The organism is Brevundimonas sp. (assembly GCF_029946145.1).
In the GTDB taxonomy this organism is placed as follows: domain Bacteria; phylum Pseudomonadota; class Alphaproteobacteria; order Caulobacterales; family Caulobacteraceae; genus Brevundimonas.
On sequence record NZ_JAQSDY010000017.1, the window covers coordinates 54,582 to 110,414 of the forward strand.

At 67.9% G+C, this 55,833-nt stretch carries 54 protein-coding genes (2 of these 54 running past the window's edge); 29 read left to right on the forward strand and 25 right to left on the reverse strand.

Annotated features, from left to right (window positions below):
- Window positions 1-206, forward strand: partial view of a UDP-3-O-acyl-N-acetylglucosamine deacetylase gene (lpxC, locus tag PSV23_RS07415; protein ID WP_300467787.1) — the 3' end only. It extends 694 nt beyond the left edge of the window; 206 of the gene's 900 nt are visible here — the last part of the coding sequence; its start codon lies off the left edge, out of view; it ends in the stop codon at window positions 204-206.
- A gap of 262 nt (window positions 207-468) precedes the next feature.
- On the opposite strand, the gene pgeF is transcribed toward lpxC, so the two are convergent.
- The 3 genes from pgeF to lgt are packed head-to-tail and all read right to left on the reverse strand — an operon-like array spanning window position 469 to window position 3,215.
- Entirely contained in the window at window positions 469-1,239 is a 771-nt protein-coding gene (gene pgeF, locus PSV23_RS07420; protein ID WP_300467439.1) for a peptidoglycan editing factor PgeF, read from the reverse strand.
- 2 nt (window positions 1,240-1,241) lie between these two features.
- Window positions 1,242-2,327, reverse strand: a complete 1,086-nt coding sequence (locus tag PSV23_RS07425) for a class I SAM-dependent methyltransferase (protein ID WP_300467441.1) — start codon at window positions 2,325-2,327, stop codon at window positions 1,242-1,244.
- Window positions 2,328-2,345: 18 nt separating this feature from the next.
- A complete protein-coding gene (lgt, locus tag PSV23_RS07430) occupies window positions 2,346-3,215 on the reverse strand; it encodes a prolipoprotein diacylglyceryl transferase (protein ID WP_300467443.1) in 870 nt (289 codons plus the stop codon).
- 190 nt (window positions 3,216-3,405) lie between these two features.
- Between lgt and PSV23_RS07435 the strand changes: the two genes are divergently transcribed.
- The 3 genes from PSV23_RS07435 to proC all read left to right on the forward strand — a co-directional run bounded on the left by PSV23_RS07435 (window position 3,406) and on the right by proC (window position 5,067).
- Window positions 3,406-3,693, forward strand: a complete 288-nt coding sequence (locus PSV23_RS07435) for an accessory factor UbiK family protein (protein WP_300467445.1) — start codon at window positions 3,406-3,408, stop codon at window positions 3,691-3,693.
- Between the two features lie 64 nt (window positions 3,694-3,757).
- Entirely contained in the window at window positions 3,758-4,261 is a 504-nt protein-coding gene (locus tag PSV23_RS07440) for a YbjN domain-containing protein (protein ID WP_300467447.1), read from the forward strand.
- A 5-nt stretch (window positions 4,262-4,266) separates the two neighbouring features.
- The gene (gene proC, locus PSV23_RS07445) at window positions 4,267-5,067 is read left to right on the forward strand and encodes a pyrroline-5-carboxylate reductase (protein ID WP_300467449.1); all 801 of its coding nucleotides are present in this window, start codon (window positions 4,267-4,269) and stop codon (window positions 5,065-5,067) included.
- Here the strand turns inward: proC and PSV23_RS07450 are convergent.
- The 3 genes from PSV23_RS07450 to PSV23_RS07460 form a co-directional block, all read right to left on the reverse strand.
- Window positions 5,064-5,558, reverse strand: a complete 495-nt coding sequence (locus PSV23_RS07450; protein ID WP_300467451.1) for a hypothetical protein — start codon at window positions 5,556-5,558, stop codon at window positions 5,064-5,066. The two genes, proC and PSV23_RS07450, sit on opposite strands and share 4 nt — an antisense overlap.
- A 77-nt stretch (window positions 5,559-5,635) precedes the next feature.
- Window positions 5,636-6,979 carry an ATP-binding protein gene (locus tag PSV23_RS07455; RefSeq protein WP_300467453.1) on the reverse strand — a complete coding sequence of 448 codons (1,344 nt, stop codon included), beginning with the start codon at window positions 6,977-6,979 and terminating at the stop codon, window positions 5,636-5,638.
- 7 nt (window positions 6,980-6,986) lie between these two features.
- Window positions 6,987-7,718 (reverse strand): response regulator transcription factor, encoded by a 732-nt coding sequence (locus PSV23_RS07460; protein ID WP_300467454.1) that lies wholly within the window; start codon window positions 7,716-7,718, stop codon window positions 6,987-6,989.
- Window positions 7,719-7,806: 88 nt separating this feature from the next.
- Between PSV23_RS07460 and PSV23_RS07465 the strand changes: the two genes are divergently transcribed.
- From PSV23_RS07465 to PSV23_RS07475, 3 genes are all read left to right on the forward strand, one after another.
- Complete coding sequence (locus PSV23_RS07465) at window positions 7,807-8,682, forward strand: branched-chain amino acid aminotransferase (RefSeq protein ID WP_300467456.1); 876 nt, start codon at window positions 7,807-7,809, stop codon at window positions 8,680-8,682.
- Between the two features lie 80 nt (window positions 8,683-8,762).
- Complete coding sequence (locus tag PSV23_RS07470; RefSeq protein WP_300467458.1) at window positions 8,763-10,034, forward strand: NupC/NupG family nucleoside CNT transporter; 1,272 nt, start codon at window positions 8,763-8,765, stop codon at window positions 10,032-10,034.
- Window positions 10,035-10,050: 16 nt separating this feature from the next.
- On the forward strand, window positions 10,051-10,671 hold the full coding sequence (locus tag PSV23_RS07475) for a glutathione S-transferase (RefSeq protein WP_300467460.1): 621 nt from the start codon (window positions 10,051-10,053) through the stop codon (window positions 10,669-10,671).
- A 337-nt stretch (window positions 10,672-11,008) separates the two neighbouring features.
- Here PSV23_RS07475 and PSV23_RS07480 read toward each other — a convergent pair whose 3' ends face one another.
- The gene (locus PSV23_RS07480) at window positions 11,009-11,716 is read right to left on the reverse strand and encodes an NUDIX domain-containing protein (RefSeq protein WP_370461018.1); all 708 of its coding nucleotides are present in this window, start codon (window positions 11,714-11,716) and stop codon (window positions 11,009-11,011) included.
- Between the two features lie 157 nt (window positions 11,717-11,873).
- Complete coding sequence (gene rnr / locus PSV23_RS07485; protein WP_300467462.1) at window positions 11,874-14,201, reverse strand: ribonuclease R; 2,328 nt, start codon at window positions 14,199-14,201, stop codon at window positions 11,874-11,876.
- Window positions 14,202-14,312: 111 nt separating this feature from the next.
- Here rnr and PSV23_RS07490 point away from each other — a divergent pair, with 111 nt between their 5' ends.
- From PSV23_RS07490 to PSV23_RS07500, 3 genes are read left to right on the forward strand one after another with little or no spacing between them, the layout of a single operon-like run.
- Window positions 14,313-15,716 (forward strand): cystathionine beta-synthase, encoded by a 1,404-nt coding sequence (locus tag PSV23_RS07490; RefSeq protein WP_300467464.1) that lies wholly within the window; start codon window positions 14,313-14,315, stop codon window positions 15,714-15,716.
- 21 nt (window positions 15,717-15,737) lie between these two features.
- Window positions 15,738-16,487 (forward strand): S9 family peptidase, encoded by a 750-nt coding sequence (locus tag PSV23_RS07495; protein WP_300467466.1) that lies wholly within the window; start codon window positions 15,738-15,740, stop codon window positions 16,485-16,487.
- Window positions 16,487-17,650 (forward strand): cystathionine gamma-synthase, encoded by a 1,164-nt coding sequence (locus PSV23_RS07500; protein ID WP_300467468.1) that lies wholly within the window; start codon window positions 16,487-16,489, stop codon window positions 17,648-17,650. The genes PSV23_RS07495 and PSV23_RS07500 overlap by 1 nt, the downstream gene beginning before the upstream one ends.
- Window positions 17,651-17,855: 205 nt before the next feature.
- Here PSV23_RS07500 and PSV23_RS07505 read toward each other — a convergent pair whose 3' ends face one another.
- From PSV23_RS07505 to PSV23_RS07530, 6 genes are all read right to left on the reverse strand, one after another.
- Entirely contained in the window at window positions 17,856-18,128 is a 273-nt protein-coding gene (locus PSV23_RS07505) for a hypothetical protein (protein ID WP_300467470.1), read from the reverse strand.
- A 103-nt stretch (window positions 18,129-18,231) separates the two neighbouring features.
- Window positions 18,232-18,444 carry a cold-shock protein gene (locus PSV23_RS07510; protein ID WP_055828885.1) on the reverse strand — a complete coding sequence of 71 codons (213 nt, stop codon included), beginning with the start codon at window positions 18,442-18,444 and terminating at the stop codon, window positions 18,232-18,234.
- Window positions 18,445-18,695: 251 nt separating this feature from the next.
- Window positions 18,696-18,908 (reverse strand): cold-shock protein, encoded by a 213-nt coding sequence (locus PSV23_RS07515; protein ID WP_055828888.1) that lies wholly within the window; start codon window positions 18,906-18,908, stop codon window positions 18,696-18,698.
- A gap of 161 nt (window positions 18,909-19,069) precedes the next feature.
- On the reverse strand, window positions 19,070-19,282 hold the full coding sequence (locus tag PSV23_RS07520) for a hypothetical protein (RefSeq protein ID WP_300467473.1): 213 nt from the start codon (window positions 19,280-19,282) through the stop codon (window positions 19,070-19,072).
- 38 nt (window positions 19,283-19,320) lie between these two features.
- Window positions 19,321-20,034 (reverse strand): TorF family putative porin, encoded by a 714-nt coding sequence (locus tag PSV23_RS07525; protein WP_300467475.1) that lies wholly within the window; start codon window positions 20,032-20,034, stop codon window positions 19,321-19,323.
- Window positions 20,035-20,064: 30 nt separating this feature from the next.
- Window positions 20,065-20,991: a nitronate monooxygenase family protein gene (locus PSV23_RS07530; RefSeq protein ID WP_300467477.1), complete on the reverse strand. Its 927-nt coding sequence runs from the start codon at window positions 20,989-20,991 to the stop codon at window positions 20,065-20,067.
- A 154-nt stretch (window positions 20,992-21,145) separates the two neighbouring features.
- Here PSV23_RS07530 and PSV23_RS07535 point away from each other — a divergent pair, with 154 nt between their 5' ends.
- The 4 genes from PSV23_RS07535 (at window position 21,146) to PSV23_RS07550 (ending at window position 24,702) form a co-directional block, all read left to right on the forward strand.
- Window positions 21,146-21,481, forward strand: a complete 336-nt coding sequence (locus PSV23_RS07535) for a GIY-YIG nuclease family protein (protein ID WP_300467479.1) — start codon at window positions 21,146-21,148, stop codon at window positions 21,479-21,481.
- Window positions 21,482-21,630: 149 nt separating this feature from the next.
- On the forward strand, window positions 21,631-22,092 hold the full coding sequence (queF, locus tag PSV23_RS07540) for a preQ(1) synthase (protein ID WP_300467481.1): 462 nt from the start codon (window positions 21,631-21,633) through the stop codon (window positions 22,090-22,092).
- A gap of 64 nt (window positions 22,093-22,156) precedes the next feature.
- Window positions 22,157-23,014, forward strand: coding sequence for a DUF817 domain-containing protein (locus PSV23_RS07545; RefSeq protein WP_300467791.1), 858 nt, complete (start codon window positions 22,157-22,159; stop codon window positions 23,012-23,014).
- Window positions 23,015-23,118: 104 nt separating this feature from the next.
- Complete coding sequence (locus PSV23_RS07550) at window positions 23,119-24,702, forward strand: NAD(P)/FAD-dependent oxidoreductase (RefSeq protein WP_300467483.1); 1,584 nt, start codon at window positions 23,119-23,121, stop codon at window positions 24,700-24,702.
- A gap of 43 nt (window positions 24,703-24,745) precedes the next feature.
- Here the strand turns inward: PSV23_RS07550 and PSV23_RS07555 are convergent, their stop codons facing one another.
- Entirely contained in the window at window positions 24,746-25,120 is a 375-nt protein-coding gene (locus tag PSV23_RS07555) for a response regulator (protein ID WP_300467485.1), read from the reverse strand.
- Window positions 25,117-26,643 carry a PAS domain-containing protein gene (locus PSV23_RS07560; protein ID WP_300467487.1) on the reverse strand — a complete coding sequence of 509 codons (1,527 nt, stop codon included), beginning with the start codon at window positions 26,641-26,643 and terminating at the stop codon, window positions 25,117-25,119. Before PSV23_RS07560 ends, PSV23_RS07555 begins: the two co-directional genes overlap by 4 nt.
- A 112-nt stretch (window positions 26,644-26,755) precedes the next feature.
- On the opposite strand from PSV23_RS07560, the gene PSV23_RS07565 reads away from it, so the two are divergent.
- A complete protein-coding gene (locus PSV23_RS07565) occupies window positions 26,756-28,282 on the forward strand; it encodes a carboxylesterase/lipase family protein (protein ID WP_300467490.1) in 1,527 nt (508 codons plus the stop codon).
- A gap of 3 nt (window positions 28,283-28,285) precedes the next feature.
- Here PSV23_RS07565 and PSV23_RS07570 read toward each other — a convergent pair whose 3' ends face one another.
- Entirely contained in the window at window positions 28,286-29,656 is a 1,371-nt protein-coding gene (locus tag PSV23_RS07570; protein WP_300467492.1) for a GH1 family beta-glucosidase, read from the reverse strand.
- A 205-nt stretch (window positions 29,657-29,861) separates the two neighbouring features.
- Here PSV23_RS07570 and PSV23_RS07575 point away from each other — a divergent pair, with 205 nt between their 5' ends.
- The 7 genes from PSV23_RS07575 to PSV23_RS07605 all read left to right on the forward strand — a co-directional run bounded on the left by PSV23_RS07575 (window position 29,862) and on the right by PSV23_RS07605 (window position 42,154).
- Window positions 29,862-30,986: a LacI family DNA-binding transcriptional regulator gene (locus PSV23_RS07575; RefSeq protein WP_300467495.1), complete on the forward strand. Its 1,125-nt coding sequence runs from the start codon at window positions 29,862-29,864 to the stop codon at window positions 30,984-30,986.
- Entirely contained in the window at window positions 30,986-34,036 is a 3,051-nt protein-coding gene (locus PSV23_RS07580; RefSeq protein WP_300467497.1) for a carboxypeptidase regulatory-like domain-containing protein, read from the forward strand. Before PSV23_RS07575 ends, PSV23_RS07580 begins: the two co-directional genes overlap by 1 nt.
- 90 nt (window positions 34,037-34,126) lie before the next feature.
- Window positions 34,127-35,587, forward strand: coding sequence for a glucoamylase family protein (locus PSV23_RS07585; RefSeq protein WP_300467499.1), 1,461 nt, complete (start codon window positions 34,127-34,129; stop codon window positions 35,585-35,587).
- Window positions 35,584-36,861 (forward strand): extracellular solute-binding protein, encoded by a 1,278-nt coding sequence (locus PSV23_RS07590; RefSeq protein ID WP_300467501.1) that lies wholly within the window; start codon window positions 35,584-35,586, stop codon window positions 36,859-36,861. The genes PSV23_RS07585 and PSV23_RS07590 overlap by 4 nt, the downstream gene beginning before the upstream one ends.
- 166 nt (window positions 36,862-37,027) lie before the next feature.
- A complete protein-coding gene (locus tag PSV23_RS07595) occupies window positions 37,028-37,963 on the forward strand; it encodes a sugar ABC transporter permease (protein WP_300467503.1) in 936 nt (311 codons plus the stop codon).
- A complete protein-coding gene (locus tag PSV23_RS07600; RefSeq protein ID WP_300467506.1) occupies window positions 37,960-38,775 on the forward strand; it encodes a carbohydrate ABC transporter permease in 816 nt (271 codons plus the stop codon). The genes PSV23_RS07595 and PSV23_RS07600 overlap by 4 nt, the downstream gene beginning before the upstream one ends.
- 151 nt (window positions 38,776-38,926) lie before the next feature.
- On the forward strand, window positions 38,927-42,154 hold the full coding sequence (locus PSV23_RS07605) for a discoidin domain-containing protein (protein ID WP_300467508.1): 3,228 nt from the start codon (window positions 38,927-38,929) through the stop codon (window positions 42,152-42,154).
- Window positions 42,155-42,193: 39 nt separating this feature from the next.
- On the opposite strand, the gene PSV23_RS07610 is transcribed toward PSV23_RS07605, so the two are convergent.
- The 6 genes from PSV23_RS07610 to PSV23_RS07635 form a co-directional block, all read right to left on the reverse strand.
- Complete coding sequence (locus PSV23_RS07610; RefSeq protein ID WP_300467511.1) at window positions 42,194-43,681, reverse strand: replicative DNA helicase; 1,488 nt, start codon at window positions 43,679-43,681, stop codon at window positions 42,194-42,196.
- 118 nt (window positions 43,682-43,799) lie between these two features.
- Entirely contained in the window at window positions 43,800-44,177 is a 378-nt protein-coding gene (locus tag PSV23_RS07615; protein WP_300467513.1) for a hypothetical protein, read from the reverse strand.
- Between the two features lie 127 nt (window positions 44,178-44,304).
- A complete protein-coding gene (gene rplI / locus PSV23_RS07620; RefSeq protein WP_300467515.1) occupies window positions 44,305-44,889 on the reverse strand; it encodes a 50S ribosomal protein L9 in 585 nt (194 codons plus the stop codon).
- 1 nt (window position 44,890) lies between these two features.
- Window positions 44,891-45,166: a 30S ribosomal protein S18 gene (gene rpsR, locus PSV23_RS07625; protein ID WP_055828934.1), complete on the reverse strand. Its 276-nt coding sequence runs from the start codon at window positions 45,164-45,166 to the stop codon at window positions 44,891-44,893.
- Window positions 45,167-45,179: 13 nt separating this feature from the next.
- On the reverse strand, window positions 45,180-45,569 hold the full coding sequence (rpsF, locus tag PSV23_RS07630) for a 30S ribosomal protein S6 (RefSeq protein ID WP_056615127.1): 390 nt from the start codon (window positions 45,567-45,569) through the stop codon (window positions 45,180-45,182).
- Window positions 45,570-45,764: 195 nt separating this feature from the next.
- Entirely contained in the window at window positions 45,765-47,213 is a 1,449-nt protein-coding gene (locus PSV23_RS07635; RefSeq protein WP_300467518.1) for a D-alanyl-D-alanine carboxypeptidase, read from the reverse strand.
- A gap of 284 nt (window positions 47,214-47,497) precedes the next feature.
- On the opposite strand from PSV23_RS07635, the gene PSV23_RS07640 reads away from it, so the two are divergent.
- The 3 genes from PSV23_RS07640 to clpA all read left to right on the forward strand — a co-directional run bounded on the left by PSV23_RS07640 (window position 47,498) and on the right by clpA (window position 50,825).
- The gene (locus tag PSV23_RS07640; protein WP_300467520.1) at window positions 47,498-48,004 is read left to right on the forward strand and encodes a phasin family protein; all 507 of its coding nucleotides are present in this window, start codon (window positions 47,498-47,500) and stop codon (window positions 48,002-48,004) included.
- Window positions 48,005-48,164: 160 nt separating this feature from the next.
- Window positions 48,165-48,500, forward strand: coding sequence for an ATP-dependent Clp protease adapter ClpS (gene clpS, locus PSV23_RS07645; protein WP_300467522.1), 336 nt, complete (start codon window positions 48,165-48,167; stop codon window positions 48,498-48,500).
- A gap of 12 nt (window positions 48,501-48,512) precedes the next feature.
- Window positions 48,513-50,825 carry an ATP-dependent Clp protease ATP-binding subunit ClpA gene (gene clpA / locus PSV23_RS07650; protein WP_300467524.1) on the forward strand — a complete coding sequence of 771 codons (2,313 nt, stop codon included), beginning with the start codon at window positions 48,513-48,515 and terminating at the stop codon, window positions 50,823-50,825.
- Between the two features lie 74 nt (window positions 50,826-50,899).
- Here clpA and PSV23_RS07655 read toward each other — a convergent pair whose 3' ends face one another.
- Window positions 50,900-51,205, reverse strand: coding sequence for a CsbD family protein (locus PSV23_RS07655; protein ID WP_300467526.1), 306 nt, complete (start codon window positions 51,203-51,205; stop codon window positions 50,900-50,902).
- A 346-nt stretch (window positions 51,206-51,551) separates the two neighbouring features.
- Between PSV23_RS07655 and PSV23_RS07660 the strand changes: the two genes are divergently transcribed.
- On the forward strand, window positions 51,552-52,127 hold the full coding sequence (locus PSV23_RS07660) for a DUF2239 family protein (RefSeq protein WP_300467528.1): 576 nt from the start codon (window positions 51,552-51,554) through the stop codon (window positions 52,125-52,127).
- A gap of 107 nt (window positions 52,128-52,234) precedes the next feature.
- Window positions 52,235-52,642, forward strand: coding sequence for an endonuclease domain-containing protein (locus PSV23_RS07665; RefSeq protein ID WP_300467530.1), 408 nt, complete (start codon window positions 52,235-52,237; stop codon window positions 52,640-52,642).
- A gap of 530 nt (window positions 52,643-53,172) precedes the next feature.
- Here PSV23_RS07665 and cobS read toward each other — a convergent pair.
- Window positions 53,173-54,177 (reverse strand): cobaltochelatase subunit CobS, encoded by a 1,005-nt coding sequence (gene cobS / locus PSV23_RS07670; protein WP_300467532.1) that lies wholly within the window; start codon window positions 54,175-54,177, stop codon window positions 53,173-53,175.
- A gap of 125 nt (window positions 54,178-54,302) precedes the next feature.
- Here cobS and PSV23_RS07675 point away from each other — a divergent pair, with 125 nt between their 5' ends.
- Window positions 54,303-54,932 carry a TetR/AcrR family transcriptional regulator gene (locus PSV23_RS07675; RefSeq protein ID WP_300467534.1) on the forward strand — a complete coding sequence of 210 codons (630 nt, stop codon included), beginning with the start codon at window positions 54,303-54,305 and terminating at the stop codon, window positions 54,930-54,932.
- A protein-coding gene (locus PSV23_RS07680; RefSeq protein WP_300467536.1) for an HlyD family secretion protein crosses the window boundary here: on the forward strand, window positions 54,929-55,833 show its 5' portion. The gene runs 85 nt beyond the window's last position; the window shows 905 of its 990 coding nt (coding positions 1-905); it begins with the start codon at window positions 54,929-54,931; its stop codon lies beyond the right edge, outside the window. The genes PSV23_RS07675 and PSV23_RS07680 overlap by 4 nt, the downstream gene beginning before the upstream one ends.

The following is a 55,833-nucleotide window of genomic DNA, read 5'->3' on the forward strand; positions in this document are numbered from 1 at the left end:
GCTTGCGGATGGAACGCGAGTTCGTCAAGCACAAGGCGCTGGACGCCATCGGCGATCTGTACGTGCTGGGCGCGCCCCTGCTGGGCCGCTACGAGGGCGTCAAGGCGGGGCACGCCATCAACAACCTGCTGGTCCGCGAACTGCTGGCCAATCCCCAGGCGTGGCGCGAGGTGACCGGGGCTCCCGAGCTGGCGATGGCGGGCTGAAAACAGCCCGCTGGACGCCGGGGAATTCGGATACGGATTCCGTGGGATTTCGAATGCCGAATTCGGGAATTGAGCGACGACGGCTACGGCCGGCGTACCGACTCTTCCTTCTCCCGTTGGGAGAAGGTGGCGCGCAGCGCCGGATGAGGGTCGGTCGGGTGAAGCGGCGACGCCGCCCGCTGACAGACGACCCTCACCCTTTCGCGCAAGAACGACGGCTGGCGCCGTCGTGCGCTCAAGCCCTCTCCCAACGGGAGAGGGATCAGGGAAGGGTGATCGCGCTCATCAGCCGTCCGAAGTCGGGCTCTCGGTTGAGCCAGGCGCGGCGGTTCGAGAAGAACCGCGCCTCGTCGACGCGCGTGTCGTGACCGGTCCAGGCGGCGTCGCCGACGCCAGCCTGTTCCAGACGCCACAAGACGAAGCCGGGCAGGTCGAACAGCCGCTTGTCCGGCGTCGCGCCCGGCGCGAAGAAGCGGCCGCCGCCGGGATCATGGTGGTCGAACCGGTTCTGGAAGTCCGCGCCGACCTCATAGCTGGCCTGGGCGATACACGGGCCGACGACGGCGACCATGCGCCGGGGCTCCGCCCCCAGCGCCCGCATGGCCGCGACGGTGGAGTGGACGACGCCGTCCAGCGCGCCCTTCCAGCCCGCGTGGGCCGCGCCGACCACCCCTGCCTCGGGATCGGCCAACAGGATGGGGGCGCAGTCGGCGGTCAGGACGGCGCAGATCACGCCGGGCGCGGCGGTGACGGTGGCGTCGCCCTCGGGCCGGTCGCCCTTCCAGCCGGCCTCGGCGACGCGGGCGAGGCTGGAATGGATCTGGTAACAGGCGGCGAAATCATCAGGCGCGCCGCCCATATGCGCGGCGACGCGGCGGCGGTTCTCGGCCACGGCGGCCGGGTCGTCGGTGGAGCCGAGGCCTGTGTTCAGGCTGTCGTGGATGCCGGTCGAGACGCCGCCCTGGCGGGTGAAGAAGCCATGGCGGACGCCCGCCTTGTCCAGCAGCGGATGGGTGAGGGGCGACAGGGTCATGCTCATTCCTCGAAGCCAGGGACCACCAGGCTGCGGGGCGAGAAGACCGCGCAGGCCTTGAACAGGGTTCCCATCTGGTCGTCGTCGGTCAGGCGGGCCAGCTGGCGCTCGATGACGGGCGCCGCGTCCGGCCGTCCCGCCTTCAACCGGTCGGCGCGGGCTTCGATCCCGAGCAGCCGGAGGAATTCGCCCTGGCCCAGGGTTCCGGTGACGTCGGCCCCGGCGCGAACGGCGGCCTCCTGCACCGTCGGGAAGTCGGCCCACTGGGTCAGGTCGGCCTCGCCCGGCGTCTCCAGCGGATCGACCTTCCGGTGCCGCCGCAGGGCCTGGAGCGTGTCGCCGGCCTCGGGCCGCGCGCGGCCATAGTCGATCAGCAAGGCCGCGCCCGAGGCCGCCTTGACCAGGGTCGCCACGTCGCGGCCGAAGGCGGCTTGCTGGTCCGAGATCTCGACCGTCTGGCCCGGCTCCACTTCGAACACCGGTCGTGTGAAGCCGCCCGTGATCCGCACCAGCCCGAAGGTCAGGCCGCCCCCGCCTTCCCTGGCGTCGGTGACGCCGACGCGGCGTTCGGCCCAGCCATCCTCCGTCTTCACGAACTGGCGCGCCGGAAGGCAGTCCAGCACCTCGTTGGCGATCAGGATGACGGGGGCGTCGGTCTCGACGCTGTTCAGGTCCTTGACCCAGCGCGGGTGAACGTCGCTGTCGTTCAGCATCCGCGCCTGGGCCGCGCGCAGGGGAGGGCTGGGTTCGATCAGGACCAGATCGACGGCGGCCAGGAAGTCGGGGGCCAGCCTCGCCGCGCGCAGGGCGTCGGCCATCAGGGTTCCATCGCCCGGGCCGACCTCGACCAACCGGATGCGTTCCGGCGCGCCCAGCCTCTGCCACAGCTCGACCGCCCAGAGGCCGATCAGCTCGCCGAACATCTGACTGATCATCGGTGCGGTGACGAAGTCGCCGGTCGCGCCGATGGCGGGTCGGGTGGCGTAATAGCCGCCCTCGGGGTCGTGCAGGCAGCGGGCGACATAGTCGGCCACCGTCATCGGCCCGGTCAGGGCGATCTCACGCGCCAGTCTGTCCCGAAGCGACATGGGCGAAGCGCTCATCCGTCAGACGGCGGCGGGCGGCCGGCTCCACGCGCGCCAGATCAGCACGGCCCCGGCGATCATCATCGGTATCGACAGGATCATGCCCATGGTCAGGCCCAGCGGCAGGTTGTCCAGGCCGGCGTCGGGCTGTCGCACATTCTCCAGCAGGGCGCGGGACAGGCCGTAGCCGAACAGGAAGATGCCCGTCACATAGCCGGGCTTGGAAAGCAGCCGACCCTTGTGGACCGCAAACCACAGGACGGCGAACAGCAGCAGGCCTTCCAGACCGGCCTCATACAGTTGGCTGGGGTGTCGCGGCACGTCACCGGCGGGGCAGCCGTTGTAGAGCTGGTAGATGCGGTCGTTGCAGAAGCGGACGGCCCAGGGAACCGTCGTCTCGCGGCCCCACAGCTCCCCGTTGATGAAGTTGGCGAGGCGGCCGAAGAACAGGCCGATCGGCGCGGCGGGGGCGACCAGATCGCCGAGGCTCAGAAGGCGGATCTTGTGCCGCCATGCGAACCAGACGATCGCGGCCGACACCCCGATCAGGCCGCCGTGGAAGGACATGCCGCCGTCCCACAGACGGAACAGCGCCAGCCGCTCGCTCCATCCGGCCCCGGTGAAGATCTGTGCGTAGAGCTCGGGCTGGTAGAAGAGGGCATAACCCAGGCGGCCGCCCAGGATGATGCCAAGGGTGATGTAGAGGATCAGATCGTCCAGCTGCAGGGTCGTGACCGGCGGCCTGGCCGGCTGCCACAGGGCGTTGGCCTTCACCAGACGGGCGGCATACCACCAGCCCAGGACGATGCCGGCGACATAGGCCAGCGCATACCAGCGGATATCCAGCGGGCCGATGCTGAGGAGCACCGGATCGAACTCGGGAAATTGCACGGGCGCTCCTGTCGGCGGTTCTTGACGGGCGGTTTAGCAAGCGCCGCGGGGCGCGTCCCTGAAATTTCCGCAACACGGCGCCCACCGGCGCCCAAATCAGGCCATAGGTCGCATCGACAGCAAGGTTTCGTTCACCATATCGGGTGAACCTTCGTTAACGACGCTCGCCCGTTCGAGCCGGAGCCCGCAGATGCAGACGCGCAATCCCATCCTCGACGAGTTCGCCAAGCTGACGACCGGCGCCATGGGCCTGGCCCAGGCGGCGGGCGAAGAAGCGAAGACGGCCTTCCGGGCACAGACGGATCGCATGGTCGCGGAAATGGACCTGGTCCGCCGCGACGAGTTCGACGCCCTGAAGGCCGAGATCGCCGCCCTGCGCGCCGAGATCGCGGTCCTGAAATCCCCTGCAAAGGCGGCAAAAAAGCCTGCCACGGGAACGTCCACAGGGTCGGTTCCCCCTCAGGACGCAGCCGGTTGAGCCGAATCTGCGAACCCGCCTACCGTTACGTGACGGGGCGTGAGTCGCGCCCGGGGAGTGCCTGATGGACGTTGTACGGCCCGAAGAAGTCGATGTTCCCTACGATCCGCTGGATGTCGTGGAGCACGTCCTGGTGGCCGAAAACCTGCCGTTCGATCGCACCGACGAAGGCGATCTGGCCTTCGCCCTGGCCGGTGACTGGAAGGACTACGAGCTGTGGTTCGCCTGGCGGCCGGAGGGCGACTGCCTGCAGCTGTGCTGCGCTCTTGACCTTCAGGCCAAGAAGTCCCGGCGCGCCGCGGCCTATGAGCTGGTCGGCCTGATCAACCAGCGCACCTGGATGGGTCATTTCGAAGTCTGGGCCGAGGACGGCGAGATCGTCTTCCGCCACTCGCTGGCCCTGCCGATGGGCGAGCGTCCGACCCTGGCCCAGGCCGCGTCGATGATCGATGCGGCGGTCGAGGCGGCGGACCGGTACTACCCCGCCTTCGACTTCATGATCCGCGGATCGAAGAAGCCGCAGGAGGCGATCGACGCCTGCCTGTTCGAGACCGTCGGCACGGCCTGACGGCCATGACTCCTTCCGCCTCCTCCGGCCCTGTCGTCCTTCTGGGCTGCGGCCGGCTGGGTTCCGCGATCGTCGAGGGCTGGCTGAAGACGGGTGCGGTCGCGCCTTTCGACCTCATCATCCTCACGCCGTCAGACAAGCCGGCCGCCGAGGCTGCGAAGGCGCGCGGAGCGAGGGTCAATCCGCCGATGGATCAGTTGGGGTCCGCGCGGGCCCTCGTACTGGCGGTCAAACCCGCCATGTGGCGAGCCGCCCTCGAGCCGTTGGTCGCTCATCTCGGCGAGCGGACGCAGTTGGTGTCAGTAATGGCGGGCGTTCCGGCGGCGGATATCGCCCAGGCCGCCGGACGGGCCGCGGCGAGGGTCATGCCGACGACGGCGGTGGCTCAGGGGCGAGGCGTCGCTGCCCTGTGGTCAGCCGATTCCGAGACCCGCGAGATGGCGCGAGACCTGTTCTCGCCCATGGCCGACGTGGTGGATCTGGAGGCGGAAGCCCAGATCGACGCCGCGACGGCGGTCGCCGGTTCGGCTCCGGCCTTCATCTATGCGTTCGTTCAGGCGCTGGCGGAGGCGGGGCAGGCGCAGGGGCTGTCCAGGGAGGCGGCGCGACGGCTGACCCGGGGCGCCCTGCGTTCCGCCGGGGCAGGGGTCGAGACGGATGAGGCGCTGGAGGCGTTGATCGCCCGCATCGCCTCGCCGGGCGGAACCACCCGGGCGGGCCTGGACGCCATGTCGGCGAGCGGCGATCTGCAGCGTGCGGCGACCACGGCCGTCACCGCCGCTGTCCGACGGGCGCGGTCGTTCTAGCGGGTCTGGTAGCGTCCGACGGCCAGATTATTGGCCAGACGGCTGTAGGCGCGATCCGCGTCCTGCCAGATGCCGAAGCCGCGTACGTCCGCGATACTGGTCGAGTACCAGTCGTATTCCACCGGATGGATCAGGCCGTCGGCGGTGGTCACGTGACCGGTGATGGTCGCGCCGCCGATCGAGATGCTGCGTATGCCGTCCAGTCCGGGCCGGTCCGCCATCTGCTGCATCGTCGGACGGTTGGGCTTCAGGTCCGTCAGGGTCAGGTTGATTTCGGCGCCATCGAGGGCGCCGCGCCGGGCCAGTGTCTGACGCACGACGTCGGAGAGGCGCGAGGCCTGGGCCTGGACCTCACGCTCGCCCAGTTCGTCCGCGCGTTCCAGCACGTCGGGGCCGAGGATGACGTTGATGGAAGCGGGGTCGGCCATGGCGGGAGCGGCCCACAGGGCGAGGCCGGCGGCCAGGGGGGCAAGGCAGGCGAGTCTGGTCATGTCGATCCTCCATGTCCCCCGTCGGACGAAAGATGATCCTTAAGGCCACGCTTGACCAGCGGCGTAGCGAAATTTGATCAGCCCGGCAGGCGGATCAGGGCCCTGAGCCCGCCCAGGTCGCTGCGTTCAAGGGTGATGTCGCCACCGTGGCTGCGCGCGACATCGCGGGCGATAGCCAGACCCAGGCCGACGCCCTTGTGGTTCTGGTTGCGCGAGGCGTCGAGGCGGGAGAACGGCCGGAAGGCCTCTTCGTGCATGTCCTCGGGAATGCCGGGGCCGTCATCCTCGACCGCGATCTCCAGCCCGCCAGAGGGCAGGGCGCGGGCGCTGAGCCGAACGTGCTCGCCATGGGCCGCCGCGTTGCCGGTCAGATTGGCCAGGGCGCGCTTGAAGGCGAGAGGGCGCAGTGAGGCCGTCAGACCTTCCGGCACGGCGACCTCGACCTCGGCCCCGGCGCGGCGGGCGTCGTCGGCGGCGGCGGCCAGCAACTCGGACAGGGAGATGGGCTGCGCCGCCTCGCCGGCCTCGCCGCGGGCGAACGCGAGGTATTCGTCGATCATATGCTCCATCTCGTCCATGTCGCCGCGCATGGCGTCGGCGCGCTTGAACGGGGGAGCCAGAGCGAGTTCGAGCCGCAGGCGGGTCAGGGGCGTGCGCAGGTCGTGGCTGACCGAGGCCAGCAGGGCGGTACGCTGGTCGATATGGCGCTGGATGCGCTCACGCATGGCCAGGAAGGCGACAGCCGCGGCCCGGACCTCGCGCGCGCCGTGCGGCTTGAATCGTTCATGGGTCTCGCCCCGGCCAAAGGCCTCCGCGGCCTCGGCCAGCCGTTCGATGGCGCGGACCTGGTTGCGGATGAACAGGATGGCCACGCTCATCAGCAGGACCGTCGCGATCAGCAGCCAGAGGACGAAGATGTGCGCCTGGGTGGCGACGGCGCGCTCGCGCGGGGCGATGATGCGCAGCACGCCCTGCGGCTGCTGCACCCGGATGTCGACATAGGCGGGGTATCGGGTGGTGTCGAACCAGAAGGGCTGGTCCAGCCGCGCGGCCAGCGCCTTCTCCAGCGTACGGTCGACGACGCCGACGGGGCCGCGCCGGTGTTCGTCGGGCAGGGTTGCGCCGTCCTGGAGGGCGATGGACAGGGACATGGCGCGCTGGGCCCGCTCGGAGATGACGGCCATGTTCTGCGGCGTGGGGTCATCGCGCCAGCTCTCGGCGGCCCAGGCGATGTCGCCGGCGAGGCCGTCGGACAGGCGGGCGGTCACCGTTTGCCAGTGCATGTCGAAGAAGGCCCAGGTGACGGCCACCTGCATGACCAGCACGGGCAGGACGATGATCAGCAACGACCGGCCCCACAGCGAGGTCGGCAGACGCCGCTTCAGGAATCGCGGCCAGAGGCTGGCGGGAAGCAGCCTCATGACGTCGTCAGTCCGGAGCCAGCATATAGCCGACGCCGCGCACGGTCTGGAGGTAGCGCGGGTTCTTGGGGTCGGCCTCCAGCTTGCGGCGCAGGCGGGTGACCTGGACGTCCACGGCGCGGCCTGTGATGTCGGCGGTGTCGGGCGACAGGCTCATGCGCTCCACGGCGGAGTGGGCGTGGATGGCCAAGGTCTTGAGCAGCTGGGCCTCGGCCTCGGTCAGGCGCTGGGGCTTGCCGTCCCGCGACAACTCCAGCCGCTCCATGTCGAACACCGCGGGCCCCAGCTTGATCTCGCGGGGGGTCAGAGGCTTGCCGCCGGTGCGGCGCAGGATGGCGTCGACGCGCAACGCCAGCTCGCGCGGGTCGAAGGGCTTGGACATATAGTCGTCGGCGCCGCGCGACAGGCCCTCGATCCGGTCATCGGGATCGCCGCGCGCGGTCAGCAGCAGGACGGGCGTTTTCGAGGTCTCGGCCTTGGACCGCACCCAGGTGGTCAGGTCGAAGCCGCTTTCGCCCGGCATCATCACGTCCAGCACGACCAGGTCGAACTCGATCAGCTCCATCATCCGCTTCGCCGCGGCCGCGTGGGCGGCGCCGGTGACGCGGTAACCTTCCCGGGCGAGGAATTCCTTGAGCAGCTCGCGGATGCGGTCATCGTCGTCGACGACGAGCAGGTGCCGGCCGGCGCCGGGGCCGGCGATCGGGCCGGATCGCCCATGGGAACGCACGTCGCTCATGCGGATGCGGCCCGGAGGCCGTTGCAGGCGTTGACCTGAGCGGTTCGGGGGGCTCTAACCCGGTGATCTTCGCGGGAGACGTTATTCAATGGCCTTCGTTCCTTTCGACGATCGTGACGGCTGGATCTGGATGGACGGCGATTTCGTGCCTTGGCGGGAAGCGAAAACGCACGTTTTGACCCATGCCCTTCACTACGGCTCGTCGGTCTTCGAGGGGGAGCGTATGTATGGCGGCGAAATCTTCAAGCTGACCCCGCATAGCGAACGCCTGAAGCGTTCTGCAAACCTGCTGGATTTCGACCTTCCGTACAGCGTGGCCGAGATCGACGCCGCCTGCAAGGCGACCTGCGAGAAGATGGGGCTGTCCGACTGTTATGTCCGCCCGGTCGCCTATCGCGGCCCGGAACAGGTCAGCGTCTCGACCCTGCACAACAAGACCCACGTGGCCATCGCCGTCTGGGAGTGGCCCAGCTATTTCGACGCCGAGACCAAGGCGAAGGGCATCCGCATGGAATGGGCCAAATGGCGCCGGCCCGACCCGATGACCGCCCCCTCGGCGGCCAAGGCGGCGGGTCTGTACATGATCTGCACCATGTCCAAGACGGCGGCCGAAAAGCGCGGCTACGCCGACGCCATGATGCTGGACTGGCGCGGCTATGTCGCCGAGGCCACCGGGGCCAATGTCTTCTTCGTCCAGGACGGGGTGCTGCACACCCCGCCGGTCGACGCCATCCTGGACGGGATCACCCGTCAGACCATCATCGAGATGGCCAAGGCGAAGGGCATCGAGGTGGTCGTGCGTCATATCCGGCCCGAGGAGCTGGCGACCTTCAGCGAATGTTTCGTCACCGGCACGGCCGCCGAAGTGACGCCGGTGAGCGAGATCGGCGAATACCGGTTCACCCCCGGCGCCCTCAGTCTGGGCCTGATGGAAGACTACGGCCGGCTGGTGCGGCGGCTCTAGCCCCTCGGGCTCTTGTCAGAGCGGTCCGTCTCGCGTTCAACGGGACGAGGTCGGCGGGGAGTCGGCGGGGATTGTCGTCCATGTTCAGCCTGCTGAATCTCCAGAGCCTGCTCGGGCTCGCCGTCATCGTCGCCGCCTGCTGGGCGCTGTCCGAGAACCGGCGCGCCTTTCCGTGGCGGCTGACGCTGGGAGCCATTGCGGTGCAGGCGGCGCTGGTGCTGGCGCTGTTCGCCATTCCGGGCTCGCAGAATGTGCTGGCGGCGGTCACCGGGGCGGTCGACGGTCTGAACACGGCGACGCAGCGGGGGACCCAGTTCGTGTTCGGCTATCTGGCCGGAGGCGACCAGCCCTATGCGGTGACCAACGACGGAGCCCTGTTCACCTTCGCCTTCCAGGTCCTGCCGCTGATCCTGGTGATCTCGGCCCTGTCGGCGCTGCTGTGGCACTGGAAGGTGCTGAAGTGGATCACCCACGGCTTCGGCATCCTGTTCCAGCGCACCATGGGCCTGGGCGGGGCCTCGGCCCTGGCGGTGGCGGCCAACATCTTTCTGGGCATGATCGAGAGCCCGATCGTGATCCGGGCCTATCTGGACAAGCTGACCCGGTCCGAGCTGTTCCTGATGATGGTGGTCGGGCTGGCCACCGTCGCCGGATCGACCATGGTGGCCTATGCCGCCATCCTGGGGCCGGTGCTGCCGAACGCGGCGGGGCATGTGCTGGTCGCCTCGATCGTCTCGGCGCCGGCGGGCATCCTGCTGGCGCGGATCATGATCCCGGAGACGCCCGGGCAGGGCGGGGCGCATGCCGAGTATGACTCCGCGCTCAAGTACGACAGCGCCATCGACGCCATCGTCAAGGGCACCTCGGACGGCCTGATGGTGGTGCTGAACATCTCGGCGGTGCTGATCGTGTTCGTGGCGCTGGTCGCCCTGGTCAATGTAATGCTGGGCGGGTTCTGGCTGTTCGGGGACCATGTGACGGTCGAGCGGATGCTGGGCTGGCTGTTCATGCCGGTGGCGTGGCTGACCGGAGTGGAGTGGTCCGAGGCGGGCAAGGCCGGCTGGCTGCTGGGGGTCAAGCTGACCCTGACCGAGTTCGTCGCCTTCATCGAACTGGGCAGGATCCCGGCCGGGGAGATGAGCGAGCGGACGCGGATGCTGATGACCTACGCCCTGTGCGGCTTCGCCAATATCGGCTCGGTGGGCATCACGGTGACGGGCCTCAGCGTGCTGATGCCCGAGCGGCGGGAAGAGGTGCTGGGCCTGGTGTGGAAGGGGCTGTTCGCCGGTTTTCTGGCCACGCTGATGACGGCGGCGGTTGTGGGCGCGATGCCCGCCGCCATATTCCGCTGACCCCGGAGACCGCACGATGAAGCTCTACACCTCGCACCGCGCCCCCAATCCCCGCCGCGTGCGCTGGGTCATGGCCGAGAAGGGCATAGAGGATGTCGATCTGGTCGAGATCGACATCATGGTCGGCGAGCACAAGACGCCCGAGTACCGGGCTCGCGTCGGCGTGCCCCATGTGCCGGCGCTGGAGCTGGACGACGGCACCACGATCTCGGAGTCCATCGCCATCGGCCGCTATCTGGAGTCCCTGTATCCCGAGCCCAACCTGTTCGGCGTCGACGCCCGCGAACAGGCGGTGATCGAGATGTGGACGCGGCGCTGCGAGTTCTATCTGGCTAATCCGATCATGCTGACCGTCCGTCATTCGCACCCGGCCCTGGCCGCGCTGGAAGCGGCGCAGATGCCCCAACTGGCCGACTACAACCGGGCGGCGGCCGAGAAATTCATGAAGACCCTGGACCGCCGTCTGGCGGAGCATGAGTTCCTCGCCGAGGACCGGTTCACCATCGCCGACATCGTCGCCGTGGTCGGTCTGGATTTCGCGCGGTTGATCAAATACCGGCCGCCGGAGGAACTGACCCATCTGGCCCGCTGGCTGGAGGCCTGCCACGCGCGGCCGGCGGCGAAGGCCGGGGCCTAGACCCGCTTGACGTCGGGCGGTGAGACCGACCTGTGGCACGGTTTTGCGAATTCGGCGTGCCACCGCGCCACCGTGCCAAACACAAATCTCACTGAAATCAATCAGCTAAGGTGACGTCCGAGGTTCCGGGGTACGCCAGAGCGCCAGATTATCGGAAATTCTCCGTCCAGGGCGCCGCTGCGCGCCGCACCCATCGCTGAGTTTTCAAAGACCGTTTTCGCCGCTCACAGATGGGGGAAGGTGGTTGACGGTCAAGGCCGAACAAAGGAATAAATTCCTTTATGCACTATCCGTCTCGCCTGCTTCTGATGAGTGGCCAAGGATCTCTCGATCAATCCTAGTCCTGATGTTCGACGACATGCCGGCCGCGCACCATGCGGACGAAGGGCAGTGGCCGGGCGGGATGCGCCAGCCGTTCCGAAACCTCGCCCAGGACGAAGCGGGTGATGGCCGGCAGGTCGACGGCGCGCGCTTCGTCCAGCGGCAGCCAGGCGATCTCGTCCAGCTCGCCCGAGCCGGCGGTCGGCTCGGGATGTAGCAGGGCCCTGGCGTCGGCCATGAAGAAGCGGGCGTCGAAACGGCGTGACCGGCCCGGCGGGGTGATGGCGCGGGCGACGTAGGACAGGGCGGCCAGATCGGGCAGGGCGCCGACGGCCCGGAACTCGCGCCACGGCCCGGCGACCGAGGCGACGGGCGCGGGCTCGGCCAGCAGCAGGCCGGTTTCCTCGAAGGTTTCGCGGACGGCGGTGAGAGCGAGGGCGCGGGCGCGGCGGGCCGGCATCTCGCGGGTCAGGCGGATCATCTCGGGGCTGGGCAGATCGTTGGCCGAGGCCGCCCCGAAGTCCGAACGGTCGATGCGGCCGCCGGGGAAGACCCATTTGGCGGCCATGAAGACGTGGCCCGGGGCGCGGCGGCCCATCAGCACCTCGGGCGCGCCCTTGCGGACCCGCGTCAGGATCAGGGTGGCGGCGTCTTTCGGCGTCTGACGGCCGTCGGTGCGCGGGGCGTCGGTCAGGTCCTGGGCGGCGTCGAAGGGTTGGGTCACGCGCACAAAATTCCGCTCATCCCGGCGAAAGCCGGGACCCGGTTCTGTCCAGCTTGACGCCGGCGTTTCAGGACATGCGTTCGGTGATCACGCTCAACGCCCGGAGCGCCCAAAACACCGGGTCCCGGCTTTCGCCGGGATACGCGGAAAAAGGAGATCACCGCCGCTTGCCCTTGCGGACCCCCTTCAGGCCGCCGGATGGACGGCCGCCCTTTGGCGGTTTCGGCCCGCCGGGACGGTTGCCGCCGCGTTTCGGGAAATCCCCGCCGCCGCGGCCGCGGACGCCCAGACGGGCGGCGGGGGCGTTGGGATCGCGCGGCGCGGGCTCGGACAGCATTTCGAACACCAGGCCGCCGGTGATGGGGGTGGCCTCCTTCAGCCTGACCTCCACCGTCCGGCCCAGGGTCCAGCGCTGGCCCGAGCGTTCGCCGATCAGGGCGTGCTGCTTCTCGTCGTGGTGGAAATATTCGCCGCCCAGTGATGAGACGGGGACCAGGCCATCGGCCCCGGTCTCGTGCAGCCGCACGAACAGGCCGAAGCGGGTCACCCCGGTGATGCGACCGGGGAAGGTCGCCCCGACGCGCTCCTGCAGGAAGGCGGCCATGTAGCGGTCCATGGCGGCGCGTTCGGCGGCCATGGAGCGGCGCTCGGTCATCGTCACCTGTTCGGCGATGGCGGGCAGTTCGACGACCTCGCGGTCGGTCAGCCCGTCGTGGTTCCCCTTTGGGCCCAGCCCCAGCGCCCGGATCAGGCCGCGGTGGACGATCAGGTCGGAATAGCGCCGGATCGGCGAGGTGAAGTGGGCGTAGCGGTCGAGGTTGAGGCCGAAATGGCCGACATTCTCCGCCGAATAGATGGCCTGCATCTGGCTGCGCAGGACGACCTCGTTGACGACCTCGGCGTGGTCGCCGCCGCGGGTCTCGTCCAGCAGCTTGTTGAACCGCTTGGTGGTCGCGGGCTCGCCCTTGGTCCACGGCTTGCCGATGGTCTGGAGGAAGTCGCCGAGGTTGAACAGCTTCTCCTGACTGGGGGCGTCGTGGACGCGGTACAGCAGCGGCGTCTTCTTCTGCTCCAGCGTTTCGGCGGCGCAGACATTGGCCTGGATCATCATCTCCTCGATCAGCCGGTGGGCCTCGAGGCTGACGCGGGCTTCAATCGAGATGATCTGGCCCTGGTCGTTCATGCGGATGCGGCGCTCGGGGCTTTCGATGGCCAGGGGGCTGCGCTTCAGCCGGCCCTTCAGCATGGTCCGGTAGGCGTTCCACAACGGGTAGAGGATGGCCTCCATGATCGGGCCGGTGGCGTCGTCGGTCTGGCCGTCGATGGCCGACTGGGCCTGTTCGTAGCTGAGCTTGGCCTGCGACCGCATCAGGCCGCGCACGAATTTGTGGCCCGTCTTCCGGCCGTCCCTGTCGAACACCATGCGCACGGCCATGCAGGCGCGGTTCTCGCCCTCCTTGAGGCTGCACAGGCCGTTGGACAGCCGCTCGGGCAGCATCGGCTCGACGCGGTCGGGGAAGTAGGTCGAGTTGCCCTTGTCGCGCGCCTCGCGGTCGAGGTGGGTGTTGGGCCGGACGTAGGCGGCGACGTCGGCGATGGCGACCCAGACGATCCAGCCCTCGGCGTTCTTCGGATCCTCGTCGCGCATGGCGTAGACGGCGTCGTCGTGGTCGCGGGCGTCGGCGGGGTCGATGGTGATCAGCGGCAGGTCGCGCAGGTCCTCGCGGCCTTTCAGCGACGGCAGCTCCTGATCCTCGGCCTCCTTCTCGACGGCTTCGGAGAAGCCCATCGGGACGTTGTGGGCGGCGATGGCGATCAGGGAGGCGGCGCGGGCGTCGCCCTCGTGGCCGATCTTCTCGAGGATCTTGCCGCGTTTGGGGCCGTAGCGCTGGTCGCCCTTCTCGATCGCGGCCAGCACCAGATCGCCGTCGCGCAGGCCCTCGGCCTGGGCGTGGGGGACGATCAGAACGTCCTTGGAGCGGCGGTCGACGGGTTCGACCCGGACCTCCTTGTTGGACTTGCGGATGACGCCCAGAACCTTGTTGGCGCCGGCGTCGAGGGTCTTGATCAGCCGCGCTTCCCAGCCGTCCTCGCCGCGGGCGAATTTGACCAGGACGCGGTCGCCCATGCCCGGCGCGGGGCCGGGCTTGTCGTTGTCGGGGACCAGCAGGGCGCGCGGGGCGTCGGCCGAGGCCTCGACCAGACGGACGTACAGTTCGCCGTCCATGTCGCGCTCGACCACGTCGGCGACGCCGACGGGGGGCAGGGCGCCGACCTCGGAGAAGCCCTTGCGGCCGCGCTTGCCCAGTTTTCCGGCCTCTTCAAGGGCGCGGATCATTTCGCGCAGGGCGCGGCGTTCGCCGCCCTTCAGGCCGAAGTGGCGCGCGATATCGGTTTTTTCGGCTGTTCCGGCTTCGCGAAGGAAGGCGATCAGCGTGTCTTCGTCGGGGAGTCCGGCGACGGGCCGGCGGGGTGATTTGCTCATTTGTATCCTTGATAACGCAGGACTGGCCTCTTCGGAGGCGAAATCTTGCGCGGCTTGTGATGGACAGGGGCTGCGCCTAGCTTCCGGCGCGAACCTCTGGAGTGTTTGTGAATGTCTTTGGCCGCCACGCCTGTCCTGTCCGGTCCGACCGGCTCCCTGCTGGATCAGATCGGCAAGACGCCGATGGTGGAGGTGACGAAGATCGACACCGGCCCATGCCGTCTGTTCCTGAAGCTGGAGGCGCAGAACCCGGGCGGGTCGATCAAGGACCGCATCGCCCTGTCGATGATCGCGGCGGCCGAGGCGGAGGGGTTTCTGAAACCCGGCGGGACCATCGTCGAGGCGACGGCCGGCAACACCGGTCTGGCGCTGACGCTGGTGGGTCAGGCCAAGGGCTATAAGGTGCTTCTGGTCATCCCGGACAAGATGTCCAAGGAAAAAATCCAGCATCTCAGGGCCATGGGCGCCGATGTTCGCCTGACGCGTTCGGACGTGCCGCACGGGCACCCGGAATATTACACCGACATGGCCGAGCGGCTGGCGCAGCAGATCCCGGGCGGATTCTACGTCAACCAGTTCGCCAACGACGCCAACTCCCTGGCCCATTTCCAGACCACGGGGCCCGAGATCTGGGAGCAGATGGGCGGCGACATCGACGCCTTCGTCGCCGGCATCGGCTCGGGCGGGACCATCACCGGCATCGCCCAGTATCTGAAGAGCGTGGGATCGAAGGCCAAGATCATCCTGGCCGATCCGGTCGGCTCGACCCTGGCCGGGATCGTCAACGAGGGCGTACCGGGACCGGAGGGCAGCTATACGGTCGAAGGCATCGGCCAGAATTTCGTGCCCGACACCGCGAAGATGGACCTGATCGACAAGGCCTATTCCATCCCCGACGCCGAGGCGATCGCCACCGTGCGGGAGCTGCTGCTGAAGGAAGGCGTGCTGGCCGGTTCGTCGTCGGGCACCTTGATCGCGACGGCGCTGCGCTGGTGCCGCGAACAGACCGAGCCGAAACGGGTCGTGACCTTCGTCTGCGACACCGGGGCCAAATACCTGTCCAAGGTCTATAACGACGCCTGGCTGGCCGATCAGGGGCTGGGCGACCAGCCGCTGCATGGGGATCTGTCGGACCTTATCTCGCGCAAATACGAGAAGGGCGACGTCGTGGTGGCCGGGCCGGACGACACCCTGGACACCGCCTTCAAGCGCATGCGCGGCGCCGACGTCTCGCAGCTGCCGATCATCCAGGACGGCCGGCTGGTCGGGATTCTGGACGAGAGCGACATCGTCCATGTGATGAACACCGACGAGATCACGCGTCAGGAGCGGTTCAAGAAGCCGGTCGGCACGGTGATGACCCGCGACCTCGACACCGTTCAGGTCGGCGAGAGCCTGGACGCCCTGATCCCGCTGTTCGACCGCGACCGGGTGGCGATCGTGCTGGACGGGGAGAAATTCGTCGGCCTGATCACGCGGACCGATCTGATCAACCACCTGAGCCTGAACCGCTAGGATTGCCGTCGGGGGAGAGGCATGGAGCGAAGACAGTTGATCCTCGGCGCGGGGGCCATGTTCTGCGCGGCCGGAGCGAAGGCGCAGGACCTGCCTGCCGCGCCGGCGCCGACCTATGAGGGCCTGACGTTCGAGAGCCACGGCAAGCCGATCCGCGCCATCCACTATCGCCCCGTCGGCGAGGGACGGCGGGCGGCGATCGTCATGATGCACGGCTCGGGCGGGCGCATCGCCAACCGGGGTCCGTGGCACGAACTGGCCATGAGGTTCGCGGGCGACGGCTATCAGGTGCTGACGCCGCTGTTCACCGACGCCTTTCCCGACGACGGCATTCGTCCCGCGCGGATGATGGAGGCCTGGCGCGATGTGGGTGAGCACGCGATCGACTGGTTCATCGCCAGGGGCCTGGACCGGCAGCGCACGGCGATGTTCGGCTATTCGCTGGGATCCTATGTTGCGGTGGACGGCGCCCTGGGCAACAGCCGGGCGGCGGCGGCCATCGGCCTGGCCGGCGGGGTCGACGTCTATACCCCGCGCCCGCCCCGGCGGCGCGTGCCGGTGCTGATCATCCGGGCCGGGAACGACACCCATGTGCTGCCGCGCAATACGGCGGCCTGGGTGGACTTCCTGCGCGAGCACGACATCGCTACACGGGTTGAAGTGATCGAAGGCGCCGGCCATCTGTTCAGACCGCCGGAGTGGGCGGAAATCTTCACCCGCGCCTCGGCCTTCTACGCCGGCAATATCGGCCGCCCCGACCAGGACAATTGATGACCAAGCTGAAGAACAGCCAGGGTTTCTCGACCCGCGCCATCCACGCCGGACAGCGGCCCGACCCCACGACGGGCGCGGTGATGACGCCGATCTACGCCACCTCGACCTATGCCCAGGAAAGCCCGGGCGTGAACAAGGGCTATGAATACGCACGGGGCAAGAACCCGACGCGCGAGGCGTTCGAGGCGTGTCTGGCCGACCTGGAGGGCGGGACCCACGGCTTCGGCTTCGCCAGCGGCATGGCGGCGACCTCGACGGCGCTGGAGCTGCTGGACGCAGGCGCGCACATCGTCACCGGCGACGACCTGTACGGCGGCTCGTGGCGGCTGTTCGAGCGGGTGCGGCGGCGGTCGATGGGGCTGGACTTCGCCTATGTCGATCTGAGCGATCTGGCGAAGGTGGAGGCCGCCATCACGCCGAAGACGAAGCTGATCTGGGCCGAGACGCCGACCAATCCGCTGATGAAGCTGGCCGACATCGAGGGGCTGTCGCGGATCGCGAAAGCCCATGGCCTGCTGCTGATCGTCGACAACACCTTCGCCACGCCGTGGAGCCAGCAGCCGCTGAAGCTGGGCGCCGACGTGGTCATGCATTCGGCGACCAAATATCTGAACGGCCACTCGGACATCATCGGCGGCGCGCTGGTGACGGCGAACCCCGAGCTGGCGAAGGAGATCAAATTCCTTCAGAATTCGGTCGGCGCGGTGATGGGGCCGTTCGACGCCTTCCTGGCCAACCGGGGCCTGAAGACCCTGGGTCTGCGCATGAAGGCGCACAATGAGAACGCCATGGCCGTGGCGCGCTGGCTGGAAGACCGGAAAGGGGTGGCCAAGGTCATCTATCCGGGGCTGGTCAGCCACCCGCAGCACGCGCTGGCGTCACGCCAGATGAACGGCCAGTACGGCGGCATGGTCACGGTCCTGATCGACGGCGATCTGGAGCGGACCAAACGGGTGCTGGAGCGGGTTCAGGTCTTCACGCTCGCGGAATCGCTGGGCGGGGTCGAGAGCCTGGTCAATCACCCGGCCATCATGACCCACGCCTCGGTGCCCAAGGAGCTGCGCGAGGCGGGCGGCGTGACCGACAACCTGATCCGGCTGTCGGTCGGCGTGGAGGAGGTCGAGGACCTGATCGCGGACCTGGATCAGGCGCTGGGGTGACTTGATCGGGGCGGGAGAGGAATCCCGACCTCCGCGTCGCCCTGTCTGGTGTCGTCATCCTCGGGCTTGACCCGAGGATCAGACCATCCGGTGCTCCGGGGATGGGGTGCGGCTTGTCTCGGAGGCCGCCTTCCGACGCACAACTCGCCCCACGTCTGATCCTCGGGTCAAGCCCGAGGATGACGGAGAGGGTGGGTGTGTGGGCTCAGGCGGCCTTGGAATCCGGCAGGGCGGTCTGGTGGCCAGTCGCCGGGACGACCTTCTTCTTGGCCGGGGCGCGGGGCTTCTTGACGGCGGCGGTCGTCTTGTCCGCGGCGCGGCGGGCGACTTCGGCGTCGATCAGGGGAATGACGTCGGCGGCGGAGGCGATCTGCGTCGGCGAGGCGGTGGTGGAGGCGGACAGGCGCAGGGCGTTCAGGCGCAAGGCCTTCAGGTCCGGGTCGCTCATGGTCGGGATCATGTCGGCAAGCGGGGTCATCGAAGTCTCCTGGATTTGAAAAGCAGTCGGGCCGGCGCCTGTTCGGCAGCCGGCCCTTCCGTCAGCCCGGGCGGTTAGCCAAGGCAGGGTCGCTTGTCGGAAACTATTCGGCGGCCTTCAGGCGACCGGCCGATTCCTTGCCCGAACGCGAGTCGCGTTCGACTTCGTAGGAAATCTTCTGATTTTCGTTCAGCGTGCCCAGGTCGGACGTTTCAACGGCCGAGGCGTGGACGAAGACGTCCTTGCCGCCATCATCGGGAGCGATGAAGCCGTAACCCTTGGTGGAGTTGTACCATTTAACAGTGCCGGTAGCCATTTTGAGACCTCCGTTAGGCGTTGACCGCCGGAAGAGGTTCCGGATCGGCCTGTCGGGTCTGAATGGGATCGGCTTTGGACCTCGGTGCGCGATGCAAAGGGGCAGCAGCGTTTCGCAAGAGATCGACGTAGCCCCAAATGGGCGCTTTCCGGCCCAATAGCAAGCGTCGCCATACAGATAGCAAAACGGCGGCGAGGGCCCGGGCCCTCGCCGCCGTCGAAATCATGCGTCGGCGAGGCCGACGCGTGAACTCAGCCTTCGGTCTTCAGCTGACCAGCCGATTCCTTGCCCGAACGCTTGTCGCGCTCGATTTCGTAGGAAACCTTCTGGTTTTCATCCAGGCCGCGCAGGCCCGCTTGCTCGACGGCCGAGATGTGGACGAAAACGTCCTTGCCGCCGTCGTCAGGCTGGATGAAGCCGTAGCCCTTGGTGGAGTTGAACCATTTAACAGTGCCGGTAGCCATTTTCAGGACCTCCGTTAGCGTTGGCCCCAGGGAAGAGCCCCTGCGGCCTGTCGGGTCTGAATGGAGCGGCTAGACCTCAGTGCGAAAGCAGAGGGTGGCGTTTCGCAGAGAGATCGACAAAACGCTTTTACCGTCCGGCGTGGCGAAATCAAGCCAGAACGCTACTCGGCGGCTTCGCCCTCGGGGGCGGCGATATAGTGTTCCTGGCACAGCTTGCGCAGCGCGGCCGTCAGCGTGGGGCCGTACAGCGAGTCCTGGATGCGCTCGAAACCTTCGGACTGAAGGGTGGTCTTGATCTCGCCGACGGTGCGGCAACCCCCGCCGCGCGCCAGTTCATAGGCGCGCTCGAGGGTCGTGGGACGATGGTTGCTCATGACTCCTAGATAGGAGCTTCGGCGCAAAATGCGAGGTTTTAGAAAGCGATGCTGATCCCGGCGACCAGGGCGTCCGCATACTGCTCGCCCGGGACGTCGGCGTCGGTCGCGTGATAGCGGACATCCGCCTCCAGATGGTCGGTCAGGGCGTAGGTGAAGCCGGCGTTCCAACCGGTGTAGTCCAGGCTGTTATCCTGCTCGCGACGGCCGATGGAAGCCGTGGCTTCCAGCTTGTCGGTGAACTCCCAGCCCAGGCGGGCTTCATACCAGGTCCAGGCCTCGGTCGAGCCCGTGCCGTCCGGCGAATGCTGCAGGCGAAGGCGCCCGCTGGCCGGGCCGATGGAGCGTTTGACGTCGGCCGTGAACTCCCAGGCGTTGTCGTCCGTGCCCGGATTGGCGTCGATCTGCTGCTTGTATGTGGCGTTCAGATCCAGGTCGAAGCCGGCGACCTCGGGCGTGTAACCGACGCCGGCCTCCATTTCGAGTTCCGATCCGATGGAGCTCTTGATCGTTTCAAGGCCCGCGCCGCCGTAGAACAGGCCCGACGCGCTCTCCCACTCCGCCTGCCCGAAGACATAGGCCTCGCCATCCGATTTCGAGGCCTCTTTCGAACGGTTGTCGGTCGCGGCGCCGAAGGCGAAGGACCAACTGCCCGCGGTGGGGGCGGGGGCGGCCTCCTGGGCGGCGGCGGAGCCGGCGAAGGCGAGAAGAGCGGTTGCCGCGGCGGCGGCGGTCGTCAGGGTGCGGAGCATGTGAGTCGGCCTCGTTGAACGAGGCGGGGTCTAGAGACGGTTCTTGTCGAATTTGTCACAAGCGTGCGAAAATTCGTCAGCCAACCGAGCGACAAGCTGCGCTGTTGGCAGGATGTCACGCACCGCCCCGGCGCCCTGGCCCGCGGACCAGACCGTTTTCCAGGCCTTCGCCTCCTCGCCCATGTCCAGCTTGTGCTCGGGCAGGGATTTCGGATCGATGCCGTTCGCGACCAGGGACGGCGTCAGGAAATTGGCCGGAATGCCCGAGACGGCGGGGGTGTAGGTGATGTCGCTGGCGCCCGCATCGACGATCATCTGCTTGTACTCGGCCTGGGCCGCGCTTTCGGTCGTGGCGATGAAGCGGGTGCCCATATAGGCGAAGTCGGCGCCCATCATGAGGGCGGCGGCGACGTCCGAGCCCGTCGACAGGCAGCCGGACAGGATGATGGCGCCATCGAAGAAGGACCGGACCTCGTCGACCAGGGCGAAGGGATTGACCACGCCGGCGTGTCCGCCCGCGCCGTTGGCGACCAGGATCAGGCCGTCGACCCCCGCCTGCGCCGCCTTGCGGGCGTGACGGATGTTGGCGATGTCGTGGAAGACCACGCCGCCATAGCCATGAACGGCGTCGACCACGTCGCGCACGGCGCCCAGGGAGGTGATGATCAGCGGGACCTTCTCCTCGACCGAAACCATCATGTCGGCCATCAGCCGGGGGTTGGTCGGATGGACGATGTGGTTGACGCCGAAGGCGGCCGCGTCGGGCGTCAGCCGGCCCTTGATCTCGTGGATCCAGTCCCGGTAGCCCTCGGTGGTGCGCTGGTTCAGGGACGGGAAGGTGCCGATGACGCCGGCGTTGCAGGCCTCGACGACCAGATCCGGTCCGGAGACCAGAAACATGGGCGCCGCGATGACCGGCAGTTTCAGACCCTTTTGCAGCGATGCCGGAATGGCCATGGCGTTTCCCCGAGTTGTCTTTGGCTACGGATAGCGGGCTGTCGCGGGGGAAGGCAAATGGTCAGACCTGCGTCAGGCGCAATGCGGCATGCTGTTTTCATATTTACCCGGATATAAATAGGAGCTATATTATCCGGGTGAAAAGGAGACTCGCATGACATCGCAGGAGCGAAAGGCTTTGGTCACGGCCTACAAGGAGCGAAAGACCATCGCCGGCGTGTTCGCCGTGATCTGCACGGCCACGGGCGAGACCTGGGTCGGCAAGAGCCGGCATGTGGACACGGAGCAGAACGGGCTCTGGTTCGCCCTTCGTCAGGGCGGCTCGCCGTTCCGTACCCTCCAGGCGGCGTGGAACGTCCACTCCGAGGCGGATTTCCGTTTTGAACAGCTGGACCGACTGCCCGAGGATGTCTCGCCCCTGTTGCGCGATATGGAGCTGAAGGAACGGGTCGGCCGCTGGACGGCGAGGCTGGGAGCCCGCGTCCTCTAGGCCGGGACGCGCTCGGGGCGGGCTGGTCGACCGGGCGGACAGGATTGCATCCTCCGGGGCGCGCCCTTTGAAAATTGGGCCGCATGGTCCTATTGCCTCCGGACACACTCCCCGTCGCCCGGCTCGTCCGGCTGTCCAGGCTGGAAATCATGACCACCGACACCTCAGGCCTGCACCAGCTCGGCCAGCACACCGTCCAGCCCACGTCGCCGGAAACGGCCGAGCTGGAGCGGGTGCCCAATCCCCATGCCGGGACCCTGTACCTGACGCGCTTCACCGTGCCGGAGTTCACCAGCCTGTGCCCGGTGACGGGCCAGCCGGACTTCGCCCATATCGTCATCGACTATGCGCCGGGCGACTGGCTGGTCGAGAGCAAGTCGCTGAAGCTGTACCTGACCGCCTTCCGCAACCACGGCGCCTTCCACGAGGACTGCACCGTGGCCATCGGCAAGAAGGTCGCCGATCTGCTGCAGCCGAAGTGGCTGAGGATCGGCGGCTACTGGTATCCGCGCGGCGGCATACCGATCGACGTCTTCTGGCAGACGGGCGTCGCGCCCGAGGGGCTGTGGTTGCCGGACCAGGGCGTGCCGACGTATCGCGGGCGGGGATAGTCCCCGGGTGACGGAGTCCAGCCGCCTCCCTCTCGAAACCTGGGGCCGCCACTGGCTCGGCCGGCTGCAGCATTGGGCCGACGGGCGGGCGTGGTCCCGCTACAGCTTCGAATTCCTGATGTTCGGCATCAAACAGGGGTGGGCCTGTCTGTTCGGCGGGGCGATGCTGGCCCTGCTGCTGGCGACGCATCTGTGGTGGCCGGATGACGCGCCCGTCAGCCGCTATGACTTCCTGGTGGTCGGGGCGCTCGGCATTCAGGCGGCCATGCTGGCGCTGAAGCTGGAGAGCTGGGAGGAGGCGAGGGTGATCTTCGTCTTCCACGTCGTCGGCACCATCATGGAACTGTTCAAGACCCAGGCGGGGTCGTGGATATATCCGGAGGAGAGCCTGCTGCGGATCGGCATGGTGCCGCTGTTCTCGGGCTTCATGTATGCGGCGGTGGGCAGCTACATCGCCCGCATCTGGCGCATCTTCGACATCAAATTCCGCCACTATCCGCCGCTGTGGACGACGTGGGTGCTGGCGGCGGCGATCTACGTCAACTTCTTCGCCCATCACTGGCTGCCGGACATCCGGCTGGGTCTGTTCGCCCTGACGGCGGTGCTGTTCGGGCGGGGCTGGTTCTATTTCACGCCCGACCGGACGCGGCGGTCGATGCCGTTCCTGCCGGGGTTCTTTCTGGTCGCTGTGTTCATCTGGCTGGCCGAGAATCTGGGCACCTACGCCAACGCCTGGGTCTATCCGTCCCAGAGCGACGGCTGGCATATGGTGTCGGTCGACAAGCTGGGCAGCTGGTTCCTGCTGATGATGATCAGCGTGGTGCTGGTGTCGCTGGTGCATCGGCCGGAGGCGGAATCCCCCACGCTTTCGTCATCCCGCGGCGAGCGAAGCGAGACCACGGGACCCAGCGGCGCGCGATAGCGCGAAACTGTCGAGGGCGCGGCTGTATCCGGCGTTTCGCCTCCGCTACGCTTCGGCGCCGCTGGGTCCCGGCTTTCGCCGGGATGACGAAAGAAGAGAATCGAATGGCGCAGACCCAAACCGACGTCGTCATCCTGGGCGGAGGCCACAACGGGCTGGTGTGCGCCTTCTATCTGGCCAGGGCCGGACTGAAGGTCACGGTTCTGGAGCGGCGGCACGTGGTCGGCGGGGCGGCGGTGACCGAGGAATTCCATCCGGGATTCCGCAACTCGACCGCCAGCTACACCGTCAGCCTGCTGAACCCCCGGATCATCGCCGATCTGGAGCTGGCGCGGCACGGGCTGAGGGTGGTCGAGCGCAAGGTTTCCAACTTCCTGCCGCTCGACGACGGCCGCTATTTCCTCGCGGGCGAGGGGCGGACGCAGGGAGAGCTGGCGAAATTCTCGACGCGCGACGCGGAGCGGTTGCCCGACTATGAGGCGCGGCTGGAGGTCGTGGCGGCGGTGCTGCGCGACTGGATCCTGAAGGCGCCGCCCAACATGGTCGAGGGCGGCTGGATGGCCATGCTGCCGGAACTGCTGAAGGGCGCGTCGCTGGGCAAACAGGCGGCGGGGCTGGATCTGACGGGGCGCCGCGATCTGCTGGACCTGTTCGCCAAGTCGGCGGGCGACTGGCTGGACGGCTGGTTCGAGAGCGATCCGATCAAGGCCCTGTTCGGCTTCGACAGCGTCGTCGGCAACTACGCCAGCCCCTATACGCCGGGCTCGGCCTATGTGCTGCTGCACCACGTCTTCGGCGAGGTGAACGGGCGCAAGGGTGTCTGGGGCCACGCCATCGGCGGCATGGGCGCCATCACCCAGGCCATGGCCGCGGCCTGCGCCGAGGTCGGTGTCGACGTGCGGCTGGAGACTCCCATCGCCTCGGTCCTGACCGAAAAGGGCCGGGCGGCCGGGGCGGTAACCGAGGCCGGCGACGTGGTGCGGGCGCGGGCGGTGGTGTCCAATCTGCATCCGCGCCTGTTGTTCGAACGGTTCGTGGACGACGCTGTCGTGCCGGCGGACTTCCGCGAGCGGATCGGCGCCTACCAGTCAGGCTCGGGCACCTTCCGCATGAACGTGGCGCTGTCGGAACTGCCGAATTTCACGGCCCTGCCCGGACAGGGGGACCATCTGACGGCCGGCATCATCATCGCCCCGACGCTGGGCTATATGGACCGGGCGCACGCCGAGGCGCGGCTGAACGGCTGGTCGTCGAAGCCGATCGTGGAGATGCTGATTCCCTCGACGCTGGACGACACGCTCGCGCCGCCCGGGCAGCATGTGGCCAGCCTGTTCTGCCAGCACGTCTCGCCCGATCTGGGGGACGAGCATCGCGACACGGTGGCCGATCTGATGATCGACACGGTCGACGCCCATGCGCCGGGGTTCAAGGCTTCGGTGGTGGGGCGGCTGGCGCTGGGGCCGCGCGATCTGGAGCGGCGGTTCGGTCTGGTGGGCGGCGACATCTTCCATGGGCGGCTGTCGCTGGACCAGCTGTTCAGCGCCCGGCCGGTGCTGGGTCACGCCGATCATCGCATGCCGGTTCCGGGCCTCTATCTGTGCGGATCAGGCGCCCATCCGGGCGGCGGCGTCACCGGGGCGCCGGGTCACAATGCGGCGAAGGCCGTGCTGAAGGACCTGGGAAGGTAAGGAGAGGGGGCCAAAGTCTATCGACCTCGCCCCTCGCGCCTGATCAGGCCTGTTCGACGCCCATCGCCTTCATCAGGGCGTCGCGGACGGCGGCCTCGGTGAAGGGCTTCTGGATGGTGGCCTGGCCGCGCCACTCCTCGGGCAGGCCGCCCTCGCCATATCCGGTGGAGAAGACGAACGGCACGCCGCGCGCCTTCAGCGCCTCGGCGACCGGGAAGACCTGACGGCCGGCGACGTTGACGTCCAGCAGGGCGGCGTCGAGGGGCTCGTCGGTGGCCATCGTCAGGCCATCGTCAACGTTGGCGGCCGGACCCACCGGCGTGCAGCCCATGTCTTCCAGAATGGTCTCGAGCAGCATGGCGACGAGGGACTCGTCCTCGACCACGAGGACCCGTCGGCCGGTCAGGGGTGCGCTCATGAATGTGTCCCGCGATCGAGCGGAATCGAAAAATCCGCACTGAAACCGTCGCTTGCGTAGTCCAGTTTGACCTCGCCCGCCAGATCATGGTGGATGTTTCGCTCGATCAGCCGGCTGCCAAAGCCTCTGCGCGCGGGCGCCACGACCGGCGGACCGCCGGTCTCGCGCCATGACAGGTGCAGGACGGGGCGGTTCTGGTCGGTCACGAACCAGTCGACCAGCACCCGGCCCTCGGGCGTCGACAACGCCCCGTACTTGGCGGCGTTGGTGGCCAGTTCATGGAAAACCATGCCGAGCGACAGGGCCGCGGCCGGGTCCAGCGCCACGGGCAGGCCGTTCAGGGTCACCCGATACGCGCCGTGGGCCTCGGTCTCGTGCTTGAAGACGGCGCCGAGATCGGCGCCTTCCCAATGACTTCGCGTCAGCAGGTCGTGGGTATGCGACAGGGCCAGCAGCCGGGCCTGGAAACCTTCGGCGAAGGTGCGGGGGTCGACGTGCGACCGGGCGGTCTGGACGGCGATCGACTGGACGGTGGCCAGGGTGTTCTTCACCCGGTGGTTCAGTTCGTCGATCATCAGCTTCTGGCGCTGCGTCGCCTCGACCGCGTCGGTGACGTCATGGCCCTGGACGAAGACCCCGACGATCCGGCCGTCACTGTCCCGGATCGGTTGATAGACGAAGTCCACATAGGCGGAGTTCGGGGCCTCGCCTGGCGATCGCTGAAACTGGACCAGACTGGCCTGCCCCTGGACGGATTCCCCCGTCTCGAACACGCTGTCGAGCATGTCGATATAGCCCTGTCCCGTCACCTCGGGCAGCGCCTCGGCGACGGTTCGGCCCTCCACGTCGCGATGGCCGATGAGCCGGCGATAGGCGTCATTGTAAAACTGGAAGACGTGATCAGGGCCCGCCAGCACGGCGACGAACCCCGGCGCCTGCATGAACATGTCGACCAGCCGGTTGCGCTCGTTGGCCAGGCGCAGGTTGTCCTCCTGGACGATCCGGGCCCGCTCCAGAACGTTGCCGCCGATCATGGCGTCCAGGGCGCTGGTGGACGAGGCTCCGTGCGTCGTTTCGATCCGCTGACGCAGTCGCTCCAGTTCGGTGATGTCGGTGGTGTGCTGCAGCAGCCAGATGACCTCGCCCTCGGCGTTCAGGATCGGCGTGTGCGTCGCGCTCCAGAACCGTTCCTCCATGACGGACGCGCCCGCGGAGGTCGTTCGTGCGATCGAAAACCGCACGAGGGCCAGGTGGTCGCGCTGTCCACTGTCGCGCGCCTTTTCCAGCGACGCCTTCACCTGACGGACGTTTTCCGGCGCGCTCTCGCCGGGGCCCGAGTCGAAGGCGGCGAAGAGGGGGCGGCCGATAATGGCCTCGCGGGTGCTTGCGGTGACGTCCAGATAGGCCTGGTTGGCGCCGGCGATACGGAGATCGGGCGTCAGCAGGACATAGGGGTTCGGCGACGCGTTGAACGCGCCCGCCAGATCGACCGCCCCGCCGTCCAAGTCCGCCAGATGCTTCAAGCCCATCCCCACAACAGTCAGGCGTAACGCCCTCGGCCGCCATCGGTTCAAGCCGGCGCGGCGCGGATGACGTCATTTGAGACTTCGGGACCGCCCGCGCTAGTGTGACGGCATGTCCCTGGCCTCCTTTCTCCTTGCGGCGGTTCTGATCATGACTCCATCCGAGGCCGGTCCGCCAGATCCCGTGGTAGCGGTCGAGCAGGGCGTTCTGGTCGGGCGGACCGACGGTGCGGTGACCAGTTTCAAGGGAATCCCCTACGCCGCGCCGCCGGTCGGTTCGCTGCGTTGGCGGGCTCCTCGCCGGCCCGCGCCATGGACCCGGCCGCGCGACGCCGGACAGGTCGGGGCCATCTGCGTCCAGCCGCCGTCGGGCGGCGATCCGGGCGTCGGTCCGCTGCCGATGAGCGAGGACTGTCTGACGTTGAACGTCTGGGCGCCGGCGGAGCGAACGGGACCGCTGCCCGTGATGGTGTGGATTCACGGCGGGGGGCTGAACAACGGTTCGGGCACGGCGGCGCTGTACGACGGGACGAACCTCGCGAAACGCGGCGTGGTCGTCGTGACGGTGAACTACCGGCTCGGGCGGCTGGGCTTCTTCGATCATCCGGCGCTGGCGGCCGAGCGGACCCCGGGCGAGCCCGGCGGAAACTACGGCATGATGGATATCGTCGCCGCTCTCGAATGGGTGCGCGACAATGCGGCCGCGTTCGGCGGCGACCCCGGGAATGTCACCGTGTTCGGAGAATCGGCCGGGGCGGCGGCGGTGACGCGACTGATGATCTCTCCCGGCGCGCGCGGGCTGTTTGACCGGGCGGTGGTGCAATCCGGGCTGGGCCGGGATTCGGGCGTGCCGCTGGACCGGCCGTCGGCTATCGGCGGGCCGTCATTGCAAGACCGCGGCGCCGCCTTTGCGCGGACCGTCGATGCGACGACGGCGGCCGGGCTTCGCGCCGTGCCGGCCGAGGCCCTGTTGAGGCCCGCGCCGAACTTCTATGGCGGGGACAATCTGGTGATCGACGGGCAACTGGTCTCCGAGGACGTCGAGGCCGCCTTCGCCGCCGGGCGGGAAGCGCCGGTCCCGCTGATCATCGGCACGAACAGCGCCGAGTTCTGGTGGATACGGCCCTCGGAGATCAGCCCCTACGGCGCGATCGACGACGCCCTGACCTCGCGGGAAAGGGTCGATCTCTACGCGGCCTATGGAGGAGAGGACGGCTATCGCGCCCATGTGGTCAGCGACCTGGCCTTCAACGAGCCGGCCCGCCATCTGGCGCGGTTGCACGCCCGGAACGGGCATCCGACCTGGCTGTACCGCTTTGACGTGATCCCGGACTCCAATCCCGAGCCCAGCGGCGGGGCGACGCACGCGTCGGAAAGGCCCTATGTGTTCGACAACCTTCACACCGTCGGCCGGCCGATGGCCGAGCGGGATGAGCGCGCGGCGGACGCCATGGCGGGCTACTGGACGACGTTCGCGGCCAGGGGGAATCCGAATGCCGATGGCCGCGCTGTCTGGCCCGAGTTCGGCGCGCAGCGCGACCGCCTGCTGGAGTTCACCAATGACGGTCCCGTGGCCGGGCCGATTCCGTTCGCGGAGCGGCTGGACCTGATCGAGGCCTATTACGCGCGGGTGCGCTGAGGCTCAGAGCGTATCCAGCACCGCGCCGTGGGTCTTGATGACCTCGGTGTACAGCAGGCCGGAATCCTTGATGGTCCGCTCCTGTGTCAGGAAATTCACGTGGGTGATGCCGAACCGCTTGGAATAGCCGAGCGACCATTCGAGATTGTCGAGCAGCGACCAGGCCATATAGCCCCGGACGTCGACGCCCTTGCCGATGGCGTCGTGCAGAGCCTTCAGGTGGTTCTTCAGATAGTCGACCCGCATCGGATCCTGGATGCGGCCGTCGATGGCGTGGGGCGGATCGTACCAGGCCGAGCCGTTCTCGGTGACCATCAGCGGCAGCTTGCCGCCGGTCTGTTCGTGCAGCCAGACCAGGGTGTCGGTCAGGGCGGGGGGATAGACTTCCCAGCCAGTCTCGGTGTGCGCGTGCTGAATCTGTTTCACCGGGCGTGAGCGGGTCGGCCAGGCGTCGGGCGCGTTCTCGGGCACCGAGCGGGTGTACCAGTTCAGACCCATCCAGTCGGTGGGGGTCGCGATCAGGTCAAAGTCTTCCTGCGGGAACTCGCGATACGCCTCGCCATAGACGTCCTTCAGTTCCTCGGGATAGCCGCGGCCCATCAGGGGATCGAGGAACCAGCGGTTCATCTGGGCCTCGGCGCGTTTGCGCGCGGCCTCGTCCTCGGGCTTGTCCGAGGCCGGGTATTTGGGCTCGATGTTGAGGACGATGCCGATCTGGCCTTCGCCAACCTCACGGAAGCGTTTCACCGCCGCGCCGTGGGCGCGCAGGACGTTGTGGCCGGCGATCATGGCCTCGAAGGCCGACTTGTGACCGGGGGCCAGGGCTCCGTGCAGATAGCCGCCGTCGACGATGACCCAGGGCTCGTTGATCGTGCCCCAGGTCTTCACCCGGCCCTTGAATTTCTCGAACAGGACCTGGCCGTAGTCGGCGAACCAGTCGGCGATGTCGGGATTGAGCCAGCCGCCGCGATCGTCGAGCGCCGCCGGCAGGTCCCAGTGATAGAGGGTGCACAGCGGCTCGATGCCCTTGTCGAGCAGGCCGTCGATCAGCCTGTCGTAGAAGTCGAGGCCCCTGGCGTTGATGGCCCCGCGGCCCTCCGGCATGACCCGGCTCCAGCTCACCGAAAACCGGTAGGCCTGGAGGTTCAGCCGGGTCATCAGGTCGATGTCCTCGCGCCAGCGGTTGTAGTGGTCGCAGGCCACGTCTCCCGTGTCGCCGTTAAGCATCATGCCCGGGGTGTGGCTGAACCGGTCCCAGATCGACGCCCCCGCGCCGTCGGCCATGGACGAGCCCTCGATCTGATAGGCGGCTGTCGCGGCGCCCCACAGAAAACCCTCGGGAAACCGATAGTTGTCTGTGTTTCTTGAAGTCATCTGGAGGAGCCTCGGCAAGCTGGAACGCGAACTGGAAGGAGAGGTTGGCGATGGTCGGTACCTGTGTAGCTACGCCGACACAACCTCCGTGTGGCCAAACTAGGGCACTTGCGGGGCGCCTGACTAGTGTGTCATGTAATCGGTTACACGGTTTTTTCGGACGGACCCGCGCCAAGCGGGCCGGGGCTGGAAATTCCCAGGGAGGATGCATTTTGACGCCGATGGCGATCCGACAAACCTGCGTGGGAGTGGAGGCGTGAAGGCCGCCACGATTCGCGATGTCGCCGAGCGGGCCGACGTGTCCGTGGCCTCGGTTTCGCGCGTCCTCAGCGGCGCCGGCCCGGTGACCGAGGCGACCCGCAACAAGGTGCTCGAGGCCGCCAAGGCGCTGCAGTACGTGCCCCATTCGGGCGCCCGCAGCCTGTCGACCAGCAAGAGCCAGACGATCGGCGTCATCCTTCCGGACCTGTATGGCGAGTTCTTTTCCGAGCTGATCCGCGGCATGGACGTCGCCGCCCGCTCGCTCGGCTATCACCTGATCGTCTCCAGCTCGCACGACGACGCGGAGGAGGCCTCGGCGGCGATCCGCTCGATGCGCGGACGGGTCGATGGTCTGATCGTCCTGTCGCCCCATCTGGACGCCGCCAATCTGGCCGCCGGTCTCGCGGGCCGGACGCCGATCCTGCTGATGAACGGCGGCGCCGACGCCAGCCGTCCCTCGATCGTCGTCGACAACCACGGCGGTGCGATCCAGGCGGTCGAGCATCTGATCGCCACGGGCCGCCGGCGCATCGCCCATATCTCGGGCCCGAACGGCAACCTCGAGGCCGAGACCCGGCTGGCGGGCTATCTCGAGGCCATGGCCCGGGCCGGCCTGCCGACGAACGTGGTCGAGGGCGCCTTCACCCAGGTCTCGGGCCACGACGCCGGCGTGGCGCTGGCCGCGAGCGAGACCCGGCCCGACGCGGTCTTCGCCGGCAACGACAACATGGCCGTCGGGGCCATGCTGGCCCTGCAGGACGCCGGGCTGCGCGTGCCCGAGGACGTCGCCATCGTCGGCTTCGACGACGTGCCGATCGCCAGCCTGGTCCGGCCCGCCCTGACCACCCTCAGGATCAAGATCGCAGAAACCGGACGCGGCGCGCTGGAGCGCCTCGTCCGCATGATCAACGCAGCGGGCGAAGCCGTCGCCGACACCGCATGCGAGGTCGTACGGCCCGAGCTGGTCGTACGCCCGTCAAGCCAACCGGCGACATCCGACATCACCAAATCCGGCGGGCGCCTTCGCGCCGACGCCGACACGCCATCTCTGAAGGGGGAGAATTCCTGATGACCCGCAAGTCCATTCAGTACATGGGGGCGGCGTCCGCCCTCGCCCTGGCCGTCTCGCTGGCGTGCGCCGGCGGCGTGTCCGCCCAGGTCACGACGTCGACGATCCGGGGTTCGGTGACCGACGATGGCGTCGCCGAAGCCGGCGCCGTGATCGTGGCGCGCGACACCTCGTCGGGCTTTACGACCCGGTCCACCGCAAACGCCAACGGCGGCTATGTGCTGTCGGGTCTGCGCCCCGGCACCTATGAGGTCACCGTGACCACGGCGGAGGGCGAAACGGCCTCGGACGTCGTCACGATCGGCGTCGGCCAGGTCGGCGATCTGGATCTGGCGGTCGGTGCAGTTGTCGCCGCCGATGCTTCCGAAGCCACCGATCTGGGAGACGTGGTCGTGACGGGCCGCCGTCTGGCCGAGGTGCGCACGCCCGAGAACGCCACCAACGTCACGACCCAGCAGATCAACACCCTGCCGCAGATCAACCGCAACTTCCTGAACTTCGCGGCCCTGGCCCCCGGGGTGCGTCTGTCGACGGACGAGACAAACCAGAACATCACCGCGGGAGGCCAGCGCGCGGAATCGGTCAACGCCTTCATCGACGGGGCCAGCCTGAAGTCAAACATCATCGCCGGCGGCATCATCGGCCAGGATGCCAGCCGCGGGAACCCGTTCCCCCAGGCCGGCGTCCAGGAATTCCGCGTCGTCAGCCAAAATTTCAAGGCCGAGTACGAACAGGCCTCGTCGGCGATCATCACCGCCGTCACCCGCTCGGGCACCAACGAATTCCACGGCGAGATCTTCGGCGTCTACCGCGACCAGGAGTTCATCGCACAGGACAGCTTCGCCGAACGGCGCGGCGATCCGAAGGTGCCGCTTGAGGTCCAGCAATACGGCTTCGCCCTCGGTGGGCCCATCATTCAGGACACCCTGCACTTCTTCGGCACCTACGAGCACAAACAGGAAAACCGCGCCAGCGTGGTCAACCTGGGCCGTCAGGAGCCGCGCTTCGTCAATCAGTTCGCCCAGTACATCGGCACCTTCGCCTCGCCGTTCGAGGAGGATCTGATGTTCGGCAAGCTCAGCTGGCAGCCGGCCGAGGGCCATCTGATCGAATTGAGCGCCACCTATCGCGACGAGTCGGAGCTGCGGGACTTCGGCGGCGCCGACTCCTTCGAGCGCGCCAACGACCTGCAGCAGACGACCCTGAGGGGCAACCTTCGCTATCAGTGGCAGACGGACTCGTTCCTGAACGAGTTCGCGGTCGATTATCGCGACTATAACTTCAACCCCGGCGCGGCGAACTTCACCGACGCGGGCGCGACCTACCGGCTGTTCGAGAACGGGCCGGATTTCTTCGGCGGTGCGACCATCATCAACCTGGGCGGCCGCGACAGCACTCAGGACATTCACGACAACGCGCTCACCTTCCGCAACGACGTGACGTTCAACGATCTGGAGATGCACGGCTTCCACACCATCAAGCTGGGCGGCAAGGTGTCGCTGCAGAACTATGAGGTGAACAAGCAGTTCGGCCGGAACCCGCTCTTCTACTACGACGTCGACGGCCTGCCCGGGCTGAGCGGCAGCACCACGGTGCCGTATCGCGTGGAACTGGGCCAGGCCTTCCCCGAGGTCGATCTCGATAACACCGTCATCGGCCTGTACGCCCAGGACGACTGGCGCATCACCGACCAGCTGGAGCTGAACCTCGGCATCCGCTGGGACTATGAGACCAACGCCAACAACAACGACTACGTCACCCCGGCCAGCGTCATCGCGGGCCTGGACCAGTGGATCGCCTCGACCGACGGCGGCAAGCCCGCGGGCTACGCCCCCAGCTGGTTCAACCGGGCCGACTACATCTCGACGGGCAACAATCGCGATCCGTTCGCGGGCGCCTTCCAACCCCGCATCGGCTTCTCGTACGATGTGTTCGGGGACCGCCGGACGGTGATCTTCGGCGGCGCCGGTCGGTATTATGACCGGGTCAACTTCAACTTCTCGTACGACGAGCTGGTCAAGCCGTTCGACATCCGCAAGAACGCCTTCTTCAGCACGACGGGCCGTCCGGCCGGTCAGGACCGCGATCCGGGTCCGGGCGTCGATCTGCCGGGGGACGCCGGCGATCCCATCCTGTGGCAGGCCTCATACGGCACGGCCGCCGGTCTCGATCCGGTCCTCGCCACCATCCCGGGCAAGGGCGAAGCCTTCCTGCTGGCCAACGACTTCGAACCGCCGATGACCGACCAGTTCAACCTCGGTCTGCGCCAACGCTTCGGGGACTGGCAGAGCGAGTTCACCCTCGCCTACGGCAAGACCGAAAACGAGTTCACCTGGGCCTATCTGACCCGCTGCCGCGAACCCAACCGTCCCAATGACGGCGGCGGTTTCGGCGACAACGGCGGCTTCTGCGGTCCTGGCGGGACAAACCCCTATCGCGGGTATTTCGTCTCCGACCACGAGAAGGAGCGCACCTTCCGGGCCCTCTACGTCAAGCTGGACAAGAACTACACGCCCGACTCCGGCTGGGGCCTCAACGTCGCCTACACCTGGTCGCAGGCCGAACAGAACGGCGGCAACGACAACTTCTGCTTCGACTGCTTCAGCATCGAGAGCTCGCCGGTCCGTCCCACCAGCAATGACGAACGTCACCGCATCGTGGCGAACGGCATCGTGGACCTGCCCTTCGACTTCCAGCTGTCGGGCATACTGACGCTGGGTTCAGGCACGCCCTTCGACGTGTTCGACGGACGCGGCCCCAACTTCGTCTACCGTCCGAACCACGGCCGTCCGCAGCAGTTCAACTTCATCATCCCCAACTCCTTCGCCTACCGGAACCTCGACCTGCGTCTGACGAAGGATTTCCAGATTTGGGGTGGGTCGGAGCTGTCGGTGTACGTCGACGCGATCAACGTGTTCAACTTCGACAACTTCGCCGGCTTCGACGGCGGTACGGGCTCGCTCGCCAACCCCAACCCGAACTTCGAGAAGCCGTCGAGGGTGCTGTTCCCGACCCGCACCTTCCAGGTGGGCATGCGTTACAGCTTCTGACCGTCTCCTGAGCCTGGCGGCCGCCCCCTGATTCCCCGGGGGGCGGCCACTTTTTTGACTGTGTCGAGTTTGCGTATGAGGATGGAGACCATGGATCGCCGCCGGTTTCTGATGGGCTCCACGGTCGCGGGCGTAGCGGCCCTTTCGATCGGCGGGTGCGGCGGCGCGGGACTGGACTATTTCAAGCCCGGCACGCCGTTGGTTGACCCCGAGGTCGACGAACTTCAGCAGCGGACCTTCGACTGGTTCGTCCACGTCACCAACCGCGCCAATGGCCTGACGCCCGACCGCTGGCCGACTGAGTCCTTCTCGTCAGTGGCCGCCGTGGGGTTTGCCCTGACTTGCTGGCCCATCGGGGTCGAGCGCGGCTGGATGAGCCGCGAGGAGGCGCGCGAGCGCACCCTGACCACCATCCGCTTCTTCCACCACGCGCCGCAGGGACCGCAGGCCACGGGCGTGACGGGCTACAAGGGCTTCTTCTACCACTTCCTGGACATGGAGACGGGCCACCGGTTCGGACGCACCGAGCTGTCGACCGTCGACACCACCCTGCTGGTCGCGGGCATGCTGTTCGCGGCGCGCTGGTTCGACGGCGACCACGCCGACGAGGCGGAGATCCGGCGGCTGGCCCAGGCTGTGTACGACCGGATCGAATGGGACTGGGCCGTCGTCCGCCCCAACCGCGTTTCGATGGGCTGGCACCCGGAGACGGGGTTCATCCCCGCGGACTGGCATATCTACAACGAGGGCATGCTGGTCCTGCTGCTGGCCATCGGCAGCCGGACCCACCCGGTCCCGCCCGCCGTCTGGGATGAATGGTGCAGCGTCTACGATCAGAGCTGGACCGACCGCCGGGGCCCCGCGCACCTGGCCTTCGCCCCGCTGTTCGGCCACCAGTACAGCCACATGTTCGTCGACTTCCGCGGCATCTACGATCCGTGGATGCGGGCGAAGGTCCGTGAGACGGGCGAGGAGTTCGACTACCGCATCAACAGCGTCCGGGCTGTGCAGGCGCAGCGTAAATACGCCATCGACAATCCGATGGGCTGGGCCGGCTATTCGGCGGACGTGTGGGGCCTGACGGCCTGCGACGGACCGGGCGATTTCAAACAGGTCATCGACGGGCGCGAGCGCGAGTTCTTCAGCTATTCGGCGCGCGGCCCCGGGGACCGCGACGACGGCACAATCGCGCCGACGGCCGCCATGGCCTCCTACCCCTTCGCCCCCGCCGAGGTCACCGCCTGCCTGAAGGCGATGAAGGCGCGCTACGGCATCGGCGTCTACACCGAGTTCGGCTTCATGGACTCGTTCAACCCGACGCTGACGCAGCGCGACGGACGGCTGCAGCACGGCCGCATCGTGCCGGGCGTGGGCTGGGTCGACGGCGACTATCTGGGCATCGATCAGGGACCGATCGTGATCCAGATCGAGAACCATCGCTCGGACGCCGTCTGGAGCCGGATGCGGCTTGAGCCCAATCTGGTGCGCGGGCTGAAGCGCGCCGGCTTCACCGGGGGCTGGCTCAACCTGCCGGCGGTGCGCGCGCTGTGACCGGGTTGCGCCCCGATCGGCGGACGGCCCTCGGCCTGCTGGCGAGCGCGGCGGCGACGGGTCTGGCCGGTTGCGGCGGGCGCAATGACGGCGTCACCCGGCTGCGCTTCTGGGCCATGGGCAATGAGGCGACCAATGTGCCGCAGATCCTGCCCGAGTTCGAACGGCTGAACCCGGGGATCAAGGTCGAGGTCCAGGCCCTGCCGTGGACGGCGGCCCACTCCAAGCTGCTGACGTCCTACGCCGGCAATTCGCTGCCGGATCTCAGCCAGGTGGGCAACACCTGGGTGTCGGAGATGGCGGCCATCGGGGCGATCAGCGCCCTGCCGGCCTTCGCTTCGGACCTGCTGACCGACCAGTTCCCGGCGGTGCTGGAGACCAACCGGATCGGCGGCCAGGTGGTGGGCGTGCCCTGGTATGTCGACACCCGGCTGATCTATTACCGCGCCGACCTGCTGGAGCAGGCCGGATTCCCCGACGGGGTGCCCCGGACCTGGGACAGCTGGAAGGCGGCGATGCATGCGGTGAAGCGCGTGGCCGGGCCGGGGAACTACGCCGTGCTGCTGCCGGTCAACGAGTTCGAACAGCTGCTGACCTTCGGCCTGCAGGGCGCCGAGCCGCTGCTGCGCGACCGCGACACGCGGGGGAATTTCTCCAGCGCCTCCTTCGTCGCCGCCCTGGAATTCTACAAGAGCCTGTTCGATGAGGGACTGGCCCCGGTCGCGTCCTCGACGCAGATCTCCAACGTCTGGACCGAGTTCGAGCGGGGATATTTCAGCTTCTATTTCTCCGGCCCGTGGACCATCGGCGACTTCAGGAACCGGCTGAAGCCGACGACGCGGTGGATGACCTCGGGCGTGCCGGGCCCTACCGGGCCGGGCGCGTCCGCGCCGGGCGGCTCGTCGCTGGTGGTCTATCGTCAGTCGCCGCATCAGGACGCGGCTTGGAAGCTGGTGCGCTACCTCGCCGATCCGGCGGTGCAGGCGCGCTTCAACACCATCACCGGGGATCTGCCGGCGCGCGAGAGCGCCTGGGCGACGCCGGCGGTGGCCAACGATCCCTATGTCGCCGCCTTCAAGGGCCAGCTGTCGCGGGCCAAGGCCGTGCCCAAGGTGCCGGAGTGGGAGCGGATCGTCACCGAGATGCAGATCGTGGCCGAACGCATGGTGCGCGGCCAGTTCACCCCGCGCGCCGCCGCCGCCGAGATCGACCGCCGCGCCGACCGCCTGCTGGAAAAGCGCCGCTGGATGATCGAACAGGGGAGGGCGATATGACGGCTGCCAACGCACATCCTTCTCCCCTCGGGGGAGAAGGTGGCCCGAAGGGCCGGATGAGGGGGCTGTCGGCCCCACGCTCATCCGCCGCCCCCATGCCTGCTGAACCTTACCCCTCATCCGTCTCGCTTCGCGAGCCACCTTCTCCCCCAAGGGGAGAAGGATCATGACGACGGACGCCGCCGTCGCCGCCAAACCGGTCCGCAAGGCCGGCACGCCCCGCTCGCGCGAGCGCGCGGCCTGGGGGTTTGTGGCCCCGGCCCTGATCGCCATCGCGGTCTTCTTCGCCATCCCCGTCTTCTCGGCCCTGCTGCTCAGCCTGACCGACTTCGACATCTACGCCCTGGCCGACATCGGCAATGTCCGCTTCGTGGGGCTGCAGAATTACGAGCGGCTGCTGGGCAATCCGCTGTTCTGGGGCGCGATGCGGAACACCGGCCTGTTCGCCCTCATCGGGGTGCCGGTGTCGATCGCCACCTCGCTGGCGGCGGCGGCAGTCCTGAATGCGCGGGTGATCCGGTGGCGGCCGATCTGGCGGGTGATGTTCTTCGCCCCCTATGTCACCACCCTGGTCGCCACGGCGGTGCTGTGGAACTATCTGCTGCATACGAAGTACGGCGTCATCAACTGGGCGATCCAGAGCATCGGCCTGCCCGCCGTCGACTGGCTGGGCCAACCGTCGACGTCGATCCCGGCCATCCTGATGTTCGTGGTCTGGAAGATTTTCGGCTATAATATGCTGATCTTCCTCGCGGTTCTTCAGACCGTGCCGGACGATCTGTATGAGGCCGCGCGCATCGACGGGGCCGGGCCGTGGAAGCAGTTCCAGCACGTCACCCTGCCGGCCATCGCCCCGACCCTGCTGCTGGTGTCGATCATTTCGGTCGCCGGTTTCTTCCAGCTGTTCGCCGAGCCCTATGTGATGACCCAGGGCGGTCCGGCGCAGTCGACCGTGACAGTGCTCTACTTCATGTACGAAGAGGGTTTCAAATGGTGGAACCTCGGCTCCGCCAGCGCCGTGGCCTTTATCCTGTTCCTGTGCATCCTGGCCGTGACCCTGGTCCAGCTGGCCGTGGCGAAGCGGATGGGGGCCTACGAATGAAGCCGCGCGCCATCCTGCTCAATGTCGCGGTCGGCGTGATCGGCCTGATCGTGCTGTTCCCGCTGCTGTGGATGCTGTCCGTCAGCTTCATGACCACGGGCGAGGCCGCGACCTTCCCGCCGCCTCTTCTGCCGAAGACGTGGACGCTGCAGCACTATCGCGACCTGTTCGTGACCCAGGGCATGGGCCGCTATCTGTGGAACAGCTTCGCCCTGGCGTCCCTGGCCACCATGCTCGCCCTGGCCTTCACCGTGCCCGCCGGATACGCCTTCGCCAAACTGGCCTTCAAGGGCCGCGACCGGGTGTTCCAGATTCTGGTCGGGGCGCTGGTGGTGCCGGCCCAGATCGGCACCCTGCCGCTGTTCCTGATGCTGAAGTCGATGGGGCTGGTGAACACCTACGCCGGGGCGCTGGTGCCGTGGCTGGCTTCGATCTTCGGCCTGTTCCTTGTGCGGCAGTATTCGCTCAGCATTCCCGACGAGATGCTGGAGGCGGCCCGCATCGACGGCGCCTCCGAGGGTCAGATTTTCCGCCGCATCGTCCTGCCGACCTTGCAGCCGATCATCGTCACCCTGGCCCTGTTCGTCTTCCTGGGCAGCTGGAACGACTTCCTGTGGCCGCTGATCATTCTGACGGACCAGTCCAACTATACCCTGCCTGTGGCGCTGGCGGCCCTGTCCCGCGAACACGTGCAGGACATCGAGCTGATGATGGCCGGCGCCGTCATCACCGTGGCCCCGGTGCTGATCCTCTTCCTCGCCCTGCAGCGCTATTACATCCGCGGGATGCTGGCGGGCAGCGTGAAGGGATGAGGCTTCACTGATCCGTTCATCCCCGCGAAAGCGGGGACCCAGTTCTTTCGCTGGGCACGCTGCACGGGATCAATCGTGGTGCGACGCCGGTCCGACCGGATCGCCCAAAGCACTGGGTCCCCGCTTTCGCGGGGATGAGCGGAGTTTGTTCATGCTCAAGCGGATCACCATCCTTGTGGGAGCTGTTGCGGCGCTGCTGTCAACCGCGCCCGCCCATGCCCAGTCCCCGCACGTGCTCGACCCGTTCGAGACCCTGACCCCGTGGGCCGCCGACGCCTCGACCGACGTCTCCTCAACCATCACCAGCGTGCCGGGCCACGACGGCAGGTCCATGCGGCTGGACTACGACTTCAACGGCCGGTCCGGCTACGCCTTCGCCGCCCGCGCCTTCGATCTGGACGTTCCCGCCAACTATGAGATCAGCTTCTGGCTGCGCGGCGAGATGCAGCCCAATACGCTTGAGATCAAATTCGTCGACGGCTCGGGCGACAACGTCCACTGGCGCCAGATCCGGGGGTTCCGCGCCAACGCCGAATGGACCCGCTACACCATCAAGGCGCGGCAGATCGTCCGGGCCTGGGGGCCGAACCCGGACCGCACCTTCCGCGGGGCCGAGCGGATCGAGTTCGTGGTCACAGCGGGCGAGGGAGGAGAGGGCTGGATCGAGATCGACCAGCTGGAGCTGCGCGAGCTGCCGCCCGAGCCGTCCGTCCCGCCCCGCCCGCTGGCCGCCGCCAGCAGCGAGGACGGGCTGAACGTCGCCGCCCGGGCGGTGGACGACGATCTCGGCACAGCATGGCGCAGTGGGGCGGCAGGCGCGCAGAGCCTGACGCTGGACCTCGGCTATGAGCGCGAGTTCGGCGGCGTGACCCTGCGCTGGGCCGAGGGGCTGGCTGCGGCGCGCTATCGGCTCATGGCGTCGTCGGACCGGCAGGACTGGCGTGAACTGGCGAAGGTCAGCGACGGCGACGGAGGCGTCGACTGGCTGCGCACGCCCGAGGCCTCGGCCCGCTGGCTGCGGCTGGACCTGCTGGCGCCGACCGCCGACGGCCCGGCCAATGCCACCCGGTCGGGCGCGGGCCAGATGCTGAACGCCCGCCGCGCCGACGCCTACGCCCTGAACGGCCTGGAGATCGAGCCCCTGTCGTTCGGCGAGACACCCACCACCTTCATGCGCGCCGTGGCGACGGAGAGCCGGCGCGGGCTCTATCCGCGCGGCTTCGTCGGCGAGCAGCCCTACTGGACCCTGGTCGGGGTCGACGGTGGCGGCGAAAGCGGTCTGATGGGCGAGGACGGGGCCATCGAACTGCGCCGCGGCGGACCGTCGATCGAGCCGTTCGTGCTGGACAACGGGCGGCTGACGACCTGGGCGGATGTGCAGATCAGCCAGAGCCTGCAGGACGGCGACCTGCCGATCCCGACCGTCACCTGGACCGCCGACGGCTGGACGCTGGCGACGACCGCCTTCGCCGACGGCACGCCGGAACAGGCGCAGCTCTACGGGCAGTATGTCCTGACCAACACCTCCAACCGGCCGCGCACCCTGACGCTGGCGCTGATGGCGCGCCCGTTCCAGGTCAACGGTCCGGTGCAGTTCCTGACCACCCCGGGCGGGGTCGGGCCGATCGAGCAGATCGACTGGAACGGCGCCACCCTGGTGCTGAACGACGCCATCCGCATCGGCAGCCTCGCGGCGCCGGACGGGGTGGCCATGAGCACCTTCGCCGCCGGGGCCGATCCGCAAAGCTTGTTGGCCAGGGCCGCCCGCCGCCGCGATGCGGGTGCGCGCCATGTCGAATCCGACGCCACGAGCCTGACCGCCGGGGCGCTGCTGTACGATGTCACCCTGCAGCCGGGCGAGGCCCGCACCTTCGGATTCGTCGCCCGGTTGGCGGGCCCGACGCCGGAGACAGGACCCGTCGCCGATGTGGCCGGCGCCCTCGACGTCGCCCGGACGCGCGTGGCCGGCGCGTGGCGCGAGAGGCTGGATCGGTTCGACCTCACCCTGCCGCCGCAGGCCGGGCCGGTCGAGGCGGTGATGAAGGCCTCGCTGGCGCATATGCTGATGTCGCGGCAGGGGCCGATCCTGCAGCCGGGGACGCGCAGCTATAACCGCAGCTGGATCCGCGACGGGGCCATGATGGCCGAGGGGCTGAACCGGCTGGGGCATGAGAGCCTGTCGGCCGACTATCTGCGCTGGTTCGCGCCGCTGGTGTTCGACAACGGCAAGGTGCCCTGCTGCGCCGACAGCCGCGGGGCCGATCCCGTGCCCGAGAACGACAGCCACGGCGAGTTCATCTTCCTCGCCGCCGAGACGTACCGCTACACCCGGGACGAGGCGCTGCTGCGCGAGGTCTGGCCGCAGGTGCAGGCGGCGATCGGCTATATGGACACCCTGCGCGCCTCGACGCGGACGGCGGAGTTCCAGGCGGCGGACAGGCGCCACCTGTACGGCCTGCTGCCGCCGACGATCAGCCACGAGGGCTATTCCGACAAGATCGCCTACAGCTACTGGGACGACTTCTGGGGCCTGCTGGGCTACCGCGACGCCGCCTTCATCGCGGATGCGCTCGGCGACGCGGCCGCCGCCGCCCGCATCCGGGCCGCCGAGGCCGCGTTCCGCATCGACATCATGGCCTCGATCGAGGCGACGGCGCGCGTGCACGGCATCGACTGGATCGCGGGCGCGGCCGACCGGGGCGATTTCGACGCCACCTCGACCACCATCGCCCTGTCGCCCGGGGGGCTGCAGGACGAGCTCCCGCAGGCCTTGCTGAAGGGCACATTCGACAAATGGTGGGACAATTTCACCGCCCGGCAGGAGAACCGGCAGGCGTGGAAGGACTACACCCCCTACGAACTGCGCAATGTCGGGGCGATGGTGCGGCTCGGACGGCGGGCCGAGGCCCTGCGGGCGCTGGACTTCTACTTCGCCGACATGCGGCCGGCGGCCTGGAACGGCTGGGCCGAGGTGGTCGGCCGCGAGGAACGCGAGCCGCGCTTCATCGGCGACATGCCCCATGCCTGGATCAGTTCGGACTACATCCGCTCGGCGCTGGACCTGCTGGTCCATGAGCGCGACCGCGACCATGCGCTGGTGCTGGCGGCGGGGGTTCCGACCACGTGGCTGGCGGGGGAGGGGGTCGGCGTCGCCGGGGTGCGCACGGCCTACGGGCCGCTGGCGTACCGCCTGCGGCAGGACGGGGAAGGCTATGTGCTGACGCTGGACGGACAGGTCGCCCCGCCCGGCGGTTTCGTCATCCAGTGGCCGGCGGGAGAGACGCCGCCCGCACAGGCGCGGATCGACGGACGGGCGGTGAGCTGGAGCGGGTCGGAACTGGCGATACCGGCGAACGCGCGAAGGGTGGAGATGCGGTGACGGCTGGTCCTTCTCCCGCAAGGGGAGAAGGACCAGCCGTCAGTCGTAGTTGTCGTACCGCTGGCCCTGCGCCAGGTTGCCGAACTTGGTCGTGTTCGCGTCGAAGCTCAGCTTGATGATGCCGATGGGGCCGTGGCGCTGTTTGCCGATGACGACCTCGGCCTGGTGCTCGAGCCGGTCCATGTCCTCCTGCCATTGCAGGTGTTCAGGCGAGCCCTCGCGCGGCTCGGCGCGGCCCAGATAATAGCTTTCGCGGTAAACGAACATGACGCAGTCGGCGTCCTGCTCGATCGAGCCGGATTCCCGCAGGTCGGACAGCTGGGGCCGCTTGTCCTCGCGCTGCTCGACCTGACGCGACAGCTGCGACAGGGCGATGATCGGCACCGACAGCTCCTTGGCCAGGGCCTTCAGGGCGCCGGTGATCTCGGACACCTCCTGCACCCGGTTCTTCTGGTTGTTGCCGTCGCCGACGGTGATGAGCTGGAGGTAGTCGACGATGATCAGGTCCAGCCCGTGCTCCTGCCGTTTCAGCCGGCGCGCGCGGGCGGCCAGCTTGGAGATGGACAGGCCGCCGGTGGCGTCGATGAACAGGGGGCTTTCGCCGATCTCGACCGCGGCTTCGCGGATCTTGCCGAAGTCGCCCGCGTCGATCTCGCCCTTGCGCAGCTTGTCGGACGATACGCCCGAGGCGTCGGCCAGAATACGCATGGCCAGCTGCTCGGCGCTCATTTCCAGGCTGTAGAAGGCCACCACGCCGCCGTTGACCGTCTTCCGGCCCTCGGGTGTCGGCTCCCAGCGATAGTTGCGAGCGACGTTGAAGGCGATGTTGGTGGCCAGCGCCGTCTTGCCCATCGACGGGCGGCCGGCGAGCACCAGAAGGTCGGAGGGGTGCAGCCCGCCCAGCTTGGCGTCGAGATCGTCCAGATGAGTGGCCAGACCGGCCAGTTTGCCGTCCCGCTGATAGGCCTCGGCCGCCATCTGCACCGCGCCGCTCAGGGCGCTGGAGAAGCTGACGAAGCCCGATGACGGCTTGCCGGTCTCGGCCAGGGTGTAGAGCCGCTGTTCCGCCTGTTCGATCTGGTCGATGGCGGCGGTTTCGGGCTGGGGCGCCTCGCGGACGATCTCGCCGCCGATGCGGATCAGGTCGCGGCGCAGGGCCAGGTCGTAGACGACGCGGGCGTAGTCGGGGGCGTTGGCCGCCGGCGGGGCGCGGTCGACCAGATCGGCGAGGTAGCGCAGGCCGCCGAACTCCTGGAAGGCCGGATCCTGTTTGAACCGCTCCATCAGGATGGTCGGCTCGGCCAGCATGCCCTGGCGGATGTGGTCTTCGATCGCCTCGTACAGGCGCTGGTGGAAGGGTTCGTAGAAATGGCCGCCGCGCAACCGGTCGCTGAGCCGTTCGAACACGGCGTTGTCGAACATCAGCGAGCCCAGCAGGGCCTGCTCCGCCTCCAGATTGTGGGGCATCGACGGGATGGATCCCGAGTCTGCGGGACCGGGGAAGGCAAGCGGTGCGAAGGCGTTCATGGGGGCCATGTCTTACCCATGCGCGCGCCCTGCGACACGTTTGGACGCAGCCTTCGTGGGGGACAGATTCGGAGCGCTGTGGACGGCGGCGAATTCCGTAGCCGGATCAGTTAACGGCTCAGGCTCCGCACGGATATTGCGAGGCCATCCAGCTACGGATGCCGTCGGTGACCGTCATGCGCTGGCGGCGGGCCTCGGGAATTCCGTTCAGGAAGCCCAGCATCTGGCGGACGTTGAGATTGATCTGCGCCGGCGGACAGGCCGGCGGGGTCCGGCTCGCGGCGCGGGCGGCCGTGATTTCGTTGCCGACCGTACGGAAGGCGCGCTCGGCCTCGCCCTTCAGACGATGGGCGTCGGGGCGCAGCATGGCCGTCGGATTGAGCGGAATCCGGTTCGCACGGGTGACGAATGTGTCGAGCGTCATGCCCGACTGGGCCACGGCCGAACCGGCCGCCATGGACAGTGCGAGGCCGGCGATCAGCAGCAGGCGTGTCATGTGTTCCCCTCCGAGACATCCAGATTGATCGGGAATTCGTGGCGAAACAACGACGTTTTGCAGCCAAGGAAAAGGGGCGCGCCCCGCAGGACGCGCCCCTCAGTTCAGATCAGCGATCCGGCAGGGTTCAGGCTTCCGAACCCAGGCCTTCCTGCTGGCCGGCGCCGCCGGCGACCATGTCCTTGGCCTGTTCGAGGGCCGCTTCGCGGTCCTCGTCATAGGCGGCCTTGATCACGTCCTCGCCCTTCGCCTGACGTTCGGCTTCGTCGGCCGAGCGGGCGATGTTGATCTTGACGGTGGCCGAGACTTCCGCGTGCAGACGCACGGTGATCTCGTGAACGCCCAGCGTCTTGATCGGGGTGTTGAGCACGATCTGGCTGCGCTCGATCTTGCCGCCTTCGGCCACGACGGCCTCGACGATGTCGCGAGCGGCGACCGAACCGTACAGCTGACCCGTCTCACCGGCTTGCCGGATCATGACATAGGTCTGGCCGTCGATCTTGGAGCCGATCGCGCCGGCGTCGGCCTTGTTCTTCTCGTTGCGGGCCTCGATGGCGGCGCGGTCGAGTTCGAACGCCTTCAGGTTCGCCGACGTGGCCCGACGGGCCTTGTCGCGCGGCAGAAGGAAGTTGCGGGCGAAGCCGTCCTTGACGGAAACGACATCGCCGATGGCGCCGAGATTATCGACGCGCTCAAGCAGAACGACCTTCATCTTACTTCACCACATAGGGCAGGAGGGCCAGATAGCGGGCGCGCTTGATGGCCTTGGCCAGTTCGCGTTGCTTGATCTGGGAAACGGCCGTGATGCGCGAAGGGACGATCTTGCCGCGTTCGCTGATGTAGCGTTGCAGCAGTTTGACGTCCTTGTAGTCGATCTTCGGCGCTTGCGGACCCGTGAACGGGCACACCTTGCGGCGGCGATAGAAGGGACGGCGGGCCGGGCCGGAGCCGGCCGGCGCGCCCGGCGACGGGGCGGTGGTGTCGGTCATGTTCCGGGTTCCCTTAGAAGGTTGCTTCGGCGGCGGCGTCGTCACGCGGCGTACGCTCGCGTTCACGTTCGCGCTCGCGCTCGCGGCGGGCCAGCAGCGGCGACAGTTCCAGGTCGAGTTCCTCGACGCGGACGGTCAGCCAGCGCAGGACGTCCTCGTTGATCGACAGCTGACGTTCCACTTCGGCCATGGCGGCGGGCGGGCAGTCGACGGCGAGCAGCGAATAGTGCGCCTTGCGGTTCTTTTTGACCCGATAGGTCAGGTTGCGCAGACCCCAGTACTCGATCTTGGCGACGGTGCCGCCGCCGGCTTCGATCAAGCCCTTGATGGTGTCGTTCAGCGCTTCGGCCTGTTGCGCGCTGATATCCTGGCGCGACATGACCGTGTGCTCGTAAAGAGCCATGCGGTAGTCTCCCTTGTAGGGCGTCGGCGCGAGGGGACCGGGTAAGTCCTCTCCCACGATGGATCCTGGCGCGGCGGCCGGGATGACTTCCCGAACCCTTTGGTGCTCCGCAGCCAGGACCGAAGCCCTGGAAAGGCGGCGCGTATAGGGGAAAAGGGGCCGGGGAGCAAGGCGCGCCGGCGCGGGACCCGCCTGCTATTCCTGCGGGCGGATGACCATGCAGGTGACGCGGCGCTCGGCCAGGGCGGCGCAGGCGCCCTGGGCGGCCTGTTCGGTCATGCCGGTGAAGCGCGAGCGGTACCAGCCCTCGGCGTTCTGGACCGTGCGTTCGGCGGCGGCGAACTGGGTGCGGAAGCGGCGGTTGACCTCGGTCAGCCAGTTGCTGGCGACGGCTTCGTCGCGGAAGGCGCCGACCTGCACCGACCAGCGGCCTGCGGGCGCGCGGGCCGGCGGGCGCGCGACGGGACGGGCGGGCGTCGGGGCGGCCGTCGAACGGGGCGCCGAGCCGCCATTCAGCGAGGCTGTCAGATCCCCTGTCGTCCGGACCAGATCTCCTGTCGTCCGCATCTCGGCGCGCTGGACCGGCGCGGGCGGGCGGACTTCGGACGGCGCCGGGGTGATCCGCGTCGGCTGCGGCTGGGCGGCGACCACGGCGGTGTAGGCGACCCCTTCGTCGCCGATATCGGCCGCGCCGTCCCGGGTGGCGACCGAGGCGTATTCAACCCCGCCCGACGGCTCGGGGCCGAGGCCGAAGCCGCGGGACTCGAAATAGGTCTGGGCGATCTGGATGGTCTGGCCGCGCGCGCGGGCGCGTTCGACGTCGAAGCCGGTGTCCATCAGGGCGGCGACGTGGGCGTTGCGGCTGGCGGTGGACCGGCCGCCCAGCACGATGGTGATCAGCCGCTTGCCGTCCCGCACCGACGAGGCCGCCAGATTGTAGCCCGAGGCGTTGGTGTAGCCGGTCTTCATGCCGTCATAACCGGCCCCGCTGCGCAACAGGCCGTTGGTGTTGCGGTATTCGCGTCCCTGGTAGACCCAGTCGTGCTGGCCGAAATAGCGGTAGTACTGCGGATAGTCCCGCATGACGGCGCGGGCCAGGATCGCCAGATCGCGCGCCGAGGTCGTCTGGCGGCTGTCGGGCAGGCCGTTCGGATTGACGTAATTGGTCTGCGTCATGCCCAACTCGCGGGCCTTGCGGTTGGACATCGCCGCGAAGCGGTCCTGCGAGCCGCCGATGTGTTCCGCGATGGCCATGGCCATGTCGTTGGCGCTGCGCACGGCCGTGGCGCGCATGGCGTCGTCCAGGGTGATGGTCTGTCCGGCCCCGAGCCCCAGCTTCGAGGGCGGTTCGCGGGCGGCGCGGGCGGAGACGGTCAGCACGTCGTCGAGCCTGGCCTTTCCTTCCGCCAGCGCCTCGAACGCCAGATACAGCGTCATCACCTTGGTGATCGACGCGGGGTATCGCCGCTCGTCGGCATACCTCGAGAACAGCACCTCGCCGGACTCGGCGTCAACGACGATGGCGGCGTAGCGGGCGTTGTCCGAGGACTGGGCGACCAGCGGGGCGGTCGTCGGCGTCAGGGCCAGGGCGGCCACCAGCATCAACGAAAGCCATCCGCGGCGGATCAGGGCGGAGATCGACAAAGGCAGGCCTCACAAGACATTTAGCGCGACGGCGGCCCCACCACGCGACGCTGACGAAAGGCTAACATGCGTCATCGGGGTTTCGTGAGGGTAAACAAGCCGTCAACGGTTTTGTGAAGCGGCTTCGCCTGTCAGGCGGCCAACGTGAACTTATTGTGCACTGCACAAAAAGTCTTGACCATCCTTCGCACTTGCACCATATGACTCCCTGCCGCGATGGACTCGTTCGTCGCGCCAGACATTCCGGGCGGTCCCCCGACCGCGAAAACGTTCAGGAGATCACCATGGCTGAAGCCACCGTCGAGACCGTCAAGAAGACCGTCGAAACCGCCGCCAACACCGTCAAGGCTTCGGCCGAGAAGGCCCAGGCCACCTTCCAGGCCAACGCAGAACAGGCCCAGGCCGCCGGCGCCAAGGCGTTCCGCGACGTCGCCGACAAGTCGGCCGCGGGCATCAGCGAGCTGAGCGCCCAGGGCAAGCAGAACCTGGAAGCCATGGTCGCCTCGGCCGCCGCCGCCCAGAAGGGCGTCGAAGCCCTGTCGGCCCAGTCGGTCGCCTTCACGAAGAAGTCCTGGGAAGACGGCGTCGCCGCGGCCCAGTCGATGTCGCAGGCCCGTTCGATCCAGGAACTGCTCGAGCTGCAGACGACCTGGGCCAAGTCGGCGACCGAAGCCTATCTGGCCGAAGTCACCAAGGCGACGGACGTCCTGACCGCCTCGGTCAAGAACAGCTTCCAGCCGATCAACGAGCGCGTCACCGCCTCGGTCGAAAAGTTCCAGGCCGCCCGCTGAGCCTGAGAGTTCAGTAAGCGTAAGCGAAGGGCCCCGGCGGAAACGCCGGGGCTTTTTGCTGTGCGCGGTGCGCCCAAAACATAAAGCTGTGACTGGACGCGCCTTCAATTCAGGCCATCATTCCCTATCTGATCCATCTACTCCCCAAACTGGACCACGAATGCCGCCGACACGCAGGCCAGGTGAACAGAACGATGGAGGCCTCGGCGCCGCCACCGTCACCGAGACCAAGCCGAAGCTTCAGAAGCCCTCGCTGTACCGGGTGCTGATCCTGAACGACGACTACACGCCGATGGAATTCGTCGTCTATGTGCTGGAGCGGTTCTTTCAAAAGGACCGCGAGGCCGCGACTCGCATCATGCTGCATGTGCATCAGCATGGAGTCGGGGTCTGCGGCGTCTTCACCTACGAGGTGGCCGAAACAAAGGTCGCACAGGTGATCGAGACCGCCCGCCGCCACCAGCATCCCCTGCAATGCACGATGGAAAAAGACTGAGAGGATCTGTCCATGCCCTCGTTTTCTCGTCCTCTCGAAGAGACCCTGCACCGCGCGGTGCACTACGCCAACGAGCGCCGGCATGAGTACGCCACGCTCGAGCACCTGCTGCTGGCGCTGATCGACGATCCCGACGCGGCCAACGTCATGACCGCCTGCAACGTCGACCTGGTGAACCTCAAGGCCGCGCTGACCCTGTACGTCGACACCGACCTGGCGGCGCTGGCCACCAGCGACGGCGAGGACGCCAAGCCCACCGCCGGCTTCCAGCGCGTGATCCAGCGCGCCGTGATCCACGTCCAGAGCTCGGGCCGCGAGGAGGTCACCGGCGCCAATGTGCTGGTCGCCATCTTCAGCGAGCGCGAAAGCCACGCCGCCTACTTCCTGCAGGAGCAGGACATGACCCGCTATGATGCGGTCAACTACATCGCCCACGGCATCGCCAAGAAGGCCGGCGGCTCGGGCGAGACGCGTCCGGCCAAGACCGGCGCATCGCCGGAGGACGCCGACGACGCGGCCGCCGCCAAGACCGGCGGAGAGGCGCTCGAGGCCTATTGCGTCGACCTCAACGAGAAGTCGCGCAAGGGCAAGATCGACCCCCTGATCGGCCGTCACGCAGAGGTCGAGCGCGCCATCCAGATCCTGTGCCGGCGGACCAAGAACAACCCGCTGCTGGTCGGCGACCCCGGCGTCGGCAAGACCGCCATCGCCGAGGGCCTGGCCCGCAAGATCGTCAACCACGAGGTTCCGGAGGTGCTGGAAGGCGCCACCATCTACAGCCTCGACATGGGCGCCCTGCTGGCCGGCACCCGCTATCGCGGCGACTTCGAGGAGCGGCTGAAACAGGTCGTCAAGGAGCTGGAGACGCACGACAACGCCATCCTGTTCATCGACGAGATCCATACGGTGATCGGCGCCGGCGCGACCTCGGGCGGGGCCATGGACGCGTCCAACCTGCTGAAGCCTGCGCTGGCCTCGGGCAGCCTGCGCTGCATGGGCTCGACCACCTACAAGGAATACCGCCAGCATTTCGAGAAGGACCGGGCCCTGGCCCGCCGCTTCCAGAAGATCGACGTCAACGAGCCGACGGTCGAGGACACGGTCAAGATCCTCAAGGGGCTGAAGACCTCCTACGAAGGTCACCACAAGGTCCGCTACACCGACGCGGCCCTGCGTACGGCGGTCGAGCTGTCGGCCCGCTACATGACCGACCGCAAACTGCCGGACAAGGCGATCGACGTCATCGACGAGGCGGGCGCCAGCCAGATGCTGCTGCCCGAGGCGAAGCGGAAGAAGGTCATCGGCCAGAAGGAGGTCGAGGTCGTCATCGCCCGCATGGCCCGCATCCCGGCCAAGTCGGTCTCCAAGTCCGACACCGAGGGCCTGCGCCAGCTCGAGACCGACCTGAACCGGGTCGTGTTCGGCCAGTCGTCGGCGATCGAACAGGTCTCGGCGGCGATGAAGCTGGCCCGGGCCGGCCTGCGCGATCCGCAGAAGCCGATCGGCGCCTTCCTGTTCAGCGGTCCGACGGGCGTGGGCAAGACGGAGGTGGCCAAGCAGCTGGCCGCGACCCTCGGCATCGAGATGCTGCGCTTCGACATGTCCGAGTACATGGAGCGGCACACCGTCAGCCGGCTGATCGGCGCGCCTCCGGGCTATGTCGGCCACGACCAGGGCGGGCTGCTGACCGACGCCGTCGACCAGCACCCGCATGCCGTGGTCCTGCTGGACGAGATCGAGAAGGCCCACCCGGACGTCTACAACATCCTGCTGCAGGTGATGGACAACGGCATGCTGACCGATGCGGTCGGCAAGAAGGTCGACTTCAGGAACGTCATCCTGATCATGACCACCAACGCCGGGGCCGCCGACAACGCCCGCGCCTCCATCGGCTTCGGCCGGGGCAAGGTCGAGGGCGAGGACGACAAGGCCATCCAGCGCCTGTTCGCGCCGGAGTTCCGCAACCGCCTCGACGCCATCGTCGCCTTCAAGGCGCTGGACGCCGGGACCATCAAGTCGGTGGTGACCAAATTCATCATCCAGCTGGAGGCCCAGCTGGCGGACCGGAACATCACCATCGAACTGACCGACGAGGCGGCCGACTGGCTGGCCAAGAACGGCTTCGACGAACTGTACGGCGCGCGGCCCCTGGCCCGGGTCATCCAGGAGCACATCAAGAAGCCGCTGGCCGACGACATCCTGTTCGGACGCCTGACGCGCGGCGGCCATGTGAAGGTGACGCTGAAGGACGGCAAGATCGCCTTCGACGTCAGCGGACCCAACGCCGCCCAGACCAAGGCGGTCGAGGCCCAGGCGGCGGACTGAGCCTCGCGGTTCGGACACGCGAAAGGCCCGGGCAGCGACGCCCGGGCCTTTTGTCCGTCTGAAGCCCGGTTGGCCTAGCGGCGGCGGCCGATGCCGCCCAGCAGGATAGCCAGGCCGGCGACGATGCCGGTGGTCAGCAGCGGCTTGCGGCGGGCGAAGTCGAGGCCCTGACGCGCCTTGTCCTGATACTGGACCGGGGCCTTCTCGACGAGGCCGTCGAGGCCGTCGATGACGCGGCCATAGGCGTCGAGCGCCTTGCCCTTCACCTCGTTCAGCTTGCCGTCGAGTTGCAGCTTGCTGTCGCCGGTCAGGCGGCCGAGAGCGGACTGGGCCTTGCCCTCGAGCTCGGTGGCGGCGCCGTCGATGCGTTGGTCGGTCATGGGGGAAATCCTTGTCTGCGGGCAGGGCGGGGAGGCCTGCACCCGGAAGCGTATGTCGGGGCGGGCGGTTCCTGCGGCAAGGCGTCCGGGGTGATGTTTTCCAGGGCGGGACGATCATGCCCCGACGGCGAGCAGTATAATTATACCCGGGGGATATTGACGGACGGTATTGGGTCCGGGTAGAAAGCGCTTCAGAGAGAGCCTGGGTGCGAAAAACACCGTCTCATGCGTCTCATGAGTCTCATCCGCTCGAAGCTCCCGCCCGATCCATCGCGCGTCGTCCGAATGAGGATAGGGCGCCCCTACGTCAGAAGCGGACGCACTCCGTCCGGCCCGGAGTCCCGTCATGTCCGCGTCCATCGATCTGCCCGTCGCCGTCTTCTCGTCCCATCGGCTGATCGCCCGCGGGCCGCTGGGGGGGGTGCTGGAGGCTGTGCGGACGGCGGCGGACGGCGAGGCGGCGCCGCTGGTCATCGATCTGGCGACGGGACGGGTCGTGGACCTGGACCTGCGCGGGACGCTGGACGCGGCGAAGGCGCGGCTGACCCCGGCGCCCGAGGCGGAGAAGCGCGGCCCGGGCCGGCCGAAACTGGGCGTCACGGCGCGCGAGGTGACCCTGCTGCCGCGCCACTGGGACTGGCTGGCGGGCCAGCCGGGCGGGGCGTCGGTTGCGCTACGCAAACTGGTCGAGGGCGCGCTGCGCGAGGCCGAGGGGCCGAACCGGGTGCGCAAGGCGAAGGAGGCGGCGTACCGCTTCATGACCGCGATGGCGGGGGATCTGCCGGGGTATGAGGAGGCGACGCGGATGCTGTTCGCCGGCGACTGGACGGCGTTCGACGCGGCGACGGAGGGGTGGCCGGAGGGGGTGCGGGATGTGGCGCGCGGGATGGCGGCGGGGGCGTGGCGGAACTGGGCGGGATGAGCGGCCCTTCTCCCCTTGCGGGAGAAGGTGGCCGAGCGGAGCGAGGTCGGATGAGGGGTCGCGCCGGCCTATGGACAGGCGCCGTCCGATCGAAGATCATGCAATCTATGGACGAGTGGCTCCAGCAACGTGCGAAGGAAATGCGGCATGAGCCCGTTCTCTACGAACGCCGCCTCTGGAAACTGCTGCGCGACCGCCGACTGGGCGGGCTGAAATTCCGCCGCCAGTTCAGGATCGGTCGGTACATCGTCGATTTCATCTGCCTGAGACATCGGCTGATCGTCGAGGCCGACGGCCCTCAGCATGAGGAGCGCGCGGAGGATGCGACCCGGGACGCGTGGCTGCGAGCGCAGGGGTTTCGGCTGCTGCGGTTTCCCAACCAGCAGATCGAGAACCGTGGCGAGCAGGTTGTGGCGGCGATCCTGGCCGCAGCGGAGGCGAAGGTGATCCGGGGTCCTTCTCCCCTTGCGGGAGAAGGTGGCAGCCGAAGGCTGACGGATGAGGGGTTTCTCTGATGGCGGGGTCATTGACGGCCGGTGGACCGCTGACCGGCCCCGCCGGTGCGACCCCTCATCCGACCTCGCTCCGCTCGGCCACCTTCTCCCGCAAGGGGAGAAGGGACGCTGGGGGCGAGCCGATGCCATACCGAGGTCATGGCCACCCCGAAGATGAGCCCTTCTCCCCTTGCGGGAGAAGGTGGCAGCCCGAAGGGCTGACGGATGAGGGGTTTCTCTGACGGCGGGGTCATTGACGGTCGGTGGCGCGCTCACCGGCCCCGCCGGCGCGACCCCTCATCCGACCTCGCTTCGCTCGGCCCCTTCTCCCGCAAGGGGAGAAGGGGCGCATCTCGCTCGCCGGCGACTGGACGGCGACCCTGCGTTGAAATCACGGAATCAACTACGGTGAGGTGGACCGATTGATCATTGGTCCAACAGAGCATCCGGTCGCTCTATATCACGCCTTTGTCGATCTTCTGTCTGAGGCTGGCGTTGAAGAGGCGGCAACAAAAGTCTTCGTTTCGGACATTCCATTCCACCCGAAGTAGTCACCCCACCTTCACCCGCGTCGCCGCCTCGGGCAGGTCCTCCCCGAACGCCCGCTGGTAGAATTCCGCGATCGTCGGCCGCTCCAGCTCGTCGCACTTGTTGAGGAAGGTCAGGCGGAAGGCCAGACCCACATCGCCCGCGAAGATGATCGCGTTCTGGGCCCAGGTGATGACCGTCCGGGGGCTCATCACCGTGGAGATGTCGCCGTTCATGAAGGCGTTGCGCGTCATGTCGGCGACGCGGACCATGGCGGCGATGCGGCGCTGGCCCTCGGCGTTGTTCCACTCGGGCACCTTGGCGACGACGATCCCGGCCTCGACGTCGTGGTCGAGGTAGTTGAGCGTGGTGACGATGTTCCAGCGGTCCATCTGACCCTGATTGATCTGCTGGGTGCCGTGGTACAGGCCCGAGGTGTCGCCCAGGCCGATGGTGTTGGTGGTCGAGAACAGGCGGAACCACTTGTTGGGGCGGATGACGCGGTTCTGGTCCAGCAGGGTCAGGCGGCCCTGGGCCTCCAGCACCCGCTGGATGACGAACATCACATCGGGGCGGCCGGCGTCGTATTCGTCGAACACCAGGGCGATCGGGCGCTGGATGGCCCAGGGCAGCATGCCCTCGCGGAATTCGGTGATCTGCTTGCCGTCCTTGAGGACGATGGCGTCCTTGCCGACCAGATCGATGCGGCTGACGTGGCTGTCGAGGTTCACGCGGACCGTGGGCCAGTTCAGGCGGGCGGCGACCTGTTCGATGTGGGTCGACTTGCCGGTGCCGTGATAGCCTTGGACCATGACGCGGCGGTCGAAGGCGAAGCCGGCGCAGATGGCGAGGGTGGTCTGGGGGTCGAAGCGATAGGCCTCGTCGATCTCGGGCACATGGCTGTCGCGCTCGGTGAAGACCGGCACGACCATGTCAGAATCGACGCCGAAGATCTCGCGCACCGTGGCGCGGCGATGGGGTTCCAGCGTCAGCAGGGGATCGGGCGTGGCGTCGAGCGGGGAGGTCATGGTCCATCCCTTAGAAAACCGGGACGGCGGGGTCCAGCGTCCGGTGCGAAACCGTGTCCGGGAACGACGCTTTACAAGGCCGGTTCCCGAAGCTAATAACTGACCGGTCAGTTATCAGGAGTGTCGTGGTGCTTCCGCCGGGCGAGCCCAAATTCCGTCGCCGGCCGGCCGCCCGTCCGGCGGAAATCCTCGCGGCCGCCCTGGAGGTGTTCGCCGAGCGCGGTTTCCAGGCGGCGCGGCTGGAGGAGGTGGCGAAACGCGCCGGCGTGTCCAAGGGCGCGCTGTATCTGTATTTCGAGACCAAGGCCGACCTGTTCCGGGCGGTGGTCACCGACGCCATCTCGCCCAATCTGCAGCGGGTGAAGGGCATGGCCACGGCCGCCGTCCCGTTCGAACAGGCGCTGCGCATGGGCGTCGGCATGCTGGCCCGCGCCGTGGTCACGGACCGCCGCATCACCGGCGTGATCAAGCTGGTCATCGCCGAGAGCCGCAACCATCCCGAACTGGCGACCATCTGGCATGAGACGGTGGTGGATCCCGGCCTGCAGCTGGTGACCGGCCTGATCGTCGAGGCGCAGAAGCGGGGCGAGGTGAGGCCCGGCGACCCGCGCCTGTTCGCCTTCGGAATCATGGGGCCGATGCTCCTGTCGATGGTCTGGCGCGAGACATTCGAACCGGTCGGGGCCGAACCGATCGACGTGGCGAAGCTGGCCGACCAGCATCTGGACACGGTCCTGAAGGGGATGAGGCCATGACACGTCCGAAGCTGAGCCTGAAGCCCGTGCTGGCGCTCGGCGCGATCGCCGCGATCGGGGTGGTGGTCTGGCTGCTGTTCCTGCGTGACGGCGAGGCGCGGACCCTGACCGGCTATATCGAGGGCGAGCGGGTCTATCTGGCCGCGCCGATCTCGGGTTCGGTGGCGGCGCTGTATGTGCGCGAGGGCCAGCGCGTGGCGGCGGGCGGCCGCACCTTCCTGATCGACCCAGGCATCCAGCGGGCCCAGGCCGAGGGCGCGGCGGCCGCCGTCGGCGCCGCGGAAGCGCGGGCCGAGGACCTGAGAAAGGGGCAGCGCGCCGAGGAGCTGTCGGTGTTCGACGCCGAGATGCAGGCGGCGCTGGCGGCCGAGCGAGCGGCCGAAGCCGACTATTCGCGTATCGAGCCGCTGGTGCGGCGCGGCATCTACGCCCCGGCCCGGCTGGATCAGGTGCGGGCGGCGCGCGACGCGGCGCGGGCCCGGACGGCGGCGGTGCGACGGCGGCGCGAGGTGGCGACCCTCGGCGCGCGCGAGGATGCGCTTCGCCAGGCCGAACAGCAGGTAGTCCAGGCCGGGGGCGGGCTGAGCGAGGCCAATGCGCGGCTGGGCCAGCTGGCCCCCGTCGCCCCGGGCGCGGCGCGGGTCGAGGAGATATTCTATCGCCCCGGCGAATGGGCGGCGGCCAATGCGCCGATCCTGGCCCTGCTGCCGGACGGCGAGGTCAAGCTGGTCTTCTTCGTGCCCGAGGCCGAGATGGCGCGCTATCGCCCCGGCCGCACGGTCAGCTTCAGCTGCGACGGCTGCGCGGCGCAGGGCAGCGCCCGGATCACCTGGGTCAGCGCCCGGCCCGAGTTCACGCCGCCGGTGCTGTACAGCAAGGGCAGCCGCGACCGGCTGGTCTA

Bases quoted from the DNA above. Each gene is read 5' to 3' on its own strand.
- PSV23_RS07665 (WP_300467530.1), top strand. From the start codon at position 52,235: ATGGACGAGTGGCTCCAGCAACGTGCGAAGGAAATGCGGCATGAGCCC.
- PSV23_RS07605 (WP_300467508.1), top strand. From the start codon at position 38,927: ATGCTCAAGCGGATCACCATCCTTGTGGGAGCTGTTGCGGCGCTGCTG.
- PSV23_RS07585 (WP_300467499.1), top strand. From the start codon at position 34,127: ATGGATCGCCGCCGGTTTCTGATGGGCTCCACGGTCGCGGGCGTAGCG.
- PSV23_RS07615 (WP_300467513.1), bottom strand. From the start codon at position 44,177: ATGACACGCCTGCTGCTGATCGCCGGCCTCGCACTGTCCATGGCGGCC.
- PSV23_RS07440 (WP_300467447.1), top strand. From the start codon at position 3,758: ATGGACGTTGTACGGCCCGAAGAAGTCGATGTTCCCTACGATCCGCTG.
- PSV23_RS07490 (WP_300467464.1), top strand. From the start codon at position 14,313: ATGTCTTTGGCCGCCACGCCTGTCCTGTCCGGTCCGACCGGCTCCCTG.
- PSV23_RS07450 (WP_300467451.1), bottom strand. From the start codon at position 5,558: ATGACCAGACTCGCCTGCCTTGCCCCCCTGGCCGCCGGCCTCGCCCTG.
- PSV23_RS07475 (WP_300467460.1), top strand. From the start codon at position 10,051: ATGAAGCTCTACACCTCGCACCGCGCCCCCAATCCCCGCCGCGTGCGC.
- PSV23_RS07535 (WP_300467479.1), top strand. From the start codon at position 21,146: ATGACATCGCAGGAGCGAAAGGCTTTGGTCACGGCCTACAAGGAGCGA.
- PSV23_RS07515 (WP_055828888.1), bottom strand. From the start codon at position 18,908: ATGGCTACCGGCACTGTTAAATGGTTCAACTCCACCAAGGGCTACGGC.
- PSV23_RS07520 (WP_300467473.1), bottom strand. From the start codon at position 19,282: ATGAGCAACCATCGTCCCACGACCCTCGAGCGCGCCTATGAACTGGCG.
- clpS (WP_300467522.1), top strand. From the start codon at position 48,165: ATGCCGCCGACACGCAGGCCAGGTGAACAGAACGATGGAGGCCTCGGC.
- PSV23_RS07495 (WP_300467466.1), top strand. From the start codon at position 15,738: ATGGAGCGAAGACAGTTGATCCTCGGCGCGGGGGCCATGTTCTGCGCG.
- pgeF (WP_300467439.1), bottom strand. From the start codon at position 1,239: ATGACCCTGTCGCCCCTCACCCATCCGCTGCTGGACAAGGCGGGCGTC.
- rpsF (WP_056615127.1), bottom strand. From the start codon at position 45,569: ATGGCTCTTTACGAGCACACGGTCATGTCGCGCCAGGATATCAGCGCG.
- PSV23_RS07655 (WP_300467526.1), bottom strand. From the start codon at position 51,205: ATGACCGACCAACGCATCGACGGCGCCGCCACCGAGCTCGAGGGCAAG.
- proC (WP_300467449.1), top strand. From the start codon at position 4,267: ATGACTCCTTCCGCCTCCTCCGGCCCTGTCGTCCTTCTGGGCTGCGGC.
- PSV23_RS07555 (WP_300467485.1), bottom strand. From the start codon at position 25,120: ATGAGCGCACCCCTGACCGGCCGACGGGTCCTCGTGGTCGAGGACGAG.
- PSV23_RS07595 (WP_300467503.1), top strand. From the start codon at position 37,028: ATGACGACGGACGCCGCCGTCGCCGCCAAACCGGTCCGCAAGGCCGGC.
- PSV23_RS07580 (WP_300467497.1), top strand. From the start codon at position 30,986: ATGACCCGCAAGTCCATTCAGTACATGGGGGCGGCGTCCGCCCTCGCC.
- PSV23_RS07425 (WP_300467441.1), bottom strand. From the start codon at position 2,327: ATGTCGCTTCGGGACAGACTGGCGCGTGAGATCGCCCTGACCGGGCCG.
- PSV23_RS07575 (WP_300467495.1), top strand. From the start codon at position 29,862: ATGCATTTTGACGCCGATGGCGATCCGACAAACCTGCGTGGGAGTGGA.
- queF (WP_300467481.1), top strand. From the start codon at position 21,631: ATGACCACCGACACCTCAGGCCTGCACCAGCTCGGCCAGCACACCGTC.
- PSV23_RS07510 (WP_055828885.1), bottom strand. From the start codon at position 18,444: ATGGCTACCGGCACTGTTAAATGGTACAACTCCACCAAGGGTTACGGC.
- rpsR (WP_055828934.1), bottom strand. From the start codon at position 45,166: ATGACCGACACCACCGCCCCGTCGCCGGGCGCGCCGGCCGGCTCCGGC.
- PSV23_RS07435 (WP_300467445.1), top strand. From the start codon at position 3,406: ATGCAGACGCGCAATCCCATCCTCGACGAGTTCGCCAAGCTGACGACC.
- PSV23_RS07660 (WP_300467528.1), top strand. From the start codon at position 51,552: ATGTCCGCGTCCATCGATCTGCCCGTCGCCGTCTTCTCGTCCCATCGG.
- PSV23_RS07470 (WP_300467458.1), top strand. From the start codon at position 8,763: ATGTTCAGCCTGCTGAATCTCCAGAGCCTGCTCGGGCTCGCCGTCATC.
- rnr (WP_300467462.1), bottom strand. From the start codon at position 14,201: ATGAGCAAATCACCCCGCCGGCCCGTCGCCGGACTCCCCGACGAAGAC.
- PSV23_RS07600 (WP_300467506.1), top strand. From the start codon at position 37,960: ATGAAGCCGCGCGCCATCCTGCTCAATGTCGCGGTCGGCGTGATCGGC.
- PSV23_RS07550 (WP_300467483.1), top strand. From the start codon at position 23,119: ATGGCGCAGACCCAAACCGACGTCGTCATCCTGGGCGGAGGCCACAAC.
- PSV23_RS07505 (WP_300467470.1), bottom strand. From the start codon at position 18,128: ATGACCCCGCTTGCCGACATGATCCCGACCATGAGCGACCCGGACCTG.
- PSV23_RS07565 (WP_300467490.1), top strand. From the start codon at position 26,756: ATGTCCCTGGCCTCCTTTCTCCTTGCGGCGGTTCTGATCATGACTCCA.
- clpA (WP_300467524.1), top strand. From the start codon at position 48,513: ATGCCCTCGTTTTCTCGTCCTCTCGAAGAGACCCTGCACCGCGCGGTG.
- PSV23_RS07455 (WP_300467453.1), bottom strand. From the start codon at position 6,979: ATGAGGCTGCTTCCCGCCAGCCTCTGGCCGCGATTCCTGAAGCGGCGT.
- PSV23_RS07465 (WP_300467456.1), top strand. From the start codon at position 7,807: ATGGCCTTCGTTCCTTTCGACGATCGTGACGGCTGGATCTGGATGGAC.
- PSV23_RS07610 (WP_300467511.1), bottom strand. From the start codon at position 43,681: ATGAACGCCTTCGCACCGCTTGCCTTCCCCGGTCCCGCAGACTCGGGA.
- PSV23_RS07525 (WP_300467475.1), bottom strand. From the start codon at position 20,034: ATGCTCCGCACCCTGACGACCGCCGCCGCCGCGGCAACCGCTCTTCTC.
- cobS (WP_300467532.1), bottom strand. From the start codon at position 54,177: ATGACCTCCCCGCTCGACGCCACGCCCGATCCCCTGCTGACGCTGGAA.
- PSV23_RS07570 (WP_300467492.1), bottom strand. From the start codon at position 29,656: ATGACTTCAAGAAACACAGACAACTATCGGTTTCCCGAGGGTTTTCTG.
- PSV23_RS07500 (WP_300467468.1), top strand. From the start codon at position 16,487: ATGACCAAGCTGAAGAACAGCCAGGGTTTCTCGACCCGCGCCATCCAC.
- PSV23_RS07640 (WP_300467520.1), top strand. From the start codon at position 47,498: ATGGCTGAAGCCACCGTCGAGACCGTCAAGAAGACCGTCGAAACCGCC.
- rplI (WP_300467515.1), bottom strand. From the start codon at position 44,889: ATGAAGGTCGTTCTGCTTGAGCGCGTCGATAATCTCGGCGCCATCGGC.
- PSV23_RS07530 (WP_300467477.1), bottom strand. From the start codon at position 20,991: ATGGCCATTCCGGCATCGCTGCAAAAGGGTCTGAAACTGCCGGTCATC.
- PSV23_RS07460 (WP_300467454.1), bottom strand. From the start codon at position 7,718: ATGAGCGACGTGCGTTCCCATGGGCGATCCGGCCCGATCGCCGGCCCC.